52 protein-coding genes (1 of these 52 cut by a window edge) are annotated in these 57,671 nt (G+C 55.0%); 27 read left to right on the forward strand and 25 right to left on the reverse strand.

The annotated features are described in order from the left end of the window. From AAE045_RS10785 to exoX, 3 genes are all read left to right on the forward strand, one after another. Window positions 1-177, forward strand: partial view of a DNA polymerase III subunit theta gene (locus AAE045_RS10785; RefSeq protein ID WP_455547727.1) — the 3' portion only. The gene continues 54 nt to the left of window position 1, outside the view; 177 of the gene's 231 nt are visible here — the last part of the coding sequence; its start codon lies off the left edge, out of view; the stop codon is at window positions 175-177. A 130-nt stretch (window positions 178-307) separates the two neighbouring features. Further along, window positions 308-1,042 carry a carbon-nitrogen hydrolase family protein gene (locus AAE045_RS10790; RefSeq protein WP_455547728.1) on the forward strand — a complete coding sequence of 245 codons (735 nt, stop codon included), beginning with the start codon at window positions 308-310 and terminating at the stop codon, window positions 1,040-1,042. A 34-nt stretch (window positions 1,043-1,076) separates the two neighbouring features. Further along, on the forward strand, window positions 1,077-1,739 hold the full coding sequence (exoX, locus tag AAE045_RS10795) for an exodeoxyribonuclease X (protein WP_455547729.1): 663 nt from the start codon (window positions 1,077-1,079) through the stop codon (window positions 1,737-1,739). Window positions 1,740-1,741: 2 nt separating this feature from the next. On the opposite strand, the gene ptrB is transcribed toward exoX, so the two are convergent. From ptrB to AAE045_RS10815, 4 genes are all read right to left on the reverse strand, one after another. After that, a complete protein-coding gene (gene ptrB / locus AAE045_RS10800) occupies window positions 1,742-3,802 on the reverse strand; it encodes an oligopeptidase B (RefSeq protein WP_455548050.1) in 2,061 nt (686 codons plus the stop codon). A gap of 125 nt (window positions 3,803-3,927) precedes the next feature. Continuing rightward, complete coding sequence (locus tag AAE045_RS10805; RefSeq protein ID WP_455547730.1) at window positions 3,928-4,629, reverse strand: tellurite resistance TerB family protein; 702 nt, start codon at window positions 4,627-4,629, stop codon at window positions 3,928-3,930. A gap of 117 nt (window positions 4,630-4,746) precedes the next feature. After that, window positions 4,747-5,091 (reverse strand): protein YebF, encoded by a 345-nt coding sequence (yebF, locus tag AAE045_RS10810; protein ID WP_455547731.1) that lies wholly within the window; start codon window positions 5,089-5,091, stop codon window positions 4,747-4,749. A 73-nt stretch (window positions 5,092-5,164) separates the two neighbouring features. After that, window positions 5,165-5,497: a YebG family protein gene (locus AAE045_RS10815; RefSeq protein ID WP_455547732.1), complete on the reverse strand. Its 333-nt coding sequence runs from the start codon at window positions 5,495-5,497 to the stop codon at window positions 5,165-5,167. Between the two features lie 138 nt (window positions 5,498-5,635). Between AAE045_RS10815 and purT the strand changes: the two genes are divergently transcribed. Further along, complete coding sequence (gene purT, locus AAE045_RS10820; RefSeq protein WP_455547733.1) at window positions 5,636-6,814, forward strand: formate-dependent phosphoribosylglycinamide formyltransferase; 1,179 nt, start codon at window positions 5,636-5,638, stop codon at window positions 6,812-6,814. A 50-nt stretch (window positions 6,815-6,864) separates the two neighbouring features. Here the strand turns inward: purT and kdgA are convergent, their stop codons facing one another. From kdgA to zwf, 3 genes are all read right to left on the reverse strand, one after another. Next, window positions 6,865-7,506 carry a bifunctional 4-hydroxy-2-oxoglutarate aldolase/2-dehydro-3-deoxy-phosphogluconate aldolase gene (kdgA, locus tag AAE045_RS10825; RefSeq protein ID WP_455424766.1) on the reverse strand — a complete coding sequence of 214 codons (642 nt, stop codon included), beginning with the start codon at window positions 7,504-7,506 and terminating at the stop codon, window positions 6,865-6,867. Between the two features lie 63 nt (window positions 7,507-7,569). Continuing rightward, window positions 7,570-9,381: a phosphogluconate dehydratase gene (gene edd / locus AAE045_RS10830; RefSeq protein ID WP_455547734.1), complete on the reverse strand. Its 1,812-nt coding sequence runs from the start codon at window positions 9,379-9,381 to the stop codon at window positions 7,570-7,572. A gap of 232 nt (window positions 9,382-9,613) precedes the next feature. Further along, entirely contained in the window at window positions 9,614-11,089 is a 1,476-nt protein-coding gene (gene zwf, locus AAE045_RS10835) for a glucose-6-phosphate dehydrogenase (RefSeq protein ID WP_455424768.1), read from the reverse strand. A gap of 339 nt (window positions 11,090-11,428) precedes the next feature. Here zwf and AAE045_RS10840 point away from each other — a divergent pair, with 339 nt between their 5' ends. Next, window positions 11,429-12,304: a MurR/RpiR family transcriptional regulator gene (locus AAE045_RS10840; protein WP_455547735.1), complete on the forward strand. Its 876-nt coding sequence runs from the start codon at window positions 11,429-11,431 to the stop codon at window positions 12,302-12,304. Window positions 12,305-12,434: 130 nt separating this feature from the next. After that, complete coding sequence (gene pyk / locus AAE045_RS10845; protein WP_455424770.1) at window positions 12,435-13,877, forward strand: pyruvate kinase; 1,443 nt, start codon at window positions 12,435-12,437, stop codon at window positions 13,875-13,877. 168 nt (window positions 13,878-14,045) lie between these two features. Here pyk and lpxM read toward each other — a convergent pair whose 3' ends face one another. The 3 genes from lpxM to znuA all read right to left on the reverse strand — a co-directional run bounded on the left by lpxM (window position 14,046) and on the right by znuA (window position 17,437). After that, window positions 14,046-15,020, reverse strand: coding sequence for a lauroyl-Kdo(2)-lipid IV(A) myristoyltransferase (lpxM, locus tag AAE045_RS10850; RefSeq protein WP_455547736.1), 975 nt, complete (start codon window positions 15,018-15,020; stop codon window positions 14,046-14,048). Window positions 15,021-15,151: 131 nt separating this feature from the next. Further along, window positions 15,152-16,477 (reverse strand): murein DD-endopeptidase MepM, encoded by a 1,326-nt coding sequence (mepM, locus tag AAE045_RS10855; RefSeq protein WP_455547737.1) that lies wholly within the window; start codon window positions 16,475-16,477, stop codon window positions 15,152-15,154. Between the two features lie 15 nt (window positions 16,478-16,492). Then, a complete protein-coding gene (znuA, locus tag AAE045_RS10860; protein WP_455547738.1) occupies window positions 16,493-17,437 on the reverse strand; it encodes a zinc ABC transporter substrate-binding protein ZnuA in 945 nt (314 codons plus the stop codon). Between the two features lie 79 nt (window positions 17,438-17,516). On the opposite strand from znuA, the gene znuC reads away from it, so the two are divergent. The 3 genes from znuC to AAE045_RS10875 all read left to right on the forward strand — a co-directional run bounded on the left by znuC (window position 17,517) and on the right by AAE045_RS10875 (window position 19,932). Further along, window positions 17,517-18,272, forward strand: a complete 756-nt coding sequence (gene znuC, locus AAE045_RS10865) for a zinc ABC transporter ATP-binding protein ZnuC (protein WP_455547739.1) — start codon at window positions 17,517-17,519, stop codon at window positions 18,270-18,272. Continuing rightward, window positions 18,269-19,054, forward strand: a complete 786-nt coding sequence (znuB, locus tag AAE045_RS10870; protein WP_455547740.1) for a zinc ABC transporter permease subunit ZnuB — start codon at window positions 18,269-18,271, stop codon at window positions 19,052-19,054. The genes znuC and znuB overlap by 4 nt, the downstream gene beginning before the upstream one ends. A gap of 185 nt (window positions 19,055-19,239) precedes the next feature. After that, window positions 19,240-19,932: a hypothetical protein gene (locus AAE045_RS10875; RefSeq protein WP_455547741.1), complete on the forward strand. Its 693-nt coding sequence runs from the start codon at window positions 19,240-19,242 to the stop codon at window positions 19,930-19,932. A 445-nt stretch (window positions 19,933-20,377) separates the two neighbouring features. Here the strand turns inward: AAE045_RS10875 and ruvB are convergent, their stop codons facing one another. The 6 genes from ruvB to aspS form a co-directional block, all read right to left on the reverse strand. Further along, window positions 20,378-21,385 carry a Holliday junction branch migration DNA helicase RuvB gene (gene ruvB / locus AAE045_RS10880; protein ID WP_455547742.1) on the reverse strand — a complete coding sequence of 336 codons (1,008 nt, stop codon included), beginning with the start codon at window positions 21,383-21,385 and terminating at the stop codon, window positions 20,378-20,380. A 21-nt stretch (window positions 21,386-21,406) separates the two neighbouring features. Beyond that, complete coding sequence (gene ruvA, locus AAE045_RS10885; protein WP_455424779.1) at window positions 21,407-22,018, reverse strand: Holliday junction ATP-dependent DNA helicase RuvA; 612 nt, start codon at window positions 22,016-22,018, stop codon at window positions 21,407-21,409. A gap of 72 nt (window positions 22,019-22,090) precedes the next feature. Further along, window positions 22,091-22,612, reverse strand: coding sequence for a crossover junction endodeoxyribonuclease RuvC (gene ruvC, locus AAE045_RS10890; RefSeq protein WP_202300719.1), 522 nt, complete (start codon window positions 22,610-22,612; stop codon window positions 22,091-22,093). Between the two features lie 43 nt (window positions 22,613-22,655). After that, window positions 22,656-23,399 carry a YebC/PmpR family DNA-binding transcriptional regulator gene (locus AAE045_RS10895; protein WP_455547743.1) on the reverse strand — a complete coding sequence of 248 codons (744 nt, stop codon included), beginning with the start codon at window positions 23,397-23,399 and terminating at the stop codon, window positions 22,656-22,658. Between the two features lie 23 nt (window positions 23,400-23,422). Further along, a complete protein-coding gene (gene nudB / locus AAE045_RS10900; RefSeq protein WP_202300721.1) occupies window positions 23,423-23,866 on the reverse strand; it encodes a dihydroneopterin triphosphate diphosphatase in 444 nt (147 codons plus the stop codon). A 1-nt stretch (window position 23,867) separates the two neighbouring features. Further along, window positions 23,868-25,640, reverse strand: coding sequence for an aspartate--tRNA ligase (gene aspS / locus AAE045_RS10905; RefSeq protein ID WP_455547744.1), 1,773 nt, complete (start codon window positions 25,638-25,640; stop codon window positions 23,868-23,870). A gap of 270 nt (window positions 25,641-25,910) precedes the next feature. Here aspS and AAE045_RS10910 point away from each other — a divergent pair, with 270 nt between their 5' ends. The 9 genes from AAE045_RS10910 (at window position 25,911) to AAE045_RS10950 (ending at window position 35,434) form a co-directional block, all read left to right on the forward strand. Continuing rightward, on the forward strand, window positions 25,911-26,492 hold the full coding sequence (locus tag AAE045_RS10910) for a hydrolase (RefSeq protein ID WP_455547745.1): 582 nt from the start codon (window positions 25,911-25,913) through the stop codon (window positions 26,490-26,492). A 137-nt stretch (window positions 26,493-26,629) separates the two neighbouring features. Then, on the forward strand, window positions 26,630-27,448 hold the full coding sequence (locus AAE045_RS10915) for a DUF72 domain-containing protein (protein WP_455547746.1): 819 nt from the start codon (window positions 26,630-26,632) through the stop codon (window positions 27,446-27,448). 67 nt (window positions 27,449-27,515) lie between these two features. After that, complete coding sequence (locus AAE045_RS10920) at window positions 27,516-27,911, forward strand: MAPEG family protein (protein ID WP_455547747.1); 396 nt, start codon at window positions 27,516-27,518, stop codon at window positions 27,909-27,911. A 38-nt stretch (window positions 27,912-27,949) separates the two neighbouring features. Beyond that, window positions 27,950-28,693, forward strand: a complete 744-nt coding sequence (cmoA, locus tag AAE045_RS10925) for a carboxy-S-adenosyl-L-methionine synthase CmoA (protein ID WP_202300728.1) — start codon at window positions 27,950-27,952, stop codon at window positions 28,691-28,693. Continuing rightward, window positions 28,690-29,661, forward strand: coding sequence for a tRNA 5-methoxyuridine(34)/uridine 5-oxyacetic acid(34) synthase CmoB (gene cmoB, locus AAE045_RS10930; RefSeq protein ID WP_455547748.1), 972 nt, complete (start codon window positions 28,690-28,692; stop codon window positions 29,659-29,661). Before cmoA ends, cmoB begins: the two co-directional genes overlap by 4 nt. A gap of 767 nt (window positions 29,662-30,428) precedes the next feature. Beyond that, window positions 30,429-31,019 (forward strand): fimbrial protein, encoded by a 591-nt coding sequence (locus AAE045_RS10935; protein WP_455548051.1) that lies wholly within the window; start codon window positions 30,429-30,431, stop codon window positions 31,017-31,019. Between the two features lie 66 nt (window positions 31,020-31,085). Further along, a complete protein-coding gene (locus AAE045_RS10940) occupies window positions 31,086-31,751 on the forward strand; it encodes a fimbrial biogenesis chaperone (protein WP_455547749.1) in 666 nt (221 codons plus the stop codon). A 47-nt stretch (window positions 31,752-31,798) separates the two neighbouring features. Further along, window positions 31,799-34,324: a fimbria/pilus outer membrane usher protein gene (locus tag AAE045_RS10945; protein ID WP_455547750.1), complete on the forward strand. Its 2,526-nt coding sequence runs from the start codon at window positions 31,799-31,801 to the stop codon at window positions 34,322-34,324. Between the two features lie 9 nt (window positions 34,325-34,333). Continuing rightward, on the forward strand, window positions 34,334-35,434 hold the full coding sequence (locus tag AAE045_RS10950; protein WP_455547751.1) for a fimbrial protein: 1,101 nt from the start codon (window positions 34,334-34,336) through the stop codon (window positions 35,432-35,434). A gap of 61 nt (window positions 35,435-35,495) precedes the next feature. On the opposite strand, the gene AAE045_RS10955 is transcribed toward AAE045_RS10950, so the two are convergent. Continuing rightward, a complete protein-coding gene (locus AAE045_RS10955; protein ID WP_455547752.1) occupies window positions 35,496-36,914 on the reverse strand; it encodes a DUF1996 domain-containing protein in 1,419 nt (472 codons plus the stop codon). A 179-nt stretch (window positions 36,915-37,093) separates the two neighbouring features. On the opposite strand from AAE045_RS10955, the gene AAE045_RS10960 reads away from it, so the two are divergent. Next, complete coding sequence (locus tag AAE045_RS10960) at window positions 37,094-37,789, forward strand: XRE family transcriptional regulator (RefSeq protein ID WP_455547753.1); 696 nt, start codon at window positions 37,094-37,096, stop codon at window positions 37,787-37,789. Window positions 37,790-37,911: 122 nt separating this feature from the next. On the opposite strand, the gene cutC is transcribed toward AAE045_RS10960, so the two are convergent. After that, a complete protein-coding gene (cutC, locus tag AAE045_RS10965) occupies window positions 37,912-38,661 on the reverse strand; it encodes a copper homeostasis protein CutC (protein WP_455547754.1) in 750 nt (249 codons plus the stop codon). 90 nt (window positions 38,662-38,751) lie between these two features. On the opposite strand from cutC, the gene AAE045_RS10970 reads away from it, so the two are divergent. Next, window positions 38,752-39,891 (forward strand): MalY/PatB family protein, encoded by a 1,140-nt coding sequence (locus AAE045_RS10970; RefSeq protein ID WP_455547755.1) that lies wholly within the window; start codon window positions 38,752-38,754, stop codon window positions 39,889-39,891. Here the strand turns inward: AAE045_RS10970 and AAE045_RS10975 are convergent. Further along, a complete protein-coding gene (locus AAE045_RS10975; protein ID WP_455547756.1) occupies window positions 39,886-40,455 on the reverse strand; it encodes a VOC family protein in 570 nt (189 codons plus the stop codon). The two genes, AAE045_RS10970 and AAE045_RS10975, sit on opposite strands and share 6 nt — an antisense overlap. A gap of 247 nt (window positions 40,456-40,702) precedes the next feature. Here AAE045_RS10975 and argS point away from each other — a divergent pair, with 247 nt between their 5' ends. The 3 genes from argS (at window position 40,703) to torA (ending at window position 46,351) form a co-directional block, all read left to right on the forward strand. Then, window positions 40,703-42,436, forward strand: a complete 1,734-nt coding sequence (argS, locus tag AAE045_RS10980) for an arginine--tRNA ligase (protein ID WP_455547757.1) — start codon at window positions 40,703-40,705, stop codon at window positions 42,434-42,436. A 277-nt stretch (window positions 42,437-42,713) separates the two neighbouring features. After that, window positions 42,714-43,871, forward strand: a complete 1,158-nt coding sequence (locus AAE045_RS10985; protein ID WP_455547758.1) for a NapC/NirT family cytochrome c — start codon at window positions 42,714-42,716, stop codon at window positions 43,869-43,871. After that, on the forward strand, window positions 43,871-46,351 hold the full coding sequence (torA, locus tag AAE045_RS10990; RefSeq protein ID WP_455547759.1) for a trimethylamine-N-oxide reductase TorA: 2,481 nt from the start codon (window positions 43,871-43,873) through the stop codon (window positions 46,349-46,351). Before AAE045_RS10985 ends, torA begins: the two co-directional genes overlap by 1 nt. A 55-nt stretch (window positions 46,352-46,406) precedes the next feature. Here the strand turns inward: torA and lpxA are convergent, their stop codons facing one another. The 3 genes from lpxA to AAE045_RS11005 all read right to left on the reverse strand — a co-directional run bounded on the left by lpxA (window position 46,407) and on the right by AAE045_RS11005 (window position 50,213). Further along, window positions 46,407-47,198 carry an acyl-ACP--UDP-N-acetylglucosamine O-acyltransferase gene (lpxA, locus tag AAE045_RS10995; RefSeq protein ID WP_455547760.1) on the reverse strand — a complete coding sequence of 264 codons (792 nt, stop codon included), beginning with the start codon at window positions 47,196-47,198 and terminating at the stop codon, window positions 46,407-46,409. A gap of 280 nt (window positions 47,199-47,478) precedes the next feature. Next, a complete protein-coding gene (gene bglB, locus AAE045_RS11000; RefSeq protein ID WP_455547761.1) occupies window positions 47,479-48,618 on the reverse strand; it encodes a beta-galactosidase BglB in 1,140 nt (379 codons plus the stop codon). Further along, window positions 48,618-50,213, reverse strand: coding sequence for an MFS transporter (locus tag AAE045_RS11005; RefSeq protein ID WP_455547762.1), 1,596 nt, complete (start codon window positions 50,211-50,213; stop codon window positions 48,618-48,620). Before AAE045_RS11005 ends, bglB begins: the two co-directional genes overlap by 1 nt. A gap of 453 nt (window positions 50,214-50,666) precedes the next feature. Here AAE045_RS11005 and AAE045_RS11010 point away from each other — a divergent pair, with 453 nt between their 5' ends. Together AAE045_RS11010 and AAE045_RS11015 are read left to right on the forward strand one after the other, a co-directional pair. After that, entirely contained in the window at window positions 50,667-51,017 is a 351-nt protein-coding gene (locus AAE045_RS11010; RefSeq protein ID WP_455547763.1) for a type II toxin-antitoxin system RelE/ParE family toxin, read from the forward strand. A gap of 1 nt (window position 51,018) precedes the next feature. Further along, window positions 51,019-51,318, forward strand: coding sequence for a helix-turn-helix domain-containing protein (locus AAE045_RS11015; protein WP_455547764.1), 300 nt, complete (start codon window positions 51,019-51,021; stop codon window positions 51,316-51,318). Here the strand turns inward: AAE045_RS11015 and flhE are convergent. From flhE to flhB, 3 genes are read right to left on the reverse strand one after another with little or no spacing between them, the layout of a single operon-like run. Beyond that, a complete protein-coding gene (flhE, locus tag AAE045_RS11020) occupies window positions 51,309-51,716 on the reverse strand; it encodes a flagellar protein FlhE (RefSeq protein ID WP_455547765.1) in 408 nt (135 codons plus the stop codon). The genes AAE045_RS11015 and flhE overlap by 10 nt on opposite strands. Next, the gene (gene flhA / locus AAE045_RS11025) at window positions 51,716-53,794 is read right to left on the reverse strand and encodes a flagellar biosynthesis protein FlhA (RefSeq protein ID WP_455547766.1); all 2,079 of its coding nucleotides are present in this window, start codon (window positions 53,792-53,794) and stop codon (window positions 51,716-51,718) included. Before flhA ends, flhE begins: the two co-directional genes overlap by 1 nt. Then, window positions 53,787-54,938, reverse strand: a complete 1,152-nt coding sequence (flhB, locus tag AAE045_RS11030) for a flagellar biosynthesis protein FlhB (protein WP_455547767.1) — start codon at window positions 54,936-54,938, stop codon at window positions 53,787-53,789. The genes flhA and flhB overlap by 8 nt, the downstream gene beginning before the upstream one ends. 267 nt (window positions 54,939-55,205) lie before the next feature. Between flhB and AAE045_RS11035 the strand changes: the two genes are divergently transcribed. Next, window positions 55,206-56,711, forward strand: a complete 1,506-nt coding sequence (locus AAE045_RS11035) for a deoxyguanosinetriphosphate triphosphohydrolase family protein (protein ID WP_455547768.1) — start codon at window positions 55,206-55,208, stop codon at window positions 56,709-56,711. A 16-nt stretch (window positions 56,712-56,727) separates the two neighbouring features. Continuing rightward, window positions 56,728-57,483 (forward strand): hypothetical protein, encoded by a 756-nt coding sequence (locus AAE045_RS11040; RefSeq protein ID WP_455547769.1) that lies wholly within the window; start codon window positions 56,728-56,730, stop codon window positions 57,481-57,483. Window positions 57,484-57,671 lie beyond the last annotated feature (188 nt).

The raw sequence follows: 57,671 nt of genomic DNA on the forward strand, positions 1-57,671 counted from the left end.
GATCTTGCCGCCGCCGGGGTGGCATTTAAGGAGCGTTATAACATGCCCGTCATTGCTGAAGTGGTAGAGCGCGAACAGCCGGAACACCTAAGGGGCTGGTTCCGCGAAAGATTAATTGCTCACCGATTAGCCTCTGTGCACCTCTCCCGCCTGCCTTACGAGCCGAAAGTTAAGTAAAAATAAACTAACTTAAGCAACATTACATAAGTAGTGCTAAGATTTTTCTTGTTCAGTTGACCATGAGCTAAAGCTCGCCTGTCACGGCCCGGGGATGGGCCGGCGAGGTGAATTGATTAAGGAAGAAGCTATGCCACTATGGAACGTTGCAGCGGCGCAGTACGGCGCCAGGCCTGGCGATTTACAGGCCAACATCTCGCATCATCTGCAGTTTATACATCAGGCCGCTGCCGAGAAAATCGACCTGTTGATTTTCCCCGAGCTTTCCCTCACCGGCTTTCAGCCGGAACAGCACAATTCCCTCGCCCTTCACTTCAGCGATGAACGTTTAACCCCTCTTCAGGATGCCGCCGTTGAGTTTCAGATGACGATTGTGGTTGGCATGCTGCTGCTGTGCGATGAATGTGTTTCCATTGGTTCCGTGGGCTTTCTGCCCGACGGCTCCCGCGTCTCCTGCTGTAAGCCGAAATCCTGTTCTGACGATGTTGTTTATGAGCAGCACACGCCTTTAGTCGGAAAACATAATCGCAGCGTCGCAATGGGGCATTGTGGAGCCAGCAATGAAGAGATCTGGCCGCGCACCGCGGCAGCATTGGGGGCGGACCTTTATGCAACGGGAACCTTCGTGAACGAAGCTAACTGTCAGCATGATGAGATGTATTTGCAGCGCTGGGCGCATAAATACAGCCTGCCGGTGCTGTTCGCAAATCATGCTTTTTCTGCCGGTCCACACCGCACCGCCGGGCGGAGCGCCTGCTGGGATAGCCTTGGGCAGCTGGTTGTGCGGGCGGATCACGGCGAGCTGCTGGCGGTCGGGCGTCGTGATGAGAAGGGTTGGCACGGCGAGATCATTCCTTTACGCTAGCGCCTCAGCAAACGTAAGCCCAGAAGGAGTCATTATGCTGCGCGTTATCGATACGGAAACCTGCGGCCTGCAGGGAGGCGTGGTGGAAGTCGCGTCCGTCGATATAGAAGGCGGAAGGATTGTTAATCCGATGAGCGATCTGGTTCGCCCGGATCGCCCTATCAGCCACCAGGCGATGGCCATCCATAAAATTACCGAAGCCATGGTGGCCGATAAACCCTGGATTGAAGAGGTTATACCCCGCTACCACGGCAGCCCTTACTACGTTGCGCACAACGCCAGTTTTGACCAGCGGATGCTGCCCGAGATGCCCGGCGACTGGATTTGTACCGTGAAGCTTGCGCGCCGCCTGTGGCCGGGGATCAAATACAGCAATATGGCTTTATACAAGTCGCTGAAGCTGGATGTCGATCTTCCCGCCGATCTGCATCACCACCGGGCGTTGTACGACTGCTATATCACCGGCGCGCTGCTGATCCGCATTATGGATGAATCAGGCTGGACGCCGGAGCAGATGGTGAGCATCACCGGGCGCCCCGCGCTGGTCAGCACCATGATGTTCGGCAAATACCGCGGCCGGAAAATCGAAGAGATAGCTCAGGACGATCCGGGTTACCTGCGCTGGATGCTGAAAAACATCAAGGAGCTCACGCCGGATCTGCGTATGACGCTGAAGCATTATCTGGAAGCGGAGTAAAATTACTCCCCTTCCCGCCCTGGCAGCGTCCCCTGGGCCAGGGCAATCAAAAAGGCGTACTCCAGCGCCACCCCTTCATAGGATTTAAAGCGTCCGGATTTCCCGCCGTGGCCGGAATCCATATCGGTACACAGCAGCAGCAGGTTATCGCCGCGCTTCATATCGCGCAGTTTTGCGACCCACTTCGCAGGCTCCCAGTACTGCACCTGCGAATCGTGCAGGCCGGTAGTCACCAGCATATGTGGATATTCCTGCTCGCTGACCTGGTCGTAGGGGCTGTAGCCCTTCATATAGAAGTAATACTCTTCGTTCTGCGGATTCCCCCACTCTTCGAACTCCCCGGTCGTTAGCGGAATGGATTCATCCAGCATGGTGGTTACCACATCAACGAAAGGCACCTGCGCGATAACACCGTGAAACAGCTCCGGACGCATATTAATAACCGCCCCCATCAGCATACCTCCGGCGCTTCCCCCCATGCCATACAGAAGGTTCGGGTCACCGTACCCCTGATGGAGCAGCGCGTCGCACACGTCCAGGTAGTCGTTGAAGGTGTTCATCTTCTTGAGGTATTTGCCATCTTCATACCACTGCTGGCCCAGCTCGCCGCCGCCGCGAATATGGGCAATGGCATAGACAAATCCCCGGTCCAGCAGGCTCAGGCGGCTGCCGCTGAAGTCCGCGTCCATGCTGCTGCCGTAGGAGCCGTAGCCGTAGACCAGCAGAGGATTTTTGCCGCGCTGGAAATGCTGACGATGGTAAACGAGGGAAACCGGAACCTGAACCCCGTCCCGGGCGGTCACCCAGAGGTGCTCGCTGAGATAGTTGTCAGCATCAAAGCCCGGCACTTTGGTTTGCTTGATGACGCGCCGCTCGCCGGTGTTCATGTCCAGCTCAAAGAGCGTGTCCGGCGTGGTCATCGACGAGTAACCGTAGCGCAGCCGCGAGGACTCAGGTTCCGGATTGTAGCCCAGCCACGTGACGTAGGCGGGATCGTCGAACGCAATTCCCGTCACCTCCCGCGTTTTGCGGTTAATCTGCCGCAGGCTGGTCAGGCCGTACTGGCGCTCTTCCACCACCAGCCAGTCGGTAAACAGCGTGAAGCCTTCCAGCATGATGTTCTCGCGCGCCGGAATCAGCACTTCCCACTGTTTTTCATCGCGAACTTTGCTGCGGTACAGCCCGAAGTTTTTCCCCTCGCGGTTAGAGCGCAGGTAGAAATTATGCTGATAGTGGTCGAGCGTATATTCGTGGTCTTTACGGCGCGGCAGGAAGCACAGCGGCTCCGCATCCACCAGCTCGGCGTCCAGCAGCAGGACTTCACTCGTCGTGGCGCTGCCCAGGTGGATAAGGATATAGCGGCGCGAAGTGGTGATATGCACGCTGACGTAAAACGTCTCGTCTTTCTCTTCGTAGATCAGCCGGTCGGCCGTGGTCGGATGGCCCACGGTGTGCTGCCAGACCTGGTAAGGCAGCAGCGTTTTAGGGTGCTTGCGGACGTAATAAAGGGTTGCGGAGTCGTTGGCCCAGACAAAGCTCGGCGTGACGTTGGTCAGCACTTCCGGATACCAGTTGCCGGTTTCCAGATTACGAAAGCGCAGGCCGTACTGGCGGCGCGACAGATAGTCTTCCGCCAGCGCCATGATCGTATTGTCCAGCGTAATGGCCATGCCGCCCATAGTGTAAAATTCGCTGTGGGCCGCGCGGCGGTTGGCATCAAGCAGGGTTTCCCACTCGTCCCATTCCTCACGCATCACCGACTGCCGCTGGTAGATGGCATATTCGTTGCCCGTCTCGTAGACGTGCCGGTACCGGTAGCCATTATGCGTATAAGGCGCGGAGATATCGTGCTGCGGAACGCGGTCGACCATCTCTTTCAGCAGCCGATCCTGCAGCGCCTGCTGTGAGGTCATAACCCGCCGCCCGTAGTCGTTCTCCTGATGTAAATAATCAAGCACGTCAGGGCTTTCGCGGTCGTCGTCGCGCAACCAGTAGTAGTTGTCGATACGAGTGTCGCCATGCAGCTGCATGGTATGTGGGATCTTTTGCGCTTTAGGTGGCATGTCGTTAGTCATTTTTAGTTAACACCCTGTAAGGGTGGCAAATTCAGACAGGCTTGCAAGCGAAACGAGAGTTATTGAGGAAAATGCCGGGGCTTAACCGGCTGCTGAATGGGGTCATGCCGGGGTTATCCCGGCAGGCTAAGCTTCTGCTGTTTGATGTCCTGTTCGATGCCGTCACGCACGTCCTGCGGGATTTTCAGCTCGTCGCCTAACGCGTTGAGATAGCTGCGCTCCATGAAATGATCGACGTCGATTGCCGCACAGCTCAGGAAATAAAGCTCGAGGGCTTCTTCCTCGTTTTTGACGTCCACGGCCAGGCGTTTTGGATCCAGCGGCTGATCGATAGCTTCCTGAATCAGCGCCCGCCCCGGCCCTTCGATATTGGCATCCCTGAGCTGCTGATCTATGACCTGGCGCTCTTTGTCATCAATGTGTCCGTCGCTCTTCGCGGCAAACACCAGCGCCATAATCAACCGGCGCGTGCGCACGTCTACCGGAGATTGCTGCTGCCCGAACTGCGGTTCGTCCTGATGCGTCTGGCGCACCCGGTCCTTATATTTGTTCCACAGCACGCTTCCCGCGACGGCCCCGCCGCCCACCAGCAGCGCGCTGGTACCGTATTTGGTAAGCAATTTGCGGGAGGACTTGCTCGCCAGCAGCAGCCCGGCAAGGCCGCCCAGCGCCCCAGGCACCAGCAGCTTGCTGAGCCCCTGTTCGTTTCCGGCGGCACCGTTTGAGGACTGGGAGGGCTGGGAGGACTGGGATTGCTGGCCCGTCAGGCCGGTTTGTCCCAGCATCGACTGGATTTGTTGTAACCAATTACTCATGGGAGGCATCCTTAGTCTGTGACTTAACCCACTGAGAGTAAGCGAAGGGGTGTCAAGAACTGTCTGATAAGACTAAAGATGAGAAAATAGCCGCGCCGGGAGGCCCCGACGCAGGGATCACCGCTGGTAGTCAGCCGTGCCTTTTTGACAGTCCACCAGCACGGTGTAATGGATATCCGTGTTCATACCACGAACGGTAAGCGGGACTTTCCACTGGTCGTTCTTGCCGGTGACTTCTTTACTGTTTACCCAGGCGACCGGGTCGGCCTGGCCCAGCTTTTTGCGATCGTCCGGCCAGCTGACAATGCGGTTTTGCTGGTAGTCGCCTTTGATGACGTTGGCAATGCCGTCCGCATCAAGCCCTTCGCAGGGGGTAATTTTAACTTTATGAGGATCTGCTGCGGCCGCAAAAAAACTGCTCAGGCAAAGAGCCGTACACAGCGCAATTCCAGTTTTGTTCATAATGTTCTCCTGATGCTGATTGCACAGAAAAAGCCTGGTACAAAACCGTTATTGCGCAAGCCTATCCTGTTACTTAGGCAGCCTTTGTACGTTTCCGGGCAGGATGGTCGGCAACGTTTGCCTCTTCAGGGCTCTCCGCGCTGTTTTCAGCTGGAGCAGGTGCTTCGGTGTCCGGCAGTTTGCCGCTTTTCAACACGTTTGAAAGCACATCTTTATTTTCCGCCAGCCACATGGCCAGCACGTCGCTCTGACCTTCTTCAAAGGCTACCGGGCTTTGCAGTAGCCAGTCACCCAGCACTTCCGCCAGGTCGAGCATTTTGTCATACGCATCGGCATCTTTTTTACTGGCGAAAGCCATCTTTTCTTGCCCCTCTCGCACTACCACATATTTAATTTCAACCGCCATTTTTGCAGCTCCGTTTAACTGTTTATTTATACAGTATAGATGTATTACACATGCTCCGCAAGTGGGAAAGGCGCTGCGTACGCAAACGTTTTCGTATATACTGCGGCCGTTTATTTTATCACAACGGGTAAGCAGATTATGTCAATGTTGGGAACGGCCCTGCGGCCAGCGGCCACGCGGGTTATGCTGTTAGGTTCTGGTGAACTGGGTAAAGAAGTGGCGATTGAATGCCAGCGTTTAGGGCTTGAGGTGATAGCCGTAGACCGCTATGCCGATGCGCCTGCCATGCAAGTTGCTCATCGTAGCCACGTGATTAATATGCTGGATGCGCAGCAGCTAAAAGCGCTGGTGCTTGCCGAAAAACCTGATTACATCGTTCCTGAAATTGAAGCCATCGCTACCGACATGCTGATTGAGCTTGAGCAGGAAGGCCAGCGCGTCGTGCCCTGCGCCCGCGCCACTAAGCTGACCATGAACCGCGAAGGTATTCGTCGACTTGCCGCAGAAGAACTTGAGCTGCCAACCTCGGACTATCGTTTCGCCGATACCGAAGCGGATTTCCTTAATGCCGTAGAAGAGATTGGCCTGCCGTGCATCATCAAGCCGGTGATGAGCTCCTCCGGGAAAGGTCAAAGCTTTGTGCGCACCCATGACCAGCTTGCTGAAGCCTGGGAATATGCCCAGCTTGGCGGCCGCGCTGGCAAAGGAAAAGTGATTGTTGAAGGCGTGGTGAATTTCGATTATGAAATTACCCTGCTGACCATCAGCGCCGTTGACGGCGTACATTTCTGCGCGCCGATAGGCCACCGCCAGGAAGACGGCGATTACCGGGAATCCTGGCAGCCGCAGCAGATGAGCGATGTCGCCCTCGCCCGCGCTCAGGAAATTGCCGGGAAGGTGGTAGTTGCTCTGGGTGGCTACGGGTTGTTCGGCGTAGAGCTGTTCGTGTGCGGCGACGAAGTGATTTTCAGCGAAGTCTCCCCTCGCCCGCACGACACCGGCATGGTGACGTTAATTTCACAGGATCTCTCCGAATTCGCTCTTCACGTCCGCGCTTTCCTTGGCCTGCCGATTGGCGAGATCCGTCAGTATGGCCCGGCGGCTTCCGCGGTGATCCTCCCGGAGCTGGACAGCAATAACGTGCGGTTCGGCAACGTTGCAGCCGCGCTGGGCGCAGGTTTGCAGGTTCGCCTGTTTGGCAAGCCGGATATTAACGGTAAACGCAGGATGGGCGTGGCCCTGGCAACGGGCAGCAGCGTGGATAATGCGGTCGGGCGAGCGGTGAAGTCTGCGGCAGCGATAAAAGTAGCAGGGTAAAGAAATTATCCCTCCCCGCAAGGAGAGGGATTTGCTTTAGCAGGTCAAAGTTACGCTTTCGCGCCTTCAACCGCTTCGCGGGCAAGCTTAGTGATACGGTCGTAATCGCCCGCTTCCAGCGCGTCCGCTGGCACCAGCCATGAACCACCGATGCACAGCACGCTTTTCAGCGCCAGATAATCACGGTAGTTAGCAGGAGAGATGCCGCCGGTCGGGCAGAAACGCACGTTGGCGAAAGGACCCGCGATAGCCTGTAATGCTTTGGTGCCGCCGTTCGCTTCAGCCGGGAAGAATTTGAACTCTTTCAGGCCGTAGTCCATACCCAGCATCAGTTCGGAAACGGTGCTGATACCCGGGATCAGCGGGATGGTGCCTTCAGTTGCCGCTTTCAGCAGCGGCTCGGTCAGGCCAGGGCTGATAGCGAACTGCGCGCCAGCTTCGGTCACTTCGGCCAGCTGCTGAGCGTTCAGCACGGTGCCCGCACCGATAATCGCTTCCGGCACTTCTTTAGCAATAGCGCGGATGGCGTCCATCGCGCACGGCGTACGCAGGGTCACTTCCAGCACGCGAACGCCGCCAGCTACCAGCGCTTTCGCCATCGGCACGGCGTGTTCCAGCTTGTTCAGTACGATAACAGGAACGACCGGACCCGTTTTCAGGATCTGTTCCGCGGTTGTTTTCCAGTTTTTCATCAGAGAGCCTCTTAAGCCAACTTTATAATTTCGTTACCGCTGCGGCACGCGCCGCGGCGGTCGTTAAAATTTAATGCAGGTTGCGCCCTGCTCCGCGCCGGACAGCTGCTCACGCAGCGCGCCGAATAATTCACGGCCGGTCCCCACGCGTTCAGCGCTCAAATCAGGATGGAACGCCGTACGTTTTGTCAGTTCGGCTTCATCCACCAGCAGCGTCAGTTCACCCGTCTGCCCGTTCACGCGGATCATATCGCCTTCCTGAACCTTAGCCAGCAGGCCGCCGTCGTAGGCTTCCGGGGTGACATGGATAGCGGACGGCACCTTGCCGGATGCGCCAGAAAGTCGCCCGTCGGTGACTAACGCAATTTTGAAACAGCGGTCCAATAATACCCCAAGTGGCGGCATAAGTTTATGTAATTCTGGCATGCCGTTCGCTTTTGGCCCCTGGTGGCGGACGACAACCACGCAGTCACGGTCAAGCAGGCCCGCTTCGAAGGCGGGTAACACGTCGTGCTGGCTTTCAAAAATCACCGCCGGGGCTTCGATTACCTGATTTTCAACCGGCACGGCGGACGTTTTCATAACCGCGCGTCCGAGGTTGCCGCTAAGCACTTTTGTGCCGCCGTGTTTAGAGAAAGGTTTGTCGAAGGTGGCGATGACCTCGCTGTCCAGCGCCGTTTCCGCGCCCTCACGCCAGGCGAGCCTGCCGTTATCCAGCCACGGCTCCATGGTGTAATGATGCAGGCCAAAACCGGCTACCGTATTGACGTCTTCGTGAAGTAAGCCGCCCTTCAGCAGTTCACGAATCAGCACGGGCACGCCGCCTGCCGCCTGGAAGTGGTTGATGTCCGCCGGGCCGTTTGGATACAGGCGAGCCAGCAGCGGCACCACGTCCGAAAGATCGGAGAAATCATCCCAGTTGATGATAATCCCTGCGGCGCGAGCCATCGCAACGAGGTGCATGGTGTGGTTGGTAGATCCACCGGTTGCCAGCAGAGCAACGATGCCGTTCACCACCACCTTTTCATCAATCATCTTACCCAGCGGCATCCAGTCGTTGCCGTTGCCGGTAAGGCGCGTAACCTGGCGCGCGGCGGCAGCCGTCAGCTCCTGGCGCAGCGGCGCATCAGGATGAACGAAGGAAGAGCCCGGCAGCTGCATCCCCATAAACTCAATCACCATCTGGTTGGTATTGGCGGTGCCGTAAAAAGTGCAGGTGCCCGGCGCATGGTAAGAGGCGGCCTCCGACTCCAGCAGCGCGTTGCGGTCCACTTTGCCTTCCGCATAAAGCTGGCGAATGCGGACCTTCTCTTTGTTGGCAAGGCCGCTCGCCATCGGGCCTGACGGGATAAAGACCGCTGGAAGATGGCCGAATGACAGCGCCGCCATAGCAAGGCCCGGGACAATTTTGTCGCAGACGCCAAGGTAGAGCGCGCCGTCAAACATGTTATGGGACAGGCCAACCGCGGTGGACATAGCGATAACTTCACGGCTCAGCAGAGAGAGCTCCATGCCGTCCTGCCCCTGGGTCACGCCGTCGCACATTGCCGGAACGCCGCCCGCAACCTGACCCACCGCGCCCACGGAGTGCAGAGCCTTGCGGATCTGGTCGGGATAGTTCTCGTAGGGCTGATGCGCCGAGAGCATGTCGTTATAGGAGGTAATCATCGCGATGTTGTTACGCAGCATGCTTTTCAGCGCGGCTTTATCTTCAGGCTGGCAGGCGGCAAAACCATGGGCGAGATTGCCGCACGCCAGCTCGGAGCGGTGAACCGTATTGCTCTTCGCTTTTTCGATGCGGGCGAGGTAGGCCTCGCGCGTCGCTTTAGAGCGTTCAATAATGCGTTTTGTTACGCGTAACATATTCGGATTCATAGAGGTACCTCATAAAGTGGCTGCCGTCGCAGTATGCACGGAGGGATATTTCTGCGGCGGTTACACTCTTCAACCAGCCGCCCTCAGTGCTTCAGGGCAAGATCGCTTGCGCTAGTGTAAATAAAAAAGCCCTGCTGGTGAATCCAGTCAGGGCTTTTAATTACAAAAATCTCTACCCCGTATGAGGGAGATCATGTTACCGGTAAAACAAAGCCTGTTTTACCGGGCAGGCTTACTCGAACTCGTTCCAGGAGTGGCCGTCGCGGGTGATCATCGCAACGGAGGCTACCGGCCCCCAGGTGCCGGCCTGGTAAGGTTTAGGCGCGTCGTTATCGGCGGCCCAGGCCTCGGTGATGGAGTCGACCCACTTCCAGGCTTCCTCTACTTCGTCACGGCGTACGAACAGCGCCTGAATACCGCGCATGGTTTCCAGCAGTAAACGCTCGTAGGCGTCCGCCAGGTGCGTTTCGTTGAAGGTTTCGGAGTAGCTCAGATCCAGCTTGGTGGTCTGCAGGTTGTGCTTATGCTCAAGCCCCGGGACTTTGTTGAGGATCTGGATATCCACGCCTTCGTCCGGCTGCAGGCGAATGGTCAGTTTGTTCTGCGGCAGATCCTGCCAGGAATCTTTAAACAGGTTCAGGGCCGGGTTTTTAAAGTAAACCACAACTTCTGAGCACTTGGTCGGCAGACGCTTACCGGTTCGCAGGTAGAAAGGCACGCCCGCCCAGCGCCAGTTATCGATATCCACACGAATAGCGACAAAGGTTTCCGTGGAGCTGGACTTGTTAGCCCCCTCTTCTTCCAGGTAGCCAGGTACTTTTTTACCCTGAGCAAAGCCCGCGGTGTACTGGCCACGCACGGTTTTTTCACGCACGTTGCTGCGGTCGATGCGGCGCAGGGACTGGAGCACCTTCACTTTCTCATCGCGGATATGGTCGGCAGTGAGATCGGACGGCGGGGACATGGCAATCATGCACAGGATTTGCAGCAGATGGTTCTGGATCATGTCGCGCATCTGACCGGCCTGGTCAAAGTAACCCCAGCGCCCTTCGATGCCCACCTCTTCGGCCACGGTGATTTCCACGTGATCGATGGTTTTGTTATCCCAGTTATTGGCAAACAGGGAGTTGGCAAAACGCAGCGCCAGCAGGTTCAGAACCGTCTCTTTTCCTAAGTAGTGGTCGATACGGTAAACCTGGCACTCTTCAAAGTACTCGCCCACCTGGTCGTTGATTTCCTGGGAGGTAGCAAGAGAGGTGCCCAGCGGTTTCTCCATCACTACACGAGCAGGCTTGGCATTCAGCTTCGCCTTGCCCAGCCCCTTGCAGATAGCGCCGAAGGTGCTTGGCGGCATGGCAAAATAGTTGATAGTGACGCGATTCTGCTGGTCGAGCATTTTGCCCAGCTTGCTGAAGGCCGCGGTATCGTTGACGTCCAGGTTGCAGAAATCGAGGCGGCTGCTGAGCTTATCCCACAGGCTTTCGTCGATCTTCTCTTTCATGAACGTTTCGAGCGCTTCACGTACGACTTTGGTGTACGCCTCTTTGCTCCAGTCTGCACGACCAACACCCAGAATACGGGTGTCAGGATGGACCTGACCCGCTTTTTCCAGCTGGTACAGGGATGGCAGCAGTTTTCGACGCGCAAGGTCGCCTTTTGCACCGAAAATCACCAGGTCACATGCCTGAGCTGTCTGCGTTACCGCCATGTTGTTCTCCTCGTTTCGGGTATCTAGTACCAGGTCACTCTTGTAATTAAATTACAAAGCAATGTAGCGCTTTTTGGTGGTTATCAAAACCATCACAGGTTGTCCGTTCGTGCTTAGCGCGAAATATGCGGAAGTCGCCGGACTTAACTGAAATTTTATAACGCTCGTCCGTTCATTCCCATCATGTCGAAAGTTAGATGTCGATCATGTTATGAAAAAAAACAACAAGTTCTGCTCGATTTACCTGCCCTTAAGGGGTATCGCGAGCGTATATTCTTGCTAAAACCCGTCTCGATTTCTTCACTTGCTGAAATCGATAAAATCCATGAGCATTGCTATATGAACATGCTGGAAAAAATCCAGTCACAGCTGGAGCACCTTAGCAAATCAGAGCGTAAAGTCGCAGAAGTGATTCTCGCCACGCCTCAGGATGCCATTCACTCAAGCATTGCCACGCTCGCCCGCCAGGCAGACGTCAGCGAACCTACGGTTAACCGCTTCTGTCGTCGCCTGGAAACTAAAGGCTTTCCGGATTTTAAATTACATCTTGCACAAAGTCTGGCGAATGGCACGCCTTATGTAAACCGGAATGTTGACGAGGATGATAATGTTAGCGCCTACACCGGCAAAATCTTTGAATCCGCCATGGCAAGCCTTGACCAGGTCAGGCAGTCGCTGGACATTGCGGCGGTCAACCGCGCGGTAGATTTACTCACCCAGGCTAAGAAAATTGCCTTCTTTGGGCTGGGCGCCTCGGCGGCGGTGGCCCATGACGCCATGAATAAATTTTTCCGCTTCAACGTGCCGGTTTTCTATTCTGACGACGTGGTCATGCAGCGCATGAGCTGTATGAACTGCAGCGCAGAAGATGTGATTGTGCTTATCTCGCACACGGGAAGAACGAAAACCCTGGTGGAGCTCGCAAGGCTTGCCCGCGAAAACGATGCCATGGTGCTGGCTATCACCTCGCACGGCTCACCGCTAGCGCAGGAAGCCACGCTCGCGCTGCTGCTGGACGTGCCGGAAGACACCGACATTTATATGCCTATGGTTTCACGCCTGGCGCAGCTAACGGTCATCGACGTGCTGGCAACGGGTTTCACGCTGCGCCGCGGCGCAAAATTCAGAGATAACTTGAAGCGAGTCAAAGACGCGCTCAAGGAATCGCGCTTTGATAAAGGGATCCTCGCCGCTGGCGATAACCTACCGACATAAAGATTTTATAACAAAGCTGTAACTTTTCAGGTCATTCGGTTAAGTTGTCTTTTGGCGCTTTTTGGCGCCCCTGACATACCGAGTTTTTGTTCACGCAACACCAAAGTTGTTTCAGTCAACGGAGTAATACATGTCCAGACGGCTACGCAGAACCAAAATCGTTACCACCTTAGGCCCGGCCACAGACCGCGATAACAATCTGGAAAAGATTATTGCCGCCGGTGCCAACGTGGTGCGTATGAACTTCTCTCACGGCACGGCGGAAGACCACCAGCTGCGTGCGGATAAGGTTCGTGAAATTGCCGCGAAACTGGGTCGTCATGTCGCTATTCTGGGCGATTTGCAGGGTCCGAAAATTCGCGTGTCCACCTTCAAAGAAGGCAAAGTCTTCCTCAATATTGGCGACAAATTCCTGCTTGATGCCAACCTGGGTAAAGGTGAAGGCGATAAAGAACGCGTTGGCATCGACTATAAAGGTCTGCCTGCCGACGTGGTAACCGGCGACATCCTGCTGCTGGATGATGGTCGCGTACAGTTAAAAGTGCTGGAAGTTCAGGGCATGAAAGTCTTCACCGAAGTGACCGTCGGTGGCCCGCTCTCCAACAATAAAGGCATCAACAAACTCGGTGGCGGCCTGTCCGCAGAAGCGCTGACCGAAAAAGACAAATCAGATATCCTCACCGCGGCAAAAATTGGCGTTGATTACCTGGCCGTCTCCTTCCCGCGCTGTGGCGAAGACCTGAACTATGCTCGTCGTCTGGCTCGTGAAGCAGGCTGCGATGCGAAGATTGTGGCGAAAGTGGAGCGTGCGGAAGCCGTCTGTGACGAAGCGGCCATGGACGATGTGATCCTGGCGTCAGACGTAGTCATGGTTGCCCGTGGCGACCTGGGCGTTGAGATTGGCGACCCTGAGCTGGTTGGCATTCAGAAAACCCTGATCCGCCGCGCGCGTAAGCTGAACCGTGCGGTGATCACCGCGACCCAGATGATGGAGTCGATGATCACCAACCCAATGCCTACCCGTGCGGAAGTCATGGACGTGGCAAACGCCGTGCTGGATGGCACCGATGCGGTAATGCTGTCAGCGGAAACCGCAGCGGGCCAGTATCCGGCTGAAACCGTGGCCGCAATGGCGCGCGTTTGTCTGGGTGCGGAAAAAATCCCAAGCATCAACGTTTCCAAACACCGTCTCGACGTACAGTTCGACAATGTGGAAGAAGCGATTGCCATGTCGGCGATGTATGCGGCCAACCACCTGAAAGGCGTTACCGCTATCATCACCATGACCGAATCTGGCCGCACCGCGCTGATGACCTCGCGTATCAGCTCCGGCCTGCCAATCTTCGCCATGTCCCGTCATGAACGCACCCTGAACCTGACGTCCCTGTACCGTGGCGTGACGCCGGTGCATTTCGACAGCGCCAGCGACGGCGTTGCCGCAGCCAGTGACGCGGTGAACCTGCTGCGTGATAAAGGCTACCTGATGTCCGGCGATCTGGTTATCGTCACCCAGGGCGACGTGATGAGCACCATCGGCACAACCAACACCACGCGTATCCTTTGCGTTGAGTAAAAATTGTGTCACAAAAAAGGGGCCTTCCGGCCCCTTTCTTATTTCTGGTTTTGTAGGGTGGATAAGCGAAAGCGTCATCCACCATTGATAGCTGCCGTGTCGGATGACGCTACGCTTATCCGACCTACAAGAGATGTTTGTCATCCATTTAGGGTGCTTTCGGCCCCTTTATTTCTTAGGATAAAGCTCTTTACGCTTATAGGGTTCAGTTTCCCCCTCTTTACGCGTTTTCAGCAGCTTGAGGATCCAGGTGTACTGCTCCGGATTGGGGCGGACAAAAATCTCCACCTCTTCGTTCATGCGGCGCGCGATGCGGTTATCGTCTGCATCCGTTAAATCATCCATTGGCGGACGGATAAAAATATCCAGACGGTGGGTGTTTCCGTTGTAGACCGGGAACAGCGGCACGACGCGTGCGCGGCAGACCTTCATCAGACGGCCAATGGCCGGCAGCGTCGCCTTATAGGTGGCAAAGAAGTCCACGAATTCGCTGTGCTCAGCGCCGTGATCCTGGTCCGGCAGATAGTAGCCCCAGTAGCCCTGGCGCACCGAACTGATAAACGGCTTGATGCCGTCGTTACGGGCATGCAGGCGGCCACCAAAACGGCGGCGTACCGTATTCCATACGTAGTCAAACAGCGCGTTCCCCTGGTTATGGAACATTGCTGCCATCTTCTGCCCCTCGGAGGCCAGCAGCATCGCGGGAATGTCCACGCCCCAGCCGTGCGGCACCAGGAAGATCACGTTCTCGCCGTTCGCCTTCAGCTCGTCGATAATCTCTTTGCCGTGCCAGTCCACGCGCTGCATCACCTTTTTTGGGTCGCGCAGGCCAAGCTCGGCCATCATCACCATCGCCTGCGGCGCGGTGGCAAACATCTCGTCGATAATCGCTTCGCGTTCGGCTTCCGGGAGTTCAGGGAAGCAGTAAAGCAGGTTGATTTGTGCGCGGCGGCGCGCGCTTTTGCCAAAGCGACCGGCGATACGACCCACTTTGCCTAGTAGCGGATCGCGCAGCGAGGGCGGCAGTAGCGCCAGCCCGGCAAAAGCACCAACGCCCAGCCACGCGCCCCAGTAGCGCGGATGCCAGAAGGCCTTTTGAAACTCGGGAATGAATTCGCTATGACTTTTTTTTGCTTTTTCCATGCAGATTCTCAGTACCGCTTCAAATCATTGTTCTATGAATGTAGAGGTAGTTTAGCGGCGCAGGTGCCGCCAGACAAAAGAAAAAGCCGGTTACGCGGAACCGGCTTTCATTTTATGCGCGCCGCAATGGCTTAATCGAAGCGCAGCTGCGGGGTGACTTCGCGTACCTGAGCCAGATAATCGCGACGATCTTTGCCCGCCAGACCCTCTGTGCGCGGCAATTTCGCCGTCAGTGGGTTAACCGCCTGCTGGTTAATCCACACTTCATAGTGCAGGTGCGGGCCAGTAGAACGGCCTGTATTGCCGGACAGCGCGATACGGTCACCGCGTTTTACCTTCTGCCCAGGTTTCACCAGCAGCTTTTTCAGGTGCATATAGCGCGTGGTGTAGGTACGGCCATGACGAATCGCCACAAAGTACCCTGCCGCCCCGCTACGCTTGGCAATCATTACTTCGCCGTCGCCCACCGCCAGTACTGGCGTCCCCTGCGGCATGGCGAAATCGACACCCCTGTGAGGTGCGATACGCCCGGTAACCGGGTTAAGGCGACGCGGGTTGAAGTTAGAGGAGATACGGAACTGCTTCACGGTCGGGAAGCGCATAAAGCCCTTCGCCAGCCCGGAACCGCTGCGGTCGTAGAATTTCCCGTCCTCAGCGCGAATAGCGTAATAGTCTTTACCGCTGCTGCGCAGGCGAACGCCCATCAGCTGGCTTTGTTCGCGCTTGCCGTCCAGCATTTCGCGGGACATCAGCACCGAGAACTCATCGCCTTTTTTCAGCTTGCGGAAGTCCATCTGCCACTGCATGGCTTTAATGACAGAACTGATTTCAGCGCTGGTCAGGCCTGCGTTTTTGGCGCTGGTGACGAAGCTGCCGCCAACGGTACCTTTCAGCACGCTGTTTACCCAGTCGCCCTGCTGCATTTCGCTGCTGGCTTTAAAGGTGCTGCCGGAGCGGTCATAGGTGCGGGTTTCGCGACGGGACATTTCCCACGTCAGGCGCTGCAGCTGGCCGTCGTCGGTCAGGGTCCAGGAGATTTGCTGACCGATTTTCAGGTTACGCAGGTCTTTATCCACCGCAGCAAGCTGGCTGATATCGCCCATGTCGATACCGTACTGATTGAGAATGCTGCTGAGCGTATCGCCCGTGGAGACGACGTATTCGTGGACGCCAGCTTCACCGGCGGTTTTGTCATCCAGCTCATCCTGTGGGATGGCGTCATCGTCACCGTCAGGCGTGGCCTGATCGATAGGCTCACTCGCCTCAGGCAAAAGCGAGTGAATCTCACTTTTCTGCAGCTCGATGGTTTTAATGACGGGGCTGGCTTCGGGGTGGTAGACGTACGGCCGCCAGACGGCGACCGCTAAGGTAAGGACTGTAAGCGACCCCAGCATAACGCGATGGGGTCGGGACAGATTGTCAAATGCCAGGGCGACAGAGCGGGCTATCTGTTGCACGTATTCACTTCCTCGTTAATCTCCTTTCAGGCAGCTCGCATACTGGTTCGCAAGGCCGGTCAAAAACTGCATGTAGCTGTCTTTGCCGGGCGCGACCCCGATTCCCAGAGGATCTAACGTGCCGGAGCGAACGCTGGTGCCTCTGGCTACGGCATTGATAACCGCTGGCCTGAACTGTGGCTCAGCAAAAACGCAGACCGCTTTGTGCTCAACCAACTGTGTTCTGATCTCATGTAAACGCTGCGCACCAGGCTGGATCTCAGGGTTAACGGTAAAATGGCCCAGAGGCGTTAATCCGTAGTGTTTTTCAAAGTAGCCGTAGGCGTCGTGAAAAACGAAATACCCTTTGCCTTGCAGTGGTGCGAGCACGGTACCAACCTGCTTGTCGGTGCTGGCTAATGCTGACTCGAAGCGCTGCAGGTTGGCGTCTAATTTGGCTTTATTTCCGGGGATAAGTTCCACTAATTTATCGTGGATTGCAACCGCCGACAGGCGCGCTATCTCAGGGCTAAGCCAAATATGCATGTTGTATTCACCATGATGGTGATCGGCGTCACTATTTTCAGCTGAATGGTCATGATCGTCATGCTCATGCTCGTCGTCGTCACCGCCCTTCATGAGCAGCGGTTTCACGCCGTCGAGCGTCGCGAGTGTGACTTGTTTTTGTTGAGGTAACTGGCTGACGGACTTCTGCATGAAGGCTTCCATCTCCGGCCCAACCCAGACAACTAAGTCCGCGCCCTGTAAGCGTTTTACATCTGACGGACGAAGTGAATAATCATGCTCTGAAGCACCGTCGGGAAGCAGTACTTCGGTTGTAGTTACCCCGTCCGCAATGGCCGAAGCTATGAATCCCAAAGGTTTAATGGAGGCAACGACCGCCGCCTGCGCTGGCAGCACCGCAGCGCCCCAAAGCACGGCAGAAAGGGCTGCGCAAAGAACTGTGTTTTTATGTAACATAATGCGACTTATCATCATTGTGATTGCGGGAAGTGTGATATTATAACATCCGCTAACTTCTGCAACCCCTGAAATTGTCATGACAAATTTAGTATCACTGGAAAATATCTCCGTTTCGTTCGGGCAGCGCCGCGTGCTGTCTGACATTTCGCTCGACCTGAAGCCGGGTCGAATCCTCACCCTGCTTGGCCCCAATGGCGCAGGCAAATCTACGCTCGTCCGCGTGGTACTCGGGCTCGTAGCACCTGATGAAGGGGTGATCAAGCGTGACCGCGACCTGCGCATTGGCTATGTGCCGCAAAAGCTTCATCTGGACGCCACGCTGCCGCTGACGGTCAATCGGTTTATGCGGCTGCGCCCTGGCGTCAGGAAAGCGGATATCCTGCCCGCGCTAAAACGCGTGCAGGCGGCCCATCTGGTTGATGCACCAATGCAAAAACTTTCCGGCGGCGAAAACCAGCGCGTGCTGCTGGCCCGTGCGCTGCTCAACAGCCCGCAGCTGCTGGTGCTGGATGAGCCGACACAGGGCGTTGACGTCAATGGCCAGCTGGCGCTGTATAACCTGATTGACCAGCTTCGCCACGAGCTGGAGTGCGCCGTGCTGATGGTCTCTCACGATCTGCACCTGGTGATGGCAAAAACGGACGATGTGCTGTGTCTTAATCATCACATCTGCTGTTCCGGTACGCCGGAGGTCGTCTCTATGCACCCTGAATTCATCTCCATGTTTGGCCAGCGCGGCGCCGAACAGCTGGGGATATATCGCCACCACCATAACCACCGTCACGATCTAACAGGACGCATTATTCTGCGCAGAGGGAATGGCCAGTCATGATTGAATTGTTATTACCCGGCTGGCTTGCCGGCATGCTGCTTGCCTGCGCGGCAGGCCCGTTAGGCTCGTTCGTCGTCTGGCGTCGTATGTCCTATTTTGGCGATACGCTCTCCCATGCCTCCCTGCTCGGCGTAGCATTTGGCCTGCTACTGAACGTGAATCCTTTTTATGCGGTGATTGCGGTGACGCTGCTGCTGGCAATCGGGCTGGTGTGGCTTGAGAAGCGTCCTCACCTGGCGATTGATACCCTGCTGGGAATTATGGCGCACAGCGCGCTGTCGCTGGGCCTGGTGGTCGTAAGCCTGATGAAGAACGTGCGGGTTGACCTTATGGCCTACCTGTTTGGCGACCTGCTGTCGGTCACGATGCCGGATCTGATTTCCATCGGAATTGGCGTTATAGTTGTGGTCGGCGTGCTGCTCTGGCAGTGGCGCAATTTATTGTCGATGACCATCAGCCAGGATCTGGCGCACGTAGACGGCGTAAACCTGCAGCGGACAAAAATGCTGCTGATGCTGGTAACGGCGCTGACGATTGGCGTGGCAATGAAATTCGTCGGGGCGTTAATTATCACCTCCCTGCTTATCATCCCGGCGGCAACCGCCAGACGCTTCGCCCGCACCCCCGAGCAAATGGCAGGTATTGCCGTTGGCATTGGTATGCTGGCAGTAACGGGTGGGCTGACCTTCTCGGCGTTTTACGACACGCCTGCTGGCCCATCGGTCGTACTCTGCGCCGCGGCTTTGTTCGTGGTTAGCATGATGAAGAAGACGGCGGCATAAGTTTTAAATTTCCCCCCTTATTTTCTCCTCTCCTTCGGGAGAGGAAATATTCTTATTCCTTCAACTATAATTCAGCTAAATTTTAAACCCAGATCACAAAGTCACCCGCCTTTTATCGTTTACCCATCACCTTTAAGCGTTTAATATTTACTAAAGGACTTAATATACGGTAGCCAGGAGCGGCAATGTACTATAACAATGAAGTTATCAGCTATTTGCAGTCTAATCATATTCTCGCACTTAAGCTTGACCATGCATTAATGGGCGTGGAGAAAGCGGTATCAAATCAACTTGAAACTATAGGCGCAGGTGCTAAGCGCGCGCTATATTATACATCCTGTTTTACCGATGAATATCAGGACGTCTGTCAACGTCAAAAGTCTGAAGATATCCGATTCAAAAATAGTATTATCCATCTCATTCAGCATGGAGACGTCATCTATGAGATGCTTAAACTCTATTTCGAAGAAATATTTAAATACAAGACATCCGATCAAATAGAGCGCATTAAACAAATGCTAATGGCGGTTAATGTCCACATTGCTGCCAGTTCGCTCACAAGCGCGGGGTTCGCGTTAGCGGTTGCCTCTGCCGTCACCATCGGTCTGAACTTAAATCTTGATATGAGCGCCTTAGCAGGAGGGAAGGCGGCCGGGCTTGTAGGGGTGGCAGCGATTTATGGTGTCATACAGAAAGCAGCAGATAGCGCCTACCGCCTTCAGTATACCTCTCCCATTTATTACTCTGTGTTATACGAACATGAACTGGAAATGATGTATTTCCTCATTGAGCCATTATTTGAACGAGTCGCCATGCCTGGAGCACAGTGGGTGTCTGATCGCGATATAGCAGATATGATTACCAGGATGATTCGATAATTATGATGACTCTTATTAAGAGGGTGTTTAAACGAGTATTCAAATCGTTAGTTTCGTATTACGGGCCAGCCGTACTGACAATCATATTCGCCTTTATCTTTTTGCACTTTCTCCCGGATGGTCCCTTATGGCCTATCCCACTATTCCTCGCACTCATAATAGTTTGTATAAAATGGTGAGCGCATGCCGGGTAGAATTATTTAATAACTGACCAAAAAGATGTACCGTATTCGGGGATAGGGTATTGAGCCCTAGCATTTCAATATCATGCCGGAAAACACAAATAGCGACGGCATCGCCGTACCTCTCCCCACGGCCAGAACAGAACTCCGATGGAAACATTATCTACAGCGATATGTGGAACGACCTGTGCAAAGATTAAAGCCTTTGCACAGGAAAGTCAGTTTAAAACATTAGTATCTAAGAATATTTCAGGCTCTGAAAATCATGCCTCCGGCGGCACAATCCCGAAGTGGGTCCAGGCGCGAGGCGTTGCCATGCGGCCACGCGGAGTACGCTGTAAAAAGCCCTGCTGAATGAGGAACGGTTCCAGCACGTCCTCGATGGTTTCACGCTCTTCACCGATGGCTGCCGCCAGGTTATCCAGCCCTACCGGGCCGCCGAGAAACTTATCGATCACCGCCAGCAGCAGCTTGCGGTCCATATAGTCAAAGCCCTCGGTATCCACGTTCAGCATATCCAGCGCCTGGGAGGCGATTTCTGCGCTGATGGTGCCGTCGTGACGGACTTCCGCAAAGTCACGCACGCGGCGCAGCAGGCGGTTGGCGATACGCGGCGTGCCGCGCGCGCGTTTAGCCACTTCGAACGCGCCGTCTTCGCTCATCTCAAGACCCAGCACGCTGGCGCTACGCCCGACGATGTGCTGAAGATCTTTGACCTGATAAAACTCCAGCCGCTGCACGATGCCGAAGCGGTCGCGAAGCGGGGATGTCAGGGAGCCTGCGCGCGTGGTTGCGCCAATCAGCGTGAACGGAGGGAGATCGATTTTGATGGAGCGGGCCGCCGGGCCTTCGCCGATCATGATATCCAGCTGGTAGTCTTCCATTGCCGGATAGAGCACTTCTTCCACGACCGGGGAAAGACGGTGGATTTCATCGATGAACAGTACGTCGTGCGGCTCAAGGTTGGTGAGCATTGCCGCCAGGTCCCCTGCTTTCTCCAGCACCGGGCCGGAAGTCGTCCGCAGGTTTACGCCCATTTCGTTGGCAACGATATTAGCCAGGGTCGTTTTACCCAGCCCCGGCGGACCAAATATCAGCAGATGATCGAGCGCATCCCCGCGCAGCTTCGCCGCCTCGATGAAGATCTCCATCTGCGAGGTGACCTGCGGCTGGCCGACGTAATCCGCCAGCATTCGCGGACGGATCGCCCGGTCAATCAGCTCGTCCGGGGTGATGGTGTCCGGGGATACCAGACGGTCTGCTTCAATCATCCTTTATTTACCTCAGGAGCGCTACAGTGCGGCACGGAGTGCTTCGCGGATCAGGGTTTCGCAATCGGCACCGGCGCGGCCCACTTTGCTGACCATACGGCTTGCTTCCTGAGGTTTATAGCCCAGAGACACCAGCGCGGCAACCGCTTCCTGCTCGGCGTCGTCCGTCGCCCCGCTTTCAGGCGAGGTCAGCACCAGATCGGCCGCCGGGGTAAAGAGATCGCCATGCATGCCTTTGAAGCGGTCTTTCATTTCGACAATCAGGCGCTCGGCGGTTTTCTTGCCCACGCCAGGCAGCTTGACCAGCGAGCCAATTTCTTCACGCTCAACGGCGTTCACGAACTGCTGCGCGGACATGCCGGACAGGATCGCCAATGCCAGCTTCGGGCCAACGCCGTTCACCTTAATCAGCTCGCGGAACAGGGTTCGTTCCTGCTTGTTGTTGAAGCCATACAGCAGCTGGGCGTCTTCACGCACGACAAACTGGGTAAACACCACCGCTTCGTTGCCGGTTTCCGGCAGCTCATAGAAGCAGGTCATCGGCATATGGACTTCATACCCTACGCCGCCCACTTCCATTAAAACTAAAGGCGGCTGTTTTTCAAGGATGAGACCTCTGAGTCGACCAATCACGTTATGCTCCTGCGGTTGTGCAAAAAATTTGGCTTATCATATAAGAAAGGCTGGATGAATATCCAGCCCTGGTTATTTTAATCTTCCCCGCGACAGGTTAAGCCGGGTGTCACTCATCTGCATTGAGTTCTGCGTCACGTGGCAGTGCGTGATGGCAATCGCCAGCGCATCCGCCGCATCCGCCTGCGGGTTAGCAGAGAGTTTCAGCAGCGTGCGCACCATGTGCTGCACCTGGCTCTTCTCTGCGCTACCGATGCCGACCACCGTCTGTTTTACCTGACGGGCGGCATACTCAAATACCGGCAGATCCTGGTTTACCGCCGCCACAATCGCAGCGCCGCGTGCCTGGCCTAACTTGAGCGCCGAGTCGGCGTTCTTCGCCATAAAAACGGATTCAATCGCGAAGTATTCCGGCTGGAACTGGGTGATGATTTCGCTCACCCCCGCGTAGATTAGCTTCAGTCGCGAGGGTAAGTCGGTTACCTGAGTACGGATGCAGCCGCTGCCGAGATAGGTCAGCTGGCGACCGGTCTGGCGGATAACGCCGTAACCGGTGACGCGCGATCCCGGGTCAATGCCGAGAATAATCGCCATCACGCGTCTCCCGTAAACAGGTTAACGGTCACGGACAACGCCATTAAAGGGTTGCCGCCACCTCGTCAGAGATCTCACCGTTGTGGTAAACCTCCTGCACGTCATCGCAGTCTTCTAACATGTCGATCAGGCGCATCAACTTAGGCGCGGTCTCTGCATCCATGTCCGCTTTGGTGGACGGGATCATAGAGATTTCTGCTTCGTCGGCTTTCAGACCAGCGGCTTCCAGCGCGTCGCGCACCGCACCCATATCTTCCCATGCGGTGAAGACGTCGATTGCGCCGTCTTCGTAGGTCACAACGTCGTCGGCACCGGCTTCCAGCGCGGCTTCCATCACGGTGTCTTCATCTTTGCCAGGGGCATAAGAGATGACGCCTTTTTTGGTGAACAGATAGGCTACGGAGCCGTCGGTGCCCAGGTTACCGCCACACTTGTTGAACGCATGGCGCACTTCCGCCACGGTACGGTTGCGGTTGTCGCTCAGGCACTCCACCATTACCGCAGAGCCGCCGGGACCGTAACCTTCATAAATGATGGTTTCCATGTTCGCGTCTTCATCGCCGCCCACGCCACGTGCGATGGCACGGTTCAGGGTGTCGCGCGTCATGTTGTTGGATAACGCTTTATCGATAGCTGCACGCAGACGCGGGTTGGAACCTGCATCGCCGCCGCCCAGACGTGCCGCTGTTACCAGCTCACGGATAATTTTGGTAAAAATCTTACCGCGCTTGGCATCCTGTGCCGCTTTGCGGTGCTTCGTGTTGGCCCACTTACTATGACCTGCCATAACAATCTCCAAAAGCGCCTTTTTCAGGCGGCATCAATTACAAACTCTTCAATCGCCTGCCGGTTGCTCCATGATTTGGTCATGGCCGCCGCCGCTTTGGCGTCGGTCCACTTCCAGGCCAGATGTTCCGTAATGGTTATCTGACGTTCATGAGGCAGCGCAAGGCAGAACCAGTATTCTGTATTACGCGTAACGCCCGGCGCGTAGCGATGACGCAAATGTGTAAAAATTTCAAACTCCACACAACGCTGGCAGTCGACCATGGCGATCTGCTCGTGAGCAGCATCGATGGCGACCTCTTCATTGACTTCGCGAAGTGCAGCCTGCAGCGCGCTTTCCCCCTCTTCTATGCTGCCGGTAACCGACTGCCAGAAGTCAGGGTCGTCGCGCCGCTGTAGCATCAGCACCCGTCCGGTATCCTGCGCGAAAATCACTACCAGTACCGAGACGGGACGCTTAAAGGCCATCTTATTCTTTCTCAGCCTTTTTGATTACCGCAACGCCCAGCTCGGCCAGCGCCGTTGGGTTAGCAAAGCTTGGGGCTTCGGTCATCAGACACGCCGCAGCGGTAGTTTTCGGGAAGGCGATAACATCACGGATGTTGTCGGTTCCGGTCAGCAGCATGGTCAGACGATCCAGGCCAAACGCCAGGCCCGCGTGCGGCGGGGTACCGTATTTCAGCGCGTCCAGCAGGAAGCCAAACTTCTCGCGCTGGTCTTCTTCATTAATACCCAGGATGCCAAACACGGTCTGCTGCATCTGGCCGTTGTGGATACGCACCGAGCCACCGCCGACTTCGTAACCGTTGATAACCATGTCGTAGGCGTTAGCCACGGCGGCTTCAGGGTCGGCAGCCAGCTGCTCTGGCGTCATGTCCTTCGGCGCGGTGAACGGATGGTGCATCGCGGTCAGGCCGCCTTCACCGTCGTCTTCGAACATCGGGAAGTCGATAACCCACAGCGGCGCCCACTTGTTCTCATCGGTAATTTTCAGGTCTTTACCAATCTTCAGACGCAGCGCGCCCAGCGCGTCAGCAACAACTTTTTTGCTGTCTGCGCCGAAGAAGATCATGTCGCCATCCTGCGCGCCGGTGCGGGCCAGAATCTCTTCCACGATGGAAGCATTCAGGAACTTGGCAACCGGGCTGGTGATGCCTTCAATGCCTTTAGCGCGCTCGTTCACCTTGATGTAAGCCAGCCCTTTCGCGCCGTAAATCTCAATGAACTTGCCGTAATCGTCAATCTGTTTGCGGCTTAACTGTGCGCCACCCGGCACTCGCAGCGCGGCAACGCGGCCTTTGGCATCGTTAGCCGGGCCGGAGAAGACTTTGAACTCCACGTCTTTAACCAGATCGGCTACGTCCACCAGCTCCATTGGGTTACGCAGGTCCGGCTTGTCGGAACCGTAGCGGCGCTCGGCTTCGGCGAAGGTCATCACCGGGAAGTCGCCCAGGTCAACGTTCTGCACGTCCAGCCACAGTTTACGCACCAGCTCTTCCATCACCTCACGCACCTGTGGCGCGGTCATGAAGGAAGTTTCGACGTCGATTTGGGTGAATTCAGGCTGGCGGTCGGCGCGCAGGTCTTCGTCACGGAAGCATTTTACGATCTGATAGTAGCGGTCGAAGCCGGACATCATCAGCAGCTGTTTGAACAGCTGCGGGGACTGCGGCAGCGCGTAGAACTTGCCTTTATGAACGCGGCTTGGCACCAGGTAGTCGCGCGCGCCTTCCGGCGTCGCTTTAGTCAGCATTGGGGTTTCGATATCCAGGAAACCGTGGTCGTCCATAAAGCGACGCACGAAGCTGGTGATCTTCGCACGGGTTTTCAGGCGGTTAGCCATTTCCGGGCGGCGCAGATCCAGATAGCGGAATTTCAGGCGCGCTTCTTCGGTGTTGACGTGGTTGGAGTCAAGCGGCAGCGATTCTGAACGGTTGATGATGGTCAGATCGGTGGCGAAGACTTCTACCGCGCCGGTAGCCATATCTTTGTTGATGTTTTTCTCATCACGCGGACGCACGGTGCCGGTGATTTGAATGCAGAACTCATTGCGCAGTTCGGAAGCCAGCTTAAACGCGTCCTGACGGTCCGGGTCGAAAAACACCTGCACGATGCCTTCGCGATCGCGCATATCAATAAAGATAAGGCTACCGAGGTCACGGCGACGGTTGACCCAGCCACACAGCGTGACCTGTTGCCCAACATGGGATGGATTGAGCTGCCCGCAATATACTGTACGCATGAGATATCCCTTTAATTAGCCGCGCACGGGTTGCTGCCTGCATGCCAGGCACCACGGTGGCCGCTATTTTGTCTGTCTGATATGGATGAAAAAAGGGGGCTATTATACTGGAAATAATGCCCGGCGATAAGCCCGAAGCGAGCGACTGCTGCGTTCTAAAGCGCCCGAACTTGCCAATTCTCACAAAAATTAACAAAAATAGTAAACTGTGTAACCGGGGTTCCATCGTAAGGTATTCACCGCAAACCCATTTTGAACCGGAGTCGCCGTATGTCACAAACCAATACTTTAGAACTGAATCCTTCCCGCACCGCGCTGGTGGTGATCGATTTACAGGAAGGGATCCTGCCGTTTGCCGGTGGTCCGTATACCGCGCAGGATGTTGTGGCTCGCTCCGCAAAACTGGCCGAAAAATTCCGTGCGAACGGCTCGCCGGTGATCATGGTACGCGTCGGCTGGTCGAAAGATTTTGCCGAAGCGCTGAAACAGCCCGTTGATGCGCAGGCCGGCGCGCACTCCCTGCCAGAAAACTGGTGGCAGTACCCGGCTGCGTTGGGCAAAAAAGAGAGCGATCTGGAAGTCACTAAGCGCCAGTGGGGCGCGTTCTACGGCACCGACCTTGAGCTACAGCTTCGTCGTCGTGGCATCGATACCATCGTGCTGACCGGCATCTCCACCAATATCGGCGTGGAGTCCACCGCTCGTAACGCATGGGAGCTGGGCTTTAATCTGTTCGTTGTTGAGGATGCCTGTGCCGCAGCGGACGCCGCCCAGCACCAGGGCAGCATGACCAATATCTTCCCGCGTATTGGCCGCGTTCGTTCTACAGAAGAAGTCCTGGCTGCATTGTAAACGGGTGCCTTCTACCCTATAGCATTCGAGCTGTAGGTAGGCGGCAAGGGAGAGAGTCCCCGGGAGCTTACTTTAGTAAGTGACTGGGGCGAAGGAGTGCAGCCAACACCCCTACAGCCTGAAGGATGACGAGTAGAATGATGTACATTGGCCTTCCACAATGGTCGCATCCTAAGTGGGTGCGGCTGGGCATAACCTCCCTTGAGGATTACGCCCGTCACTTTAACTGTGTGGAGGGCAACACCACGCTCTATGCCCTGCCGAAAGCCGAAATCGTGCTGCGCTGGCGCGAACAGACCAGCGACGATTTCCGCTTTTGCTTTAAATTCCCGGCCACGATTTCCCACCATGCGGCGTTACGCCAGTGTGGCGATCTCACCGCCGAGTTTTTTGACCGCCTTTCCCCTTTAGCAGATCGTATCGGGCAATACTGGTTACAGCTTCCCGCTACCTTTGGCCCAAAAGACCTCCCGGCGCTGTGGAACTTTCTGGATACATTGCCGAAGGATTTCACCTACGGCGTGGAAGTGCGCCATCCATCATTCTTTGATAAAAGCGCCGATGAGCAAGCGCTGAACCGTGGCCTGCACGAGCGAGGCGTCAACCGCGCGATACTGGACAGCCGCCCGGTGCATGGTGCAAAGCCCCACAACGAAGCGATTCGCGAAGCGCAGCGCAAAAAACCGAAGGTGCCTGTTCATGCACTCGTCACCGCAGCCAACCCGCTTGTGCGTTTCATCGGCAGTGATGATATGCAGCAAAATCTGCACTTCTTTCAGGTCTGGCTGAAAACCCTGCCCAAATGGGCGGAAAATTCCACGCCGTTCCTCTTCCTGCATACGCCCGACATTGGTGAAGTGCCGGAGCTTGTCCACACCCTGTGGCCCGGCCTGCAGCAGGCCTTTCCCGACATCGGTAACGAACCCGCTATTCCCGGCCAGGAGTCGTTGTTTTAGGAATAGCGACAGCCATTTTCAGCGCTGCTATCATAGAGGCCTCGCTGTAGCTCTAAAGGATATAGGTATGGTAAGCGCGCTCTACGCCGTGCTGGGTGCTTTGCTACTGATTAAGTTTTCTTTTGATGTTGTTCGCATGCGTTTGCAGTACCGCGTCTCCTACGGCGACGGGGGTTTTAGCGAACTCCAGAGCGCCATTCGCGTGCACGGCAACGCGGTGGAATATATTCCCGTCGCGCTGATCCTGTTATTGCTGATGGAAATGAACGGTGCGGAGACCTGGATGGTGCACGTTTGCGGCATCCTGCTTATCGCTGGCCGCCTGATGCACTACTACGGATTCCATCACCGTCTGGTGCGCTGGCGTCGTTCCGGCATGAGCGCCACCTGGTGTTCACTGTTGCTAATGGTGCTGGCGAATCTGTGGTATATGCCGTGGGAGTTGGTTTTCTCGCTGCATTAACGCAAAATACGCCCTTTCGAATTTCCCGGATATAAGTGATGTCTGACCGCGATATGCTGTTTTCCGCACCTATCGCCCAGCTGGGCGACTGGACCTTTGATGAACGCGTGGCGGAAGTGTTCCCCGATATGATCCAGCGCTCGGTGCCGGGTTACTCCAACATCATCTCGATGATTGGCATGTTGGCCGAACGCTTTGTTACGCCCGCAAGCCAGGTTTACGACCTGGGCTGCTCGCTGGGTGCGGCAACATTGTCGGTGCGTCGTAATATTCAGCACGACGGCTGCAAAATTATCGCCGTAGATAACTCCCCGGCGATGGTCGAACGCTGTCGTCGCCATCTGAACGCCTTTAAGGCGCAGACGCCGGTGGATGTTATCGAAGGTGATATCCGCGATATCCATATCGAAAACGCGTCCATGGTCGTGCTGAACTTCACGCTGCAATTCCTCGAACCAGACGACCGCCAGCTGCTGCTGGAAAAGATCTACCAGGGCCTGAACCCTGGCGGCGCGCTGGTGCTGTCAGAAAAATTCAGCTTTGAGGATGACGAAGTTGGCGAGCTGCTGTTTAACATGCACCACGACTTCAAGCGTGCCAACGGCTACAGCGAGCTGGAGATCAGCCAGAAGCGCAGCATGCTGGAAAACGTCATGCTCACCGACTCCGTAGAAACCCATAAAAAACGCCTCAAACAAGCCGGTTTTGACCACGCGGAACTGTGGTTCCAGTGCTTTAACTTTGGCTCTTTAGTTGCACTGAAATCTGGAACCCCGGCATGATCGACTTTGGTAATTTTTATCAGCTTATTGCAAAAAGCCCGCTGGCCCCGTGGCTGGAAACCCTGCCCGCGCAAATTGCCACCTGGCAACGCGAGAATCTTCACGGCCAGTTTAAGCACTGGTACAACACGGTTGAGTATCTGCCGGAGCTGGCTCCGTACCGCCTGGATCTGCTGCACAGCGTCACCGCCGAATCGCAGACGCCGCTGAGCGAAGGCCAGCGTCTGGGCATTGAGAAACTGCTGCGCAACCTGATGCCGTGGCGCAAAGGCCCCTACTCGCTGTACGGCGTGGACATCGACACCGAGTGGCGCTCCGACCTGAAATGGGATCGCGTTCTGCCGCACATCTCCCCGCTTGCTGGCCGGACTATTCTTGATGTCGGCTGCGGCAGCGGCTATCACCTGTGGCGCATGATAGGCGCGGGCGCGCAGCTGGCCGTGGGTATCGACCCGATGCAGCTGTTTGTCTGTCAGTTTGAAGCGGTGCGCAAGCTGCTGGGCAACGACCAGCGCGCTCACGTGCTGCCGCTGGGCATCGAACAGCTTCCCGAGCTGAATATCTTCGACACGGTATTTTCAATGGGCGTGCTCTACCACCGCCGCTCGCCGCTGGACCATCTTTATCAGCTAAAAAATCAGCTGGCTAAAGAGGGCGAGCTGGTGCTGGAAACGCTGGTGGTGGAAGGTGACGAGAACACGGTGCTGGTGCCGGGGGAACGCTACGCGCAGATGCGTAACGTCTACTTTATTCCGTCTGCGCTGGCGCTGAAGAACTGGCTGGAAAAATGCGGCTTTGTCGATGTGAAAATTGTCGACCACTGCTACACCACAAGCGAAGAACAGCGTCGGACCAGCTGGCTGACGACTGAATCCCTGGCCGACTTCCTCGACCCGAACGATCCTACCAAAACGATCGAAGGCTACCCTGCCCCGCTGCGCGCCGTACTGGTGGCCCGCAAGCCATAAAATTCAAACCAACTTAGGCTGTACATGCGGCCTAAGTTACCCCTTAGCCGCTGGAAATTTAAGCTTAATTACCAGCTTCAGTAAAAAGGGTTGCCACACACTTTTTATTGTTATTCCCTGCCTTAACGTATTTCTAATATTCTTATTTTCAGCCACCGCAGAAGCGCTGCTCGCGTAAATAATGTCTAATTTTTCAGAACGTGAAAAGTCGGTACCTTACATCACTCCGTTCATAACCCCCCACATTTTGTTACGTGACAAATAATCAATAGCAATATTTGCACATTTTCCTTTTAGGATTATTCTTAAAAGACCACCAAAGCCCGCGCCAGCCACAAGGGTATCATTTTAATTAGTTCTTATAATTGAATCCAAAAGGTTAACGTCACATTACCAATGTTAATAAAATGATAGAAATTCATTTGTTGATTTATTCTTTACACATCACACCATAACATTCATCCTTTGATCCTCAATTATTTTACTTTCAAATTAATTTTATAACCTTATGCTTCACAAAATAATTTATTGCTTATTGTGTATATTTCCTTAATATTAAAGATGCATTTTATGCACAACTAATGAGATTAAAAGAATAAATTCGTTCTCCGCATTATTGCTATTCAGGCGAACGAAATGGATTAAAAGTCAAACATCCCTCGACGGAACGAAAATCAGTTAACAAGGAAGAACTGCGGGCGAAATGTTATGCCAGGACAGCGTCACAGCTGTCGCGCAGGGGATACAAGTTAATGAAGAGATTAGAAATGAAATCACAGTTCCGTATTATGGCATTAATTTTATCTGCACTAACTTCTGGCGCAGTAATTTCAGAAACTACGGGTGTAAACGTCAACCCTGGCTCCGAAGCCGGGACACAAAGCACCGGCGGGCAAGTACAATTTACCGGCTCTATCACTGATACCTCCTGTAATATTGATTCACAAAGCGTAAGTCAACAGGTTGACCTGGGAAAATGGTCCAGCAATTATTTTACTGCCGCTGGTACCGAAACAACGAAAACTCCTTTTCATATTAAAGTTCAGGATTGTCCGGATTCCGTGACTAAAGTGGCAGTGCTCTTCGATGGTAATCATGATGCAACTGATAAAAACCTGCTGGCGATCGATTCAGGTGCAAAAGCGGCTACCGGCGTAGCGATTGAACTCTTCGAAGCTGATAAAACTGATAAAATCGCTCTTGGTACCGTCTCAAAAGAATACCCAATCAATATCGGCGATAACGGAAATGATGGGACAGCCGATCTGACATTCTATGCAGATTATCGCTCTACTGTTGACAATGTTACCGTCGGCACAGCCAACGGCGTAGCAAATTTCAATATGGTATATAACTAAGTTATTAATGAGCAGGCTTTCACCTGCTCATATTCATTGTCATAGACATTATCCTGCCAGGTATTTATGAACCGTTATTTCATGACGATAGCAGTCTTTTTTTCATTGGTATCTTTCTCTTCTGTTGCCGGGATTATAATGGGTGGGACAAGAGTAATTTATAATGAAGGTGACCGTGAAGCTTCATTATCGGTTACCAATGCAGACTCTCATGTACCCTATCTGGTGCAATCATGGATAGAAAATTATTCGTCAAACAAGGCGGAACGGGCACCTTTTATCGTGACGCCACCGCTATTTCGCCTCGATCCTGAACAAAAAAACATTTTACGCATCACCTTCACCGGTTCGCAACTACCCACCGATCGCGAGTCCGTTTTCTGGCTCAACGTAAAAAGTATTTCGCCTTCACAAAAAGGCATCAGCAATAAATTACAGGTCAATATCAAATCCATGTTCAAGATTTTTTATCGACCCGCTGGTCTGCCTGGCGATCCGGCCACAGCATGGGAAAAACTGGAGTTTCACTGTAGCGGGAGGCGTTTAATTGCCGTCAATCCCACCCCGCGTTTCATCTCCTTTTATTCAATCACGGTCGCGGACAGAGAAATTGATGAACCGGGCATGATCGCTCCGCTGACGGGTAAAGAGTGGCCTGTGGAGCACTGTGGTCAAGTTAAATGGCGCGCCATCAACGACTTCGGTGGCATTAGCGATTACGCACGGCGTTGAACTTCGTTGAAACTTCATCGTCCGACGATGCATTTGTGAAAAAATACATGTCAAATAAGTCGCACGGGTATTCACTGCTTGATACCCCCTCTACAGGCAACCTCCTGCTGGCCACTATGCCGACAGCTCTACTATTCATGAGCTGCAGCGGACCGGTGCTGGCGGATGATTACTTTGATCCAGCGGCACTGGAGTTTTCCGATCAGCAACAAAAAACGGCGGACCTGCATTATTTCTCTAAAACGGGTGGACAGCTTCCAGGTACCTACCGGGTTAGTATTGTCGTAAACAATCAAACTGTTAGCCAACAAACTGTAGAGTTTGTCGAAGAAGACGGGGAGCTGAAACCCGTGTTGACAGCTGCGCAGCTAGCGGAATACGGTGTCAACGTTAGCGCCTTTTCAAGGTTTAATGCGCTGTCTGAAGGTGAATCATTCACCAGGATCGAACGTTTTATTCCCGATGCGAGTAGTAAGCTGGAATTTACCGCCCAGCGCCTCATCCTGAGCATTCCACAGGCAGCTATGAACGTACAAAGCCGTGGATATGTCGACCCTGCCCGCTGGGACGACGGCATAGCTGCCGCGTTTGTTAACTACAGCCTGACAGGTTCACAAACCCACCAGCGGGAAGGCGTTATAAACTCAAACTATTTAAATTTACGCAGCGGCATTAATATCGGCGGCTGGCGTTTACGTAACATCTCATCGCTGATGTACGACAAGCACAGCCGCTGGCAGTCGCAAAGTAGCTATTTACAACACGATGTCAAAGAGCTGCAAAGCTTGTTACGTATTGGCGATACCTACACTTCAGGCGACATATTTGACAGCATTCAGTTTCGCGGCATCCAGCTTATGTCCGAAGATGAAATGCTGCCGGACAGTCAGCGCGGCTTTGCTCCTGTTATTCGCGGTATAGCCCACAGCAACGCCAAAGTCACTATTTCGCAGCATGGCTATGTCATCTATGAAACCTACGTGGCCCCTGGCGCGTTTGCGTTGAAAGATCTCTATCCGACAGCTCAAAGCGGTGATCTTGAGGTAAAAATCACCGAAAGCGATGGTTCTGTAAGAACTTTTACCCAGCCGTTTTCTGCCGTTCCTTTCATGTTGCGTGAAGGACGTAGCAAAATTAGCGTCAGCGTTGGCCGCTTTCATTCAGGCGGCGATGAATCGCGTAAGCCGCAGTTTATACAATCAACCCTCTTTTACGGCCTCCCGGCATCCTTTACTGTTTTTGGCGGTACGCAACTCGCTGAAGATTATCAGGCATATGCCGTAGGCATAAGCCGTGGTTTTGGAGAATGGGGTTCGTTAGGCTCAGACGCCACGTTTTCAACGACAAACACCCCCACGCATAAGCGCTATTCCGGCCAGTCTATACGCGCGCAGTACCAGAAAGATTTCAATCTGACGGGAACCTCTTTCAGCCTTGCCAGCTATCGCTACTCTTCCAGTGGATATTACGACTTTAGTGAGGCGGTAACGCTGGAAGATCCTAAGAGCCCTTTGGACAATAAAAGAAGCCGCGAAGAGCTTTCTGTAAGCCAGTCTATGGGGAGCTGGGGCAGTATTTCCAGTTCGGTTTATTCGCAAGAATACTGGCATTCACCGCACCATGACGAGACTCTGCATATCGGTTTTTATAGCGGCTGGAAGGGGATTTCGTGCGGACTTGGCTATTACTTCACAAAGTCGTCGACAAAAAATCAAGCGGACCGCTCGGTATCGCTCAACGTTAATATTCCTTTAGAACAATGGCTGCCTGAACACTCTGCCAGCTATAACATGTCCTCCGACAATAGTGGCCATACTTCTCAGCAGGTCTCGCTATATGGCACGGTGCTGGGGGAACATAATTTTTATTACAATGTTCAGCAGGGATATGGCAATAAAGGCCAGAGTGTAAATAGCGGTGTGGGCATGGATTATCATGGTGGTTATGGTACCGCTCAGCTTGGCTACCGGTACGATAATCTTAACAGGCAATTGACCTGGGGGGCTTCGGGTTCTGTTGTTGCCCACGCGCATGGCATCACCTTCGGCCAGGCTACCGGCGATAGCTTTGCTGTTGTTCGCGCGCCTGGCGCGGCGCACGTTGCCATTCAAAATGGCAGCAACGTCCATACGGATTCACGGGGTTACGCCATTGTACCAACGCTGACGAACTGGCGTAAAAACGACATCACCCTTGATACCAGTACGATGGACACCCAGACAGACGTTGAGCTGGACAGCCAGACGGTTATACCTGGAGGCGGCGCGGTGGTCTTAGCAGATTATCAGACGCATATCGGTTACCGGGTGCTGTTTACGCTACGTGATAAAAACGGTCCGCTTCCTTTTGGTGCCAGTGCTCATCTTATTCCAGCCGCTGGCGAAGACAAAAAGCCCGCCAGCGGCATGATAGCCGATCGGGGCGAAGTCTATCTTAGCGGGATACCCGCCCGGGGTGCTATTGAAGCAAGCTGGGACGAGCAAAATGTTACTTACACCTGTGTTATGCCATTCAGCCTTTCCGCCTCGCAGCAGCAAAACCAGGTGAAAACTTTCGCTGGCATCTGCCAGTAAAGGATCAGTATGAAAAACCTTATTCGTATTGGATTTATCGTTCTTATGACCGGCAGCTACTGCCACAGCAGTTATGCTGAAAATTGTAATGCCGCCACCGGGCAAACGACGTTCAACACCCAAAACATACAGTACCTCCCCACGCTGCCAGCTAACACGCAAATGACAAACCAGATGCAGGACAACGGCAGCGGGGTCCGTTTCTCATGTGATCTACAGGCACCTCTCGCAAAATACAAAAGGATAATTTATCAACAGATGGATACCTCAGGTTCTGGCACGGTCATCAACGGCCATCATGTGTTTGCGACGAAGCTTGAAGGTATTGGGTATTCTCTTGGTTTCCAGTGTGGCGGCGGGCCGATACGGTATATTGATGGCTTATCTTCACCCGCCGGAAGCGAATCTATCACCGTTTGCGATAGCTCCCAGCTCTCAGACATGATGACCCAGCGCGAACTGACTGTGAAAATGTTTGTCATTTTTTATAAAACGGAGGATGTGTCGCTAAATAGCGGAAACCACGAAAACGTCGACGCTCAGCCTCAGGTAGGAAAGCTTTTCATGGAACAGCAAACGGCTGGGACAGACGGGGTCACGACCTCCACGCCAACGATCATCGATCTCTCTGCGCTCAATGTTGATATCGGGTCGAATGGTAGCTGCCAGGTTACAACATCCCGGATTAACGTTAACCTGGGCACTGTAAACAAATCTGAGTTTAAGGGCCTGAAGACCACTGCCGGCAACAAGCAATCCTTTGCTGTACCCGTCTTTTGTACTACCCCTACGGACGTGAAAATTGGTTTCTTTGGCGTTACAGCGGAGCCCGGCCTTACCGACACGTTAGCACTGAGTCAGGAAGACCGTACGGCTAAAGGCGTAGGGATTCAAATCAGTTACGGCAATAACCCACCACCTGCACCTTCCGCCGGTACCGCGCTGATCATTAACGAAGCCAGTAATTTACCTGTGTTGAAACACATTACGGCCAGCAGCGCTGGCAGCGCCGAAAACATTAATTTTACAGCTCAATATATTCAAACCGGCGAAACGGTATCTCCTGGCTCTGCCAACAGCTTAGCGACATTCACGCTTATATATAATTGATATCATGAGGCCTGATGCCGTACCGGAAGTTCCGGCACGGCAAACCTGAAATGCAGATTGCTCAGACACCAAACTCATTGTACGAAATAAGTGAAAGTACCGGCTTATGGTCACTTTCGCTGCTGCCGATATCGAACTTAAAGTTATTGTCCGTACCGTCTTTCACGCAGAGCGAGATTGTCTTTTTACCCGCATCAATTGCTGACTGCACCAGTGGCGTAATGTCATAAGTGTTATACATTTCGGTGCTGCTCATCCAGAAAAGAGTGGCGTTTGAGCAGGCAGGCGCGTTATCCATGGTTATCTTATTTTCATCCCAGTCATCGCTGGTGGCGTAGATATAAATCCCAACCTGAGAGACTCCATCCGGCTGCGCGCGGCCATAAAAACTCAGCTTATAAACCGGCGTAAACCCTTTAGGGAAATTGCTCGCCCCCTCTGGAATTTTAAAACGGATATAACTGTTAGTCTGCGCATACCCCTCGCCGCCGTTCTGCAGCGTTAATGTTTTGTCGCTGCCGAAGTTGGTAGCATGGGCATCGCCGTCGGTCACAGACGCATCGGCCAGCGCTTCCGTATAGCTATAGGCCACCTCTTTACCGCAGTCGATAGCATTGTTCATGCAGAAATCAGCCATATACTTCGCCGCTTCAGGCCTCCAGCCGTTGAAGAAATCTGCGTGTGCGGTATACAGGGATCCCCAGTTCTCCTTGATGACGTTGCCCTTGTCATCGAGGGTAGGATCCAGCGACAGCTGCGCGCCTCGCAGATCGAACACATTACCTACCATATAAGCCACGTTGATGCTGATATGCGGAATGCGTTTCGGATAACCTGCCGGACAGGTACCATTTTCATCCGCATAGGCCGCATTGTTCGGCCCTCCGCTCATTACCTGGGGCGCCAGGTTCACCCCGTCCCAGCAGGTCGGGAAGCTGATCCCGATATTAAACTGCGTTCCATTAACGGGGTCAGGCTTACACTGCGCCGGGATGTCATTTGAATAGTCCATGCCGGTACAGAGGAAGCTGATGTTTGGGTTTGCTTCGCTTCCGTGATGATCGCCTGCAAGGAGCTGAATGCCCGTTGGTAACGGGTTGACTTTAAAGCGTGTCTTACTGGGAATAGCCTCGTTGGTATAATAGGTTTTCTGATAGCTCGGTTTAATAATTCGTCCGTCAGCCAGGCGCAGCGACGGTGCCCAGTAGGCGGTGGCATCCGCCACGTTTTCGCAGGTGCTCGCCGGAGTAGCCTGCAAACTTTTCGCCGTAGAGTTGCCGTTAGCCGCCTCATTACCAAAGAAATCGTGGGACATGGCAATTCCCGGCTTGCCTGGATAAAGAATGGGGTCGTCGGCCAGCGTATGAGAATAGTTACAGACTACGTTTGCCGCTCCTTCAGGAAGGGTTTCCTCCGCCAGGGCCGTATGGCACGCCGCCATGCCGATAAGCATGACCGCTGCACTTAAGAGTTTATTCATTTCATTGTTCCTCGATGCGTTAATTTAGGTTTTGCGCAAATCAACTTGTTAACAGACAACAATGAAGGCTTTTGATTGCGTTAAGAGCAAATCAATTTGCGTAATTTGCATATTAGGAGCGTTTTGTATGTTCCGCAAATAAATTTGCAAAAATCACAATTGTGATTTGTAATTCAGCAATGAACATCGGAAAACGTATTCGGGATCTCCGCCAGGCGCGGAACATGACCATCACGGACCTTGCCGCTTCAATAGGAAGCGATGCGGGAAATATCTCGCGCCTTGAAACAGGCAAGCAAAAATCCTTTACCGAGGCGTCGCTGGCTAAAATTGCCCGGGCGCTTGCGGTGCCGGTGCACGATCTTTTTGCTGAGGACGAACCAGGCTATGCGGTGCAAAAGCCAGGGGATTCAGATGAGAGTGAGACGGACACAGAAGACGGTTATCGCGTTGATATTCTTGACGTCAGCGCCAGCGCGGGCGAAGGGTATGTAAACAGCAGCGATATCGTTGAGACCATCCACTCTATCGTCTACAACACCGAGCACGCCCTTGCGCTCTTTGGCGGCAGGCCGGAGTCGGCGATAAAAGTCATTAACGTGCGCGGCGACAGCATGTCCGGCACGCTTGAGCCCGGCGATTTGCTCTTTGTCGACGTCACCGTCCGCCAGTTAGAAGGTGACGGAATATACGTGTTCGGCTTTGATGAGAAGATCCACGTTAAGCGGCTACAGATGGTCCCGGACCGCATTCTGGTGCTTTCGGACAATCCGAAATACCGGGAGTGGGCCATAGACAAGAGCAACGAGAGCCGCTTCTGCATTTTCGGCAAGGTTTTGATAAGCCAGTCACAGGAATTTCGCCGACACGGCTGAGCTTTTCTTTTTGCATAATTCGCAAATCACAGCATAAAAAAAGCCCCGGTAAAGCACCGGGGCCTGGTACGAGCAAACATCACATTGGGCGACATGATGCGCGGTTAAAAACCTTTTGCGTATCAGGCTGCCGGTTTTGCGGTGGCCAGTACGGCTTTCATTGCTGCCACCACGTCGCCATCTACGCAGTAGCGGTTAAATTCATCGGCTTCGGCATCCGCGCTCATCGAGACACCCGCCTTACGGTAGCGCATCGCAGAGGCAACGCTCTGTCCTGCCGAGCTGTGCACCTCGTCAACCTCTTGATCAACGAACTTTTGCAGGTTGCTCAGGCGCACGCCAGCACCCGCCATAATGATTGGAGCACGGGATTGGCGTTTTAGTTCCCTGAGTAATGAAAGTCCTGCTTCGGCGTTCTGCTGCTGCCCCGAAGTCAGAATGCGCGCCACCCCCAAATCGGTGAGCTGGTTCAGCGCAAGGACGGGGTTATGGCACATATCGAAAGCGCGATGGAAGGTGACCGCCATGCCGTTGCAGGCGTCCATTACCTGCCGCATACGCGCCAGATCGACATGCCCCTCTTCATCCAGCAGGCCGATAACCAGACCGGGGAAACCCAGTTCGCGTATAAACCCGATATCTTCCAGCATGGTGGCGAACTCGCCTTCGGAATAACAAAAATCGCCGCCGCGCGGACGAATGATGGGATGGACGGGAATGGTAACCAGCTGCTTCACCTTGCGAAGCACGCCTGCCGACGGCGTCAGCCCCCCTTCTTTGGGTGCCGCACATAATTCAATGCGGTCGGCTCCGGCCCGTTCTGCGGTCAGCGCGCAGTCTATTCCATAGCAGCAAATTTCCAGCAAAGCCATTGATTACTCCTTAAAAATCTTCAGGCTGGCTGTTGTCTCAGTGACCCGGAGTGGTAATCTGAAACAACGCACATAACGGGATAAATTATCATGGCATTCAATTTTGACGAAGGGATCGACCGCCGTCACAGCGACTGCAAGAAATGGCACAAATTTGGTGAGGAAGTTTTACCGATGTGGGTAGCCGATATGGATTTTCGTTCGCCGGACTGCATTATTGACGCGCTTCACCAGCGCGTGGCGCACGGCGTCTTTGGCTACGGTGACGTCCCGCGCGAGTTAATTTCTACCGTGGTCGAACGCATGGCCAGCCGCTACCAGTGGAACATTAAGCCTGAATGGGTCGTTGTGCTGCCGGGGGTTGTGGCCGGGTTAAACCTCTGCGTGCGGGCTTTTACCAGCGCGGACGAAAGCTCGATTGCCCCGACGCCAGTTTATCCGCCGTTCAAAAAATCTGCCGTGCTTGCCGACCGCGCCCAGCTAAACGCCCCGCTGCGCCTTGAGCATAATCGCTGGCTGATGGATCTCCCCTCCCTTGCATCCCAGCTTACCGGCAAAGAAAAACTGCTGATGCTGTGCAACCCGCAAAACCCCGGCGGCACCGCGTACCGTCGTGAAGAGCTGGAACAGCAGCTGGCCTTTGCGCAGCAGCACGACATGATTGTCTGCTCGGATGAAATCCACTGTGATTTGCTGCTGGAGCCGGGCGTAAAGCATATTCCGTTTGCAACGCTAAGCGAGGACGCGGCGCAGCGTTCGGTCACGCTTATCTCCCCGTCTAAAACTTATAATATTGCGGGCCTCGGCGCCTCCATCGCCATCATTCCTGATCCTGACCTGCGCAGGCGCTTTAACAAAATTCGCGAAGGGATTGTGCCGAGCGTGGATATCCTGGCGTTAACGGCGGCTAATGCGGCCTGGCGCGAAGGCGATGCATGGCTCGAAGCGCTGCTGCCGTATCTGCGCCGCAACCGCGACAGGCTGGTGCAGGCCGTCAATGGGCTGGCCGGGCTGGAGATGGTCTCGCCGGAGGCAACCTATCTTGCCTGGGTGGATGCCAGCAAACTAGGGGTTGAGAACCCGGCGCTGTTCTTCCAGAAGGCCGGGCTTGGCTTCTCGCCGGGCAGCGAATTTGGCGACGGTAATTTCGTGCGGATCAACTTCGGCTGCCCGGCGTTCATGCTGGAAGATGCCATCGGGCGCATGCAGACGGCGGTGAATGAGCTATAGCCCCGCCCGCTCGCTGGCGACGATCTCTTCAATACTCCACGGATGGAATTTGATGGTCACCTTGCCGTCCGTCACCGCAAGGGTCGGGTTCGGCAAACGCTCGTGCTCCCCTTTCGGCGAGCTGGTTTTCACCGAAATACCCGTCTGGCGCAGTCCGGCATCGGAAAGCAGCTCAAGCGCACGGCTGTTCAGCGTTTCCGGTTCGCCGGGCAGCACAATTTCAACGTGCTCCCAGCCTTCGTGCGGGTAGCGCTTTTCGCCCGGCCACGGCAGCTCAACAATCGTAAACTTCCAGTGCTCCACGCAAACCGGCTCGGCCAGGCGAAACAGGCAGATGGGCCGATCGTTGATGATATTTTCCGACAGCAGCGTCCCGCACTGTTCCAGCCCCTTCCGCCAGCGCTCCGCCGTCGCGTTCTGATGGCAGCGCAGGGAAATGTGATCGGCCTCAAGAAGTGACAGATCCAGATCCAGCCGCGTGGCAAGTTCCATTAACGCTTTTGTAAAACGCGGGAGATCCGCTGAAATATCATTCAGTTCTGCAATTGTCTGCCAGTTGGCCATCGTCTTGTCCTCGGGAACCTGAAGGGCGCTAATCTACCTTTTAAAATCGCCGCCACCAACCCTGCAGGTGCCGCTTCGCTGCTGAATGGTTATTCACTATACCGTTGAGTTTAGTTCAGGGCGCGCGGGGCAAGGCTTTTGCTGACGAAGGCGGTTAAATACAGTTATACTTAGCCCCTTATTTTATCCCCCACGATACGGCTGCCGTCCAGTTCTGGCGGCCCAAAGAAAAATGTAAGGTATCCCGGTGAATATTCAGGCTCTTCTATCAGATAAAGTCAGTCAGGCACTGATTGCCGCAGGTGCGCCTGCGGATTGCGAACCTCAGGTTCGTCAGTCAGCCAAAGTCCAGTTCGGTGACTATCAGGCCAATGGCGTGATGTCCGTTGCGAAATCCCTGGGCAAGCCGCCACGACAAGTCGCAGAGTCCGTTATCGCCAATCTGGATCTGACCGGGATCGCCAGCAAAGTAGAAATTGCCGGTCCTGGCTTTATCAACATCTTCCTCGACCCGCTGTTCCTGGCGAAGCATATTGATGACGCAGCCGCCTCTGACCGTGCGGGCGTCAATACCGTGGCTCCGCAGACTATCGTTGTCGATTACTCCGCGCCAAACGTGGCAAAAGAGATGCACGTCGGCCACATTCGCTCCACCATCATCGGTGATGCAGCGGTCCGCACCCTGGAGTTCCTCGGCCATAAAGTTATCCGTGCCAACCACGTTGGCGACTGGGGCACCCAGTTCGGCATGCTGATTGCGTATCTCGAAAAGCAGCAGCAGGAAAATGCGGGGGAGATGGCCCTCTCCGACCTGGAAGAGTTCTACCGCGCCGCCAAAAAGCATTACGACGAAGATGAAGCCTTCGCCGAACGCGCCCGCGCCTACGTCGTTAAGCTGCAGGGTGGCGATGAGTACTGCCGTCAGATGTGGCGCAAGCTGGTCGACATCACCATGGCGCAGAACCAGAAAACCTATGACCGCCTTAACGTGACGCTGACCCGCGACGACGTGATGGGTGAAAGCCTGTACAACCCGATGCTGCCGGGCATTGTCGCAGACCTGAAGGCGAAAGGTCTGGCGGTGGAAAGCGAAGGCGCAACCGTGGTTTACCTGGACGAATATAAAAATAAAGATGGCGACCCGATGGGCGTGATCATCCAGAAAAAAGACGGCGGCTATCTCTACACCACTACCGATATCGCCTGTGCGAAGTACCGTTATGAAACGCTGCATGCGGATCGCGTGCTCTATTTCATCGACTCCCGTCAGCATCAGCACCTGATGCAGGCATGGACCATCGTGCGTAAAGCAGGCTACGTGCCGGATTCCGTTCCGCTGGAACACGAGATGTTCGGCATGATGCTGGGCAAAGACGGCAAGCCGTTTAAAACCCGCTCCGGCGGCACCGTTAAGCTGACGGACCTGCTGGATGAAGCGATGGACCGCGCCCGCACGCTGGTCGGCGCGAAAAACCCGGACATGCCCGCCGATGAGCTGGAAGCCCTGGCGATCGCCGTCGGCATTGGCGCCGTGAAATATGCCGATCTGTCAAAGAGCCGTACCACGGACTACATCTTTGACTGGGACAACATGCTGGCCTTCGAAGGCAACACCGCGCCGTACATGCAGTACGCCTACACCCGCGTGCTTTCCGTCTTCCGTAAAGCTGGTATTGATGAAGCAGAGCTGCTGAAATCGCCGGTGGTTATCACTGAAGATCGCGAAGCGCAGCTGGCCGCCCGCCTGCTGCAGTTCGAAGAGACGCTGAACGTGGTAGCCCGCGACGGCACGCCGCATGTGATGTGTTCTTATCTTTACGACGTGGCCGGCCTGTTCTCTGGCTTCTACGAGCATTGCCCGATCCTGACCGCTGATTCTCAGGAGGCGCGCAACAGCCGCCTGAAGCTGGCGCTGCTGACCGCGAAAACGCTGAAGCTGGGTCTGGATACGCTGGGCATTCAGACCGTAGAGCGCATGTAATCTTTTGGCGTCATCCACGTAATATGTCGGATGACGCTTCGCTTATCCGCCCTACGGTTCGATGGTGTAGCTTTAGGGTGGATAAGCGGCAGCGCCATCCGCCGTCTGCCCTTTCCCCCCTCATTTAATCCCCTCATTTTGTGCAGTATCAACGAAGCGTTAATTTTTATTACTCATTTTGAGGTAAGTTTCCAAAAAGCCCTTATAATTCATGCGTAAACATTATCGCCACCAAGAGCGATATTTCCGCGTTGATTTTTCTTCTAAGGGATTTTCTATGAATCAATCGAAACGAGCGCCCAGAAGGCGTCTGACATGGCTGTGGATACTGCTAATAGGCATCGTGCTGGGCGCAGCCCTGTTAACGGGCGGCGCGACGGTGATGCACAAAACCAGCGATACCGAGTTCTGCGTCTCCTGCCACTCCATGGAACGCCCGCTGGCTGAATACCAGGGCAGCGTTCACTTCCAGAATACCAAAGGGATCCGCGCCGAATGCGCCGACTGTCACGTTCCCCACCAGCCTATCGACTACCTGACCACCAAGGTTATGGCGCTGAAAGACGTCTGGGGTGAAATGACCGGCAAAATCGATACGCCGGAGAAGTACGACGCCCACAAGCTGGCTATGGCCCAGAGCGTCTGGGACACCATGAAAAAGAACGACTCCGCAACCTGTCGCTCCTGCCACAGCTATGAGGCTATGGACATTCTGGCCCAGCGCCCGGAAGCCCGTAACGAACACCCGGTAGCCATCAAAAAAGGCGAAACCTGTATCGACTGCCACAAAGGCGTTGCCCATATTCTGCCGGATATGAGCGAGCTTTCCGCAGCCGGTGCCAGCGAACTGTCCGCCGCCGCCGCGAAAGTCCCGGCTACGGCCAGCACGCTGTGGTCAATCTCTACCCAGCCATTCTGGCTGAGCGCCGACAGCAAACAGCATAACGCCGGTAACCTGATGCCGGGTACCGAAGTCAGCGTGGTTAAACGTGAAAACAACATGATCCTGGCGGAAGTGGACGGCTGGCAGCAGGATGGCGTCAACGAGGTCTTCTATTCTGCCGCGGGCAAACGCATCCTCAGCGTGCTGCTGGGCGAAGACGCCCGCAAGCAGGTGAAGCAGGTAAGCAACTTTACCGATCCGGAAACCCAGCTGGTGTGGCATAAGAGCGCGCTGCAGGTCTGGCTGCCTGCCGGACAGCTCATCGACAACCAGCAGAAAATCTGGGATTACGCGGCGTCTATGATGTCCACCAACTGCACCGGCTGCCACGGCCTGACCTCCCTTGACCGCTTCAACGCTAACCAGTGGATTGGCGTTATCAAAGGAATGGCGCCGCGCACCTCCCTTGACCAGGAGCAGCTGCGCGTTCTGACCCGCTACGTTCAACAGCACGCAAGCGATATGCCTGCGGCCAGCAAGGAGGCTAAATAATGAAAGCCAATCGTGAAGGCATGCAACTTTCCCGCCGCCGTTTTCTGACCGGTGCCGCAGCCCTCGGCGGCGCATCTTTGCTGGGGGGGCTCTTCCCCCGCTCGGCAATGGCCGAGGCGGTAAGCCAGGCGCTGCCGCAGTTTGTGGTGCTCCGCCAGGCTGAAAAAGGCATTCTGACCAGCGCCCACTGGGGCGCTTTCGAAGCCATCGTCCGCGACGGAAAAATGGTTGAGACTCGCCCGGTACAGGACGACCCGTTCCCTAATGAGCTAATCACCATGGCACCGCATCAGGTCCACGCGCCGAACCGCGTTAAATACCCGATGGTACGTAAAAGCTGGCTGGAAGGCGGTTCCCGAAACTGCCGTCCGGAACTGCGCGGCTGCGATGAGTGGGTGCGCGTAAGCTGGGATAAAGCCCTGACGCTGGTGAGCGATGAGATTCGCCGTCTGCAAAGCGAGCATGGCCCGCAGTCCATTTATGCCGGTTCCTACGGCTGGAAGAGCGTGGGAATGCTGCACAACAGCCGCACCCTGCTGCAGCGCATGATGAACCTGTCCGGCGGTTTCCTGGGCTACGCGGGGGATTACTCCACCGGTGCCGCTCAGGTGATTATGTCGCACGTGGTGGGATCCATGGAGGTTTACGAACAGCAGACCGCCTGGCCTAACGTGCTCGACAACAGCCAGCTGGTGATCATGTGGGGCTGTAACCCGGTCGTCACGCTGAAAAACAGCTGGAACGTGCCGGACCACGTTGGCCTTGCGGGCTTTGAAGCGCTGAAGAAAAAAGGCGTGCGGGTGATCGGCATCGACCCGGTGAAGAGTGACAGCATCGACTATATGAACGCCGAGTGGCTGGCACCGCATCCTTATACCGACAGCGCCATGCTGGTGGGCATCGCCCATACGCTGATGGCCGAAAAGCTGCACAACGCCGACTTCCTGAAAACCTATACCGTCGGCTTCGATAAGTTCGCGGCCTACTTCAACGGCGAGCAGGACGGCGTGGTCAAAGATGCCGACTGGGCCGCCGCCATCTGCGGCGTGGAGGCGGAAACCCTGCGCCAGCTGGCGCGCGACATGGCGAAGAACCGCACCATGATCATGGGCGGCTGGGGCATCCAGCGTCAGCACCATGGCGAACAGCTGCACTGGCTGCTGGTCACCGTGGCGGCTATGCTGGGCCAGATTGGCCTGCCTGGCGGCGGCTTCGGCTTCAGCTATCACTACTCATCCGGCGGCAGCCCGACGGCACGCGGCGGTATTCTGGCCGGGATATCCGCTGGCGATTCACCGAAAAACAGCCCGACGCCGATCCCCGTTGCGCGCATTGCCGAATGCCTGGCTAACCCGGGCAAAACCATCGACTTCAACGGCGCGAAGGTCACCTACCCTGACGTGAAGATGGTTTACGTGGCGGGCGGCAACACCTTCCACCAGCATCAGGACACCAACAACCTGATCAAGGCCTGGCAGCATCCGGAAACCATCGTGGTCAACGAGCCTTACTGGACCGCAACCGCGAAGTACGCCGACATCGTTCTGCCGGCAACCACCAGCTACGAACGTAACGACCTGGAGATGGGCGGGGATTACTCCCAGCTTTACGTCTTCCCGATGCACCAGTGCGTGCCGCCTCAGCACGAATCCCGCAGCGATTTCGATATCTTCTCGGGCATCGCCGCTAAGCTGGGCGTTCAGGAAGCCTTCACCGAAGGCAAAGACGAAATGCTGTGGCTGAAAGGCATGTACGACAACATGAAGGCGCAGGCCCGCAACGCCCGCGTCGCCCTGCCGCCGTTCGATATGTTCTGGGCGTCGAACAACTACGTTCGCTTCCCGGTGCCGGAGAAAAACAAGCAGTGGGTACGCTTTGCCGACTTCCGCGACAATCCGCTGCTTAATCCGCTGGGTACGCCGTCAGGGAAGATTGAAATCTACTCTGATGCCGTCGCTAAAATGGGTTATGAGGACTGTCCGGGGCTGCCGGGCTGGCTGCCGCCGCACGAGTGGTACAAAGGGCCGGAGGCGAGCAAGTATCCGCTGTCGCTCAACACCGCGCACCCCATCAACCGCCTGCACTCCCAGCTGGACAATACGCCGCTGCGTAAGAAGTATGCCGTCGCCGACCGTGAAGCCATCTGGATCCACCCGGAAGATGCGAAGGCACGAGGCATTGGCAACAATGAGCTGGTGCGCGCCTTTAACGACCGTGGACAGATACTGGTCGGGGCCGTCGTCACCGAGCGGGTTCGTCCGGGCGTAGTGCGGATCAGCGAAGGTGCGTGGTTCGACCCGGCGGATCCGCGTGAATCAGGGTCACTGTGTAAGAACGGCAACGTGAACTGCCTGACCTTCGATATCGGCTCGTCCAACCTGGCGCAGGGCAACTGCGGGCAGATGGCGCAGCTGGAAATCGAGAAGTACCAGGGTCCGGTGCTGAATAACACCGCTCACGCGGTGCCAGCCGGTGCCTGATAAGCATCCTTAGCACAAAGGCTCGTCACGATGACGGGCCTTTTTTTTGCCCGCGCTAGCGAATAATTCCCCGCGCCGAACGCGCAAAGAACTCGTTGTACACCGCAATGATGGGGTAGTCGCTCTCCCCTGCTTTCAGCGTCGCCTTCACCTCATCAATGCTCAGCGCCTGGTGATAAAACCTTTCGTACAGCTGGATAACCAGAATCTGCTGATAAAGCTCCAGCGCGAGAAAGGCCGCTGCCTTGTTGTTAATTCCCTGCGGGGCCGCCCGGTTGCCGCTGGCGATGACAAAGGGCGGAACGTCCTGTACGACGGCGGACTGGCTGACTACCTTCGCCGCCGTACCCAGCATGCAGAACTGATGGATGGCGCACATGAAGCCAATCTCCACCTCATCGGCAAGTTCGACGTGCCCGGCAAGGCCGCTGTTGTCGCCAATCTGCGTCCGGTCACCGACGACGCAGTCGTGCCCGACGTGAACGTTGTTTAAAAAACGGTTGTCGTTGCCGATGATGGTCGAGCTGATGCCCTGCACCGTCCCGCGATGAAAAGTGGCGTGCTTGCCGACGTGATTGCGGTCCCCAATCACCAGCGTAGTGGGCTCACCGGCATATTTAAGATCCTGATTCACCTCGCCAACGGAGGCATACGAGCCAAAGATATTATCGCGCCCGATGGTCGTCAGGCCGGTTATCACGGAATGGGAGGCGATGACGGTGCCCTCGCCAATCACCACGCCTGCGGAAATAACACAATAAGGGCCAATGCTAACGTGCGCGCCGAGCACCACGCCGGACTCGACCACGCTGCTGCTGGCCACCCGGGCAAGCGGTGAAATAGACATCAAATTATCCTGAAGAAGGTACTGAACGGAGGGGAAAATAACCGGGAAGAGGCTTATCGAATAGCGAGAGCATAATGAAATGCCGCGCGTATTACGCCTTTTATATTTTTTCTATTTTTTGAACTATTTGCGAAGGTGGATACCTCCTCCGCAAACTGAGAAATTGCCGGATGACGCTTCGCTTATCCGGCCTACAGGTGCCAGGCCAGCGTCATCCTTCGCAAATTGTGAAAAGCCGGATAGCGCTTCGCTTATCCGGCCTGCAGGTAACGGTGAACGATTAGAAATAAATGCGCAGATACTCGCCCAGACAAAGGATTGCCATCGCCTGGCCGTACGGCATGGAGGTCAGCGGGATCTGGCGATAAAACTCCAGATTGCTGCCCATCCCCGTGCCAAACGACGTTTGCAGCAGCTCGCCGTCAGGGGAAATATTGGCCACGATGCCTTTCATCGCCCTCTCGGCGACTTCGCCGTACTCCCTGCTGATATAGCGCTTACGGATGCCTTTCAGAATGCCGTAGGCAAACCCCGCCGTAGCGGACGCTTCAAGATAGGAGTGAGGATCGTCGAGCAGCGTATGCCACAGGCCGCTGTCATCCTGGCACTTCGCCAGCGCGGCGACCTGGTTTTCCAGCACCTGCACCAGATAGCGGCGCACCGCGTTATTCTCCGGCAAATCAACCAGCTCGAGGAAGTCAGGAATAACGATGGTCAGCCAGCTGTTGCCGCGCGCCCAGCGGGCGTTGGCAAAGTTATGGTTGCCTTCGTAGCTCCAGCCGTGGAACCACAGGCCGGTCTCTTTATCCATCAGGTTCTGCACGTGGAGCAGGAACTGATAGGTCGCCTCCTCAACGTATTCCGGGCGGTTCAGCAGCCTGCCGATTTTCGCCAGCGGCAGGACCGTCATCATCAGCGTGTCATCCCACATCTGCTGGTGGTTCTCTTCCGCCAGGGTAATGTGCTGCATCCCACCGTGGTCGGTGCGCGGCATCTCGTACATCGCCCACTCCGCCCAGCTCTCAAGCCACGGCAGATATGACGGATTGCCCGTCTCTTCATAACGGTAGGCCAGCGTCAGGAACGGGGCCATGGTATTGACGTTTTTGGTGGTCGCGCCCTCCGCGAAGCGGTCGGCAAACCAGCCGTCGATAATCTCACGCATTTTTTCATCGCCGGTCTGGCGGTAATACTGATACATGCCGTACAGCCCGACGCCGTGGGTCCACTCCCAGCCCGCCCAGCCTTTGGTGTCGATGACGCGCCCGTCGTCCAGCCGCAGCAGGAACTGCCCGGACTCGTCCTTAATGGTAATGAGATTGTCCGTCACCTTATGGATCAGGCCTGAAAGCTCATCCCGGGCGATAAAGCGCTCCGGCTGGCACAGTAGCGGGCTGTGTTTGACGGGATAAATAATCATTAACTTAACCTCTGAGTAGCGTTGGTATTTGAATTCATGGCGGCGGCGCTCTTCAGGCTCGGTGCCGCAGGTTTGTTATGGTTGAGGTAACCGATATTGTTGTTACCCCAGAGATTCTCATAAGGCATTCCCGCCAGCATCTCGACGGTGGCGCGGGCCTGCGGAGTGATCTCTTCCGGCACGGCACGGTTGGCGACCCGCATCTTCGCGGTCTCTTCACGCAGTACGCTGTGGGTTTGCAGGTTGAGCTTAAAGCGCAGGGAGATCAGGAAGCCGCAGGCCAGCACGGCAACGGTGCCAAAGCTTAGAATCATCAGGATGGTGTGGCTGACCGCCGGCGGCTGCACCGTCTGGCCGGAAACGAAGCCGGAGAGCTGCATCACAATCCCCACCAGCATCACGGCTCCGGCCTGGGACGCCTTGCGGGTCAGGGTCATGATCCCGGCAAAGATCCCTTCCCGGCGCTGCCCGGTGATCACTTCGTCCACGTCGGCAATATAGGTATAGGTGTTCCACGGCACATAGTTGATGCCGCCGCGGCCAAGACCGGCAATAGCAGAAACCAGCAGCAGCAGAGAGAAACCGTCGCTCAGGCCCGCGTAGTACAGCACGGCGTAAGAAATAGAGCTCAGGCCAAACAGCACCACCACCATCCGGTAAGAAGGTGCGGGCCCGAATTTAATGCACAGCGGGATCATGCCGATGACCGCGATAAACTGCATTATCGCCATCGTTCCCAGCAGGTTAGAGGCGACGGACGCACTTTGCATCAGCACGAACACCACGTAATAGGTGAACACCGCGTTGAACACATCCTGCGCGATATAGCCCCCCAGATACATGCCCAGGTGCTGACGGAAAATTTTGATGCGTAAAGTCGAGGTCAGCTCGACGTTAAGCCGCTTCATGCTTTGCTTAAAGGTCAGCGATTTCTTCTCTTCCTCGGCCCGCAGCGCCGCTTCCGTCCAGTCGGAGCGTGGGCGCTCCCAGGTGAACAGCCAGACGAACGTCAGCACGATTGCGCAGAGCGTGGCGAAGACCAGGCTCGCATAGAAAAAGGAGACAGCGTTGTCTTTACCGAAGTGGTTCAGCAGGATGCCAGGGAGGAACGCCGCAAGAATAGCCGAAAGCTGCGCCATAGAGATTCGCGCCCCGGAGAACTTGGTTTTCTGTTTAAAATCATCCGTCATTTCCGGCACCAGCGTCTCGTACGGCACCAGAATCATCGTATAAACCACGTCAAAAATCAGGTAGGTGACAAGGTAATACCAGTAGCTCATCTCCCCGACCCACATAAAGCTGTAGCTGAAAACTAACGGGATACCGAGCAGGATAAAGAATTTACGGCGGCCAAAGCGCTTGCCAAGCCAGGTGGAGCCGAAGTTATCGGTCAGGAAGCCCATCAGCGGGCTGACCACCGCGTCCAGCACGCGAGCCAGCGCAAAGATAAAGGTCGCTTCGATGGGCGAAAGCCCGCAGAAGGTGGTGTAAAAATAGAGCAGCCATGCTGCGGTCAGCGCCGTGGTACCCGCGCCGAGAAAATCACCTGCACCGTAAGCGAGATAATTCTTCAGGCCAATTGTACGTTTTTTCATTGCCGTCAACCCCGTTGCTTTTGTTATAGGAGATTGCAAATCAGGCCTCTCACAGGCCGGAAAGAAATCCTCAGGGGTAAAGTAAAAGTATGGGGCCCGGGAAACCTTTTCGTTTTTGCCACGCCTTTGCGGAAGCTGGCAAAAACGCAAAGAGTGTCGGCATCCGCATCCCGTTTATAAAACATGGGTTCGTTTTTATCAAAAGGCAGGGTTAAAAATGAGAAGTGACGACGGAATGGGCCTGCGGGAGATGAGGCTTAAGGCAGGCGATTATTTTGCTTTAAGTTCCGTCATTGCGTGACATCCCGCAGTTCATGTCATACCCGGTTGGGAAATGAAAAGAGATCCTTAGAATCAGGACGTTTTTAACAGCGGCGGCGTACAGCCTTCTCTTTTTATTTCATAGCCAAAAGGCTATGATGCGTTTATAGCCTTTTGGCTATGGGACCTGATATGTGGAAAGTCATAACAACGGATGTTTTTGATAGCTGGTTTTTGGCGCAGGATGAGGCGCTGCGGGAAAGCGTACTGGCCGCCATGGACGTGCTGAAGAAAATGGGGCCGCATTTAGGTCGCCCTCACGTCGACACGCTTAAAGGCTCGGGCTTTGCCAATATGAAAGAGCTGCGGGTGCAGCATGCCGGAGCGCCTGTCAGGGCCTTCTTTGCCTTTGACCCCGCACGCCAGGCCATTGTGTTATGCGCCGGAGATAAAACCGGCGCTAACGAAAAACGGTATTACCGCCGGATGACCGCACTTGCGGAAAGTGAATATCGTCGTCATCTGGCCAGACTGGAGAAGTAATATGTCGACCTATGAAGAGCTGCTTGCGAAGCAGAGTCCGGAAAGCCAGAAGCGGATCGCCCAAAAGGCCGATATTCTGCTGCGGGAAGTCATACTCAGCAAATTACGCGAAGAGCTAAACATGTCACAAACGGAGCTGGCCCGCGCCATTGGCGTGTCCCAGCCCACGCTGGCTAAGATGGAAAACCCCGGAAACGACCCGCGGTTATCTACCCTGAAGCGCTACGTCACGGCGCTGGGCGGCGAAATGAGCATTGATGTCAGGCTACCCAACGGCAGGACGATCGAGTTTCATCTCTGACCGGCCTGGCTGTAATTCACAATCACCTGGTTGCTGCGCACGCGCAGCGGCGGGAAGAGCTTGCCGCCGCCGGGGACCTCCCAGACAAAGCGCAACGGTTCGCCAGCCGCCACGTTCGTTAATCCCCGAGTTGTGCCGCTTTGCCCTTCGATGGGGACGCAGCGGGTTTGAGAGCAAAGCTTCACCAGCAGCCCGCCCGGCGTGGGGCCAGTCAGTTCGTAGCGCCAGGCGACCAGCGTCATCATGCCGTTTACCGGCTGCGACGGGGCCAGCGGGCGGGAGGAAGCAACAACGCCGCGATTGCTGAGGGTTGCCCCCATCCCGCTGGCCTGCCAGCTCCCCTCACCTGCAGCCTGGGCAACTACCGGCAGCAGCACCGCTAACAAAAGCGCGCGCATTACTTCGCTCCTATTGTGGCGGTCATGCGGATATTGCGGTTGTCGGACAGCTCAAGGCTTGAGAGCACCACCAGCTGCGGCAGGGTGCGGCGCAGGAAGCGGGCCAGCAGCGGTCGCAGCGCATGATTGACGAGCAGCACCGGCGGCGCCCCCAGCATCTCCTGGCGCTGCAAGGCATCCTGAGTTTGTTCGAGCAGCCTGTCAGCCAGCCCCGGCTCCAGCCCGCTTCCGCCCTGCAGGGCCTGAAGCAGCAGGCGCTCGAGCGCGGTATCCAGGCCAATTACCTGCACTTCGCCCGTCCCCGGGAACCACTGCTGGGTAATGGCGCGGCCTAACGCCACGCGCACGACGGCGGTCAGCTCATGGGGATCGCTCTGGACTGGCGCATGTTCGGCAAGCGTTTCCAGAATGGTGCGCATATCTTTAATCGGCACCTTCTCGGCGAGCAGGTTTTGCAGCACCTTATGCAGGGTGGTCAGCGTCACTACGCCGGGCACCAGATCTTCCGTCAGCTTCGGCATCTCCTGGGTTACCCGGTCGAGCAGCTGCTGCGCCTCCTGGCGGCCAAACAGCTCCGGGGCGAACTGGCCAATCAGGTGGTTAAGGTGCGTGGCGACAACCGTACTCGCCTCCACCACCGTAAAGCCCTGAATCTGCGCCTGCTCTTTCAGGGCGCTTTCAATCCACGTGGCCTGCAGACCAAAGGCCGGGTCGATGGTCGACTCTCCCGGCAGCGTACCGGCCGCGGTGCCCGGGTTAATCGCCAGCCAGCGTCCTGGATAGGCGTCCCCGGAGCCAATTTCAACGCCCTTCATCAGGATGCGGTAGCGCGCGGGCGGCAGGTCCATATTGTCACGGATGTGCACCACCGGCGGCAGGAAACCCATCTCCTGGGCGAATTTTTTCCGGATGCTGCGAATGCGTCCCAGCAGCTCGCCGTCCTGCTGGAAGTCAACCATCGGGATCAGGCGATAGCCCACCTCCATGCCCAGCGAGTCCTCAAGCTGGACGTCGTTCCAGGTCGCCTCTACCGCCTGCGGATTCTCCGGCATTTTTACCGGTGCCGGGGCCGCAGGCGCGGCCATCTGTCGGCCACGCATCCACCAGGCAAGCCCCAGCAGCGCGGCGGTAAACAGCAGGAAGACAAAGTTCGGCATCCCCGGCACCATGCCCAGCAGGCCAAGCACCGCGGCGCTTAGCAGCATCACGCGAGGGTTATTAAACAGCTGGGTGACCATCTGTTCGCCAACGTCCTGGTCCGTCGCCACGCGGGTGACGATGACGCCCGCCGCGGTGGAGATAACCAGCGCCGGGATCTGCGCGACCAGGCCGTCACCGATGGTCAGCAGCGTGTAGCTCTCCGCCGCCGCGCCAACGGCCATATCATGCTGCAGCACGCCGACCAGCAGGCCGCCGACCACGTTGATGGCCATGATCATTAGCCCGGCAACGGCATCGCCGCGCACGAACTTGCTCGCCCCGTCCATCGACCCGTAGAAGTCCGCTTCCTGGGTCACTTCCGAACGGCGTTTTTTCGCTTCTTCTTCGCCAATCAGGCCCGCGTTAAGGTCGGCGTCGATGGCCATCTGCTTGCCCGGCATCCCGTCCAGCACGAAGCGCGCGCCCACTTCGGCGATGCGCCCGGCGCCCTTGGTGATAACCATAAAGTTGATGATCACAAGAATGATGAACACCACGATGCCGATGGCGAAGTTACCGCCCACCAGGAAGTGGCCGAAGGCTTCCACCACGCGACCCGCAGCGCCCGCACCGGTGTGACCCTCCATCAGAATGATACGCGTGGAGGCAACGTTCAGCGCCAGGCGCAGCAGCGTGGTAAACAGCAGAACGGTCGGGAACGCCGCGAACTCGAGCGTGCGCTGGGTGAACATCGCCACCAGCAGCACCATGATCGACAGCGCGATGTTAAAGGTGAACAGCAAATCCAGCACGAACGCGGGCAGCGGCAGCACCATCATCGACAGGATTAGCAGGATGAGCACCGGCCCGGCAAGAATTTGCCATTGCCCGGATTTCATGGAGCCGGGCAGACGCAGTGCCGCGAGCAGATTAGCCATCGGAGTCCTTCTCATTCGCAAAGTCCAGTGCTTCTGGCACCGGCAGGTTTTCAGGTTTTTTCGGGATCAGGCCGCCCGCCACGCGCCAGCGTCTGAGCTGCCAGACCCAGGCGAGCACTTCCGCCACCGCAGAGTAAAGCTGGCCTGGGATCTGCTGGCCGATTTCGGCGTGGCGATAGAGCGCACGGGCGAGCGGCGGCGCTTCAAGCGTTGGAATACGGTGTTCGTTAGCGATTTCACGGATGCGCAGCGCCACAAGTCCAGCCCCTTTGGCCAGCACCTTCGGCGCGTTCATTTTTTTCTCGTCGTACTGCAGGGCCACGGAGTAGTGCGTCGGGTTGGTGACGATGACGTCGGCCTTCGGCACGTCGGCCATCATGCGGCGGCGGGCGACCGCGCGCTGCTGCTGGCGAATGCGGTTCTTAACGTGCGGATCGCCTTCCTGCTGTTTGTACTCGTCGCGAATGTCCTGACGGCTCATGCGCAGCTTTTTCAGGTTGCTGAAAATCTGGAAAAAGACGTCAAAGCCGACCATCGGGATAAGCCCCAGCACGATGAGCAGCCCGCAGGCCGCCACGATGTCCAGGGCGTGGCCCAGCGCGGCAATCGGTGGTTCGCTCATCAGCCGCATCATGTCCGGCCAGTTGTGCCACAGGTACCAGGCCGTCACCGCCCCCACCAGCAGCGCTTTTAAGAAGGCTTTGAGTAATTCCGCACCGGCCTGCGCGGAAAACAGACGCTTCAGCCCGGGCAGCGGGTTGAGTTTGCTGAACTTAAAGGCAATGGATTTACCGCTGAACAGCAGCCCGCCGAGCAGCATGGGCGCGGCGATAGCCACGATCACCAGCCCTCCCATCAGCGGCAGCAGCGCCCAGACGGCCTGCTTAATCAGCAGGCTGATTTGATTCACGATGAGGTGCGGGTCGTTAATGATGTTGTGATCGAAGTGCAGCCCGGCCGCGAGCATCGCCGCCAGCTGCCGGGCGAGCGGCTCGCCGCCCATCCAGATAATGCTCAGCCCCACCAGCACCATCAGCAGCGAGGTTAATTCGCGGGAACGCGGGATCTGCCCATCCTCACGAGCCTTTTCAAGCCTGTGGGGTGTGGGGGCTTCTGTTTTATCCTCTTCGCTATCTTCAGACACCGCTTTCAGTCTCGTGGCCGCAATTCCAGGCACAGCATGCCAGAGCCGCAGTGGACTAATGGGGGGAAAATAGGGGGAAAAGTGCGTTTGTTTGTGTGTTCAGACTCGATGATCCCTTAGCCTGAGCATGTTTCATTCACTTTCATCTGGTTTTGCGAGAAGCCCCGAAAGTTTGAAATATCAAATGAGTAACCGCTATCCTGCAAAAGTTCACTTTGTTATTTTCTCTCCCTAATGGATAAAATCCGGACAATAAAGGGATAAAAAATGCAGTGGACTAAACTTCTTAACAGCAATCGCCGTAAAGATAAAAACGCTCAAAATTGCAAGGCTACCCCCTCCGATACGGGTGGTGGCAGGCTTGAGATTGAACGGGATTACGATCGAATATTATTTGCGGCACCTACCCGCAGGCTTGCTGATAAAACTCAGGTCTTTCCCCTGGATAAAAATGATCATGTGCGCACGCGTTTAACCCATTCGCATGAGGTTGCAAATCTAGCCCGGGGTATCGGTATCAGACTCGCATTTGAGTTCAAAGACAAAGTATTCATCGACTTACCGGAAGACTTTACCGTACAGCGTAATGTTCCTGCCCTACTGGCTGCAATCGGCCTTGCTCATGACCTGGGCAATCCCCCCTTTGGACATCAGGGTGAAACTGCAATGCAACAGTGGTTCCAGGCTGCACTAAAAGATGAAAAGGAGACGAGCAATGAGATTTATAACGATTTTCGACATTTTGATGGTAATTCTCAAACGTTGAGATTAGTGACTAAATTACAAATTCTCAGTGACAATTTCGGTTTAAACCTGACTTATAGTACGTTAGCTTCAATGATCAAATACCCCCGCTCCTCCAGGGATAATTCAAACACCATCTGGAAAAAACATGGCTACTTCTTCTCTGAAGAGGCCATAGTTAAAGAGATATGGGAAGAAACAGGATTAAAAGAAGGTATTCGTCATCCTTTTACTTATATCATGGAAGCCTGTGATGATATTGCCTACTCCGTACTTGATGCAGAGGATACAGTAAAAAAAGGACTGACCTCTTTTCACGATCTCATAGATTTTCTTTCATGTTGGAACGAGGATCACACACAGAATGCTGATGAAGTTATTAAAGATGTCGTAGCATATAGTAAAAATAAAAACAAGACCTTCGCCGATGCCAAATTAAAACTTTCCCCAAGTGAACTCAATGACACAAGCATGCAAATGTTCCGTGTTCGCGCAATATGTAAATTAGTCGAGTCGGTAGTCGAAGCTTTTATTGAAAACCAAGATAAATTTTTAGATTTGAATTGTGAAGTTTCGGATCTTATTTCATTGAGCAACGGGAAGAATCTCTGTAAAGCCTTAAAGAAATTTGACCAAACTCGTGGCTACAGGCATCGTTCTGTATTAGAACTTGAGTTGAAAGGATCTAATTATATTAAAGGAATTATGGACATGTTATGGGTTGGTATACATGGACATAAAACTGATGATGAAAAAGAAGAGGAAAAGGCACTTAAGAAAGCTTACCCAGATTTCTTGCCGCGAGAAGAGTTCAAATCTGCTACCCCCTTTGGTAAATACGCGTACGGTAGAATTTCCGAAAACTATCGGCGAATTTTTGAACAAACGGAAGAGGCACCAGAACTTCCACGCCTTTATAAAGAGGTTCAACTCCTGGCCGATGCCGTATCAGGCATGACAGATAGTTATTTGATTGCCCTGCACGATGAGCTAAAATTACTGTATGAGTATGAACACAGTCTCAACTAATCGAAATCTGAAGCGGATGGTACAAGGCTTTTTCGCTTCAGATAAGAATGAACGACAGGCAGCGAATACCCTCCTTGAGGCGCTGTCCAGGCACGCTCATCTTTACATTTTTGGCGGAATGATTCGCGATATTGGCCTATCTGGCAAAAAAGATGATTTTTCAGATATTGACCTCGTTTTTTCCGGCACCCGTGAAGAACTTGTGAACGCACTGAAATATGTTGGGATTGATAGTTTCCTTGAAAATAAGTTTGGGGGTTATCGCCTGAAGCATTTCCAGGTGGAATATGACATATGGAGTCTTGAAGATACCTGGGCTTTCAGAGAAAAGCTTATTTCCCTGGACACAATTCATAGCTTACTGCATACACCGTTGATGACGTGGGATGCGGTAATTTATGATGTTAAAGAGAAAAGATTAATTACCCCTCCCAATTACTTACAAGACCTCATAAATCGTCGACTGGATCTTGTTCTGGAGCAAAACCCAAATGAGAAGGGCTCCATAATAAGGATACTCAGAACCATTTATGCTAAAGATGTCATTACTTTAGGCAGCAAACTCTGTGATTACCTCCGGTGTAATCTTAATCGGTATAATCGTGAAGAGCTTCTGGATTATGAATTGCTGCACTTTGGCAGCAATATAATGAATCATACCCGAATAGAAAAGCTTGTTAACACCCTACAGGAATGCCAGGAGGGTGAGGACATTATTATCAATCATTATAAAAGAAAGCAAAATTTACGTCCGCATTATCATGCCGAATAAGGATATTATGTATGCATGGATTAATAAAAACCTGGAAAACCATCCCGACCAAAAGCGAATATCTGCAAAAGTATCACCTTGAAACTAAGGTATGTCATAAGTGTGGCTCAGATCGTTTTTTAGATGTTGGGCTAATGAGCCTCGTATCCCACAGGCGAACAATCCTCTGCGCAAAATGCAAAACCACT

Origin of the sequence: Dryocola clanedunensis (genome assembly GCF_038405435.1) — a bacterium.
GTDB lineage: Bacteria > Pseudomonadota > Gammaproteobacteria > Enterobacterales > Enterobacteriaceae > Dryocola > Dryocola clanedunensis_A.

Bases quoted from the DNA above. Each gene is read 5' to 3' on its own strand.
- ptrB (WP_455548050.1), bottom strand. From the start codon at position 3,802: ATGCCACCTAAAGCGCAAAAGATCCCACATACCATGCAGCTGCATGGC.
- exoX (WP_455547729.1), top strand. From the start codon at position 1,077: ATGCTGCGCGTTATCGATACGGAAACCTGCGGCCTGCAGGGAGGCGTG.
- AAE045_RS10840 (WP_455547735.1), top strand. From the start codon at position 11,429: ATGAACATGCTGGAAAAAATCCAGTCACAGCTGGAGCACCTTAGCAAA.
- znuA (WP_455547738.1), bottom strand. From the start codon at position 17,437: ATGTTACATAAAAACACAGTTCTTTGCGCAGCCCTTTCTGCCGTGCTT.
- AAE045_RS10955 (WP_455547752.1), bottom strand. From the start codon at position 36,914: ATGAATAAACTCTTAAGTGCAGCGGTCATGCTTATCGGCATGGCGGCG.
- AAE045_RS10940 (WP_455547749.1), top strand. From the start codon at position 31,086: ATGAACCGTTATTTCATGACGATAGCAGTCTTTTTTTCATTGGTATCT.
- AAE045_RS10895 (WP_455547743.1), bottom strand. From the start codon at position 23,399: ATGGCAGGTCATAGTAAGTGGGCCAACACGAAGCACCGCAAAGCGGCA.
- AAE045_RS10915 (WP_455547746.1), top strand. From the start codon at position 26,630: ATGATGTACATTGGCCTTCCACAATGGTCGCATCCTAAGTGGGTGCGG.
- nudB (WP_202300721.1), bottom strand. From the start codon at position 23,866: ATGGCCTTTAAGCGTCCCGTCTCGGTACTGGTAGTGATTTTCGCGCAG.
- AAE045_RS11015 (WP_455547764.1), top strand. From the start codon at position 51,019: ATGTCGACCTATGAAGAGCTGCTTGCGAAGCAGAGTCCGGAAAGCCAG.
- cutC (WP_455547754.1), bottom strand. From the start codon at position 38,661: ATGGCTTTGCTGGAAATTTGCTGCTATGGAATAGACTGCGCGCTGACC.
- AAE045_RS11040 (WP_455547769.1), top strand. From the start codon at position 56,728: ATGGTACAAGGCTTTTTCGCTTCAGATAAGAATGAACGACAGGCAGCG.
- flhE (WP_455547765.1), bottom strand. From the start codon at position 51,716: ATGCGCGCGCTTTTGTTAGCGGTGCTGCTGCCGGTAGTTGCCCAGGCT.
- cmoA (WP_202300728.1), top strand. From the start codon at position 27,950: ATGTCTGACCGCGATATGCTGTTTTCCGCACCTATCGCCCAGCTGGGC.
- AAE045_RS10985 (WP_455547758.1), top strand. From the start codon at position 42,714: ATGAATCAATCGAAACGAGCGCCCAGAAGGCGTCTGACATGGCTGTGG.
- ruvC (WP_202300719.1), bottom strand. From the start codon at position 22,612: ATGGCGATTATTCTCGGCATTGACCCGGGATCGCGCGTCACCGGTTAC.
- AAE045_RS11005 (WP_455547762.1), bottom strand. From the start codon at position 50,213: ATGAAAAAACGTACAATTGGCCTGAAGAATTATCTCGCTTACGGTGCA.
- AAE045_RS10920 (WP_455547747.1), top strand. From the start codon at position 27,516: ATGGTAAGCGCGCTCTACGCCGTGCTGGGTGCTTTGCTACTGATTAAG.
- flhA (WP_455547766.1), bottom strand. From the start codon at position 53,794: ATGGCTAATCTGCTCGCGGCACTGCGTCTGCCCGGCTCCATGAAATCC.
- AAE045_RS10945 (WP_455547750.1), top strand. From the start codon at position 31,799: ATGTCAAATAAGTCGCACGGGTATTCACTGCTTGATACCCCCTCTACA.
- bglB (WP_455547761.1), bottom strand. From the start codon at position 48,618: ATGATTATTTATCCCGTCAAACACAGCCCGCTACTGTGCCAGCCGGAG.
- znuC (WP_455547739.1), top strand. From the start codon at position 17,517: ATGACAAATTTAGTATCACTGGAAAATATCTCCGTTTCGTTCGGGCAG.
- purT (WP_455547733.1), top strand. From the start codon at position 5,636: ATGTCAATGTTGGGAACGGCCCTGCGGCCAGCGGCCACGCGGGTTATG.
- AAE045_RS10910 (WP_455547745.1), top strand. From the start codon at position 25,911: ATGTCACAAACCAATACTTTAGAACTGAATCCTTCCCGCACCGCGCTG.
- AAE045_RS11010 (WP_455547763.1), top strand. From the start codon at position 50,667: ATGTGGAAAGTCATAACAACGGATGTTTTTGATAGCTGGTTTTTGGCG.
- yebF (WP_455547731.1), bottom strand. From the start codon at position 5,091: ATGAACAAAACTGGAATTGCGCTGTGTACGGCTCTTTGCCTGAGCAGT.
- torA (WP_455547759.1), top strand. From the start codon at position 43,871: ATGAAAGCCAATCGTGAAGGCATGCAACTTTCCCGCCGCCGTTTTCTG.
- znuB (WP_455547740.1), top strand. From the start codon at position 18,269: ATGATTGAATTGTTATTACCCGGCTGGCTTGCCGGCATGCTGCTTGCC.
- zwf (WP_455424768.1), bottom strand. From the start codon at position 11,089: ATGGCGGTAACGCAGACAGCTCAGGCATGTGACCTGGTGATTTTCGGT.
- AAE045_RS10790 (WP_455547728.1), top strand. From the start codon at position 308: ATGCCACTATGGAACGTTGCAGCGGCGCAGTACGGCGCCAGGCCTGGC.
- AAE045_RS10805 (WP_455547730.1), bottom strand. From the start codon at position 4,629: ATGAGTAATTGGTTACAACAAATCCAGTCGATGCTGGGACAAACCGGC.
- kdgA (WP_455424766.1), bottom strand. From the start codon at position 7,506: ATGAAAAACTGGAAAACAACCGCGGAACAGATCCTGAAAACGGGTCCG.
- AAE045_RS10815 (WP_455547732.1), bottom strand. From the start codon at position 5,497: ATGGCGGTTGAAATTAAATATGTGGTAGTGCGAGAGGGGCAAGAAAAG.
- ruvB (WP_455547742.1), bottom strand. From the start codon at position 21,385: ATGATTGAAGCAGACCGTCTGGTATCCCCGGACACCATCACCCCGGAC.
- AAE045_RS10950 (WP_455547751.1), top strand. From the start codon at position 34,334: ATGAAAAACCTTATTCGTATTGGATTTATCGTTCTTATGACCGGCAGC.
- AAE045_RS10970 (WP_455547755.1), top strand. From the start codon at position 38,752: ATGGCATTCAATTTTGACGAAGGGATCGACCGCCGTCACAGCGACTGC.
- AAE045_RS11035 (WP_455547768.1), top strand. From the start codon at position 55,206: ATGCAGTGGACTAAACTTCTTAACAGCAATCGCCGTAAAGATAAAAAC.
- lpxM (WP_455547736.1), bottom strand. From the start codon at position 15,020: ATGGAAAAAGCAAAAAAAAGTCATAGCGAATTCATTCCCGAGTTTCAA.
- lpxA (WP_455547760.1), bottom strand. From the start codon at position 47,198: ATGTCTATTTCACCGCTTGCCCGGGTGGCCAGCAGCAGCGTGGTCGAG.
- pyk (WP_455424770.1), top strand. From the start codon at position 12,435: ATGTCCAGACGGCTACGCAGAACCAAAATCGTTACCACCTTAGGCCCG.
- AAE045_RS10960 (WP_455547753.1), top strand. From the start codon at position 37,094: ATGAACATCGGAAAACGTATTCGGGATCTCCGCCAGGCGCGGAACATG.
- edd (WP_455547734.1), bottom strand. From the start codon at position 9,381: ATGAATCCGAATATGTTACGCGTAACAAAACGCATTATTGAACGCTCT.
- AAE045_RS10935 (WP_455548051.1), top strand. From the start codon at position 30,429: ATGAAATCACAGTTCCGTATTATGGCATTAATTTTATCTGCACTAACT.
- AAE045_RS10875 (WP_455547741.1), top strand. From the start codon at position 19,240: ATGTACTATAACAATGAAGTTATCAGCTATTTGCAGTCTAATCATATT.
- cmoB (WP_455547748.1), top strand. From the start codon at position 28,690: ATGATCGACTTTGGTAATTTTTATCAGCTTATTGCAAAAAGCCCGCTG.
- AAE045_RS10975 (WP_455547756.1), bottom strand. From the start codon at position 40,455: ATGGCCAACTGGCAGACAATTGCAGAACTGAATGATATTTCAGCGGAT.
- aspS (WP_455547744.1), bottom strand. From the start codon at position 25,640: ATGCGTACAGTATATTGCGGGCAGCTCAATCCATCCCATGTTGGGCAA.